The following is a 45,337-nucleotide window of genomic DNA, read 5'->3' as shown; positions in this document are numbered from 1 at the left end:
TTATAGCCGATGAAATGATCTATATATTAAGGATTTGGCACAACAAAGAGAATGAAAGGAATTTATAACAAGGCGCTTCACACGGACAAATTATTCGCTGCGCTCGTTATTGGCTGGTGAGTGCAGCGATCGCCTGTGCCCCAGCATGGCCGATCCACACATACGCCAGTGCCCCGGGGATCATGCAGACCAGCGTGGCCGCTACGTAGCGCAGCAAGGGGATTCGGGTCAGGTCGAGCGCGTAGTTGAACAGATTGAAAGGGAGCAGCGGGACCAAGCGGGTGAAGGCCACGAAGCGCCACGGCGGCCAGGAGCTGCGCGACCAGACAAAGCAGTTTGCACAGCATCCAGAGCTGGGCCGCAAAGGGCGGCCGGGCTTTGCTACACTTGGCCACCGATTGCCACTGACCCGATATGCGTCGACGCCCGTGAATACCGAGACCGCATCATCCAATGGGGGCCTGCGAGGCCGGCTGATCCACTATGCCCTACTCATGCGGCTTCATCGCCCTGTGGGCACGTTGCTGCTGCTGTGGCCCACGCTCTGGGCCCTGTGGATTGCCGCCGAGGGGACTCCCGATCTACTGGTGCTGTTCGTCTTCGTGGCGGGCGTGGCCCTGATGCGGGCCGCCGGCTGCGCCATGAATGACTTCGCCGATCGACATATCGATGGGCGTGTCACCCGCACCCGGGATCGCCCCCTGGCTACGGGGCAGATCAGCCCCACTGAGGCCGTGGGGGTGGCGGTGGTGCTCTCCATCATCGCCTTTGGCCTGGTGTTGTTGATGAACCCACTGACCATTGCCCTGTCCGTGGTGGCAGTGCTGCTGGCGGGCACCTATCCCTTCATGAAGCGATTCCATCACCTGCCTCAGGTACACCTGGGCGCGGCCTTCGGCTGGGCCGTGCCCATGGCCTTCGCTGCCCAGACCGACGCCTTCCCTCCCCCCCTGGCCTGGCTGCTTTTTCTGGCCACCATCCTGTGGGCCACCGCCTACGACACCATGTACGCCATGGTGGATCGGCCCGATGATCTCAAGATCGGCGTGAAATCCAGCGCCATCCTGTTCGGGGAGTCGGATCGGAGCATCATCGGCCTGCTCCAGTTGCTGGTACTGGTAGCCCTGGTGCTGGTGGGCAGGCAGGCGGAACTGGGCATGATCTTCACCCTGAGCCTGGTGGCGGCGGCTGGCCTGGCCATCTACCAGCAGTATCTGATCCATGACCGCGACCCCAAGGGGTGTTTCAAGGCCTTTTTGAACAACAACTGGTTCGGGGCAGTGGTGTTTGCCGGGATTGCCCTGGATTACCTGGTTCGATCTACCCTTTAGCGGGCTCTGGCACTCGCGCCAGCACCCAGACATCCACCCGACGCACGCCGCGGGCCTTCAGCAGCCCAGCCAGTTCATTCAGGGTGGAGCCGGTGGTCATGACGTCATCCACCAGGGCCACATGAGCCGGCGCAAACCCCTCAGCCACCTGGAAGGCGCCACGCAGATTGCGTTGGCGATGGTTGGCGGTGAGCTTCTGCTGGGGCGGCGTGGCCCGGGCCCGACGCACCGCAAGGATCTCCAGCGGGCAGTTCAGGACGCGGCTGAGCGGGCGCGCCAGTTCCAGCGCCTGGTTGAAGCCCCGCTCCCGTAGCCGATGAGCATGCAGCGGCACGGGGATCACACAATCAGGGCGTGTCACCCGGGGCCCCAGTTCCCGGGCCATGAGTTCGCCCAGCAGCCGTCCCTGGTTAAGACGGCCTTGGAACTTGAAGCGCCCCACCAGATCATCCACCGGCCAGACGTAGGTGAGGGCCGCCCAGGTGCGATCAAAGGCGGGGGGATGGCTCAGACAATGGCCGCACAGGTGGCTTGCATCACCCATCAGGGGCAGCCCGCAACGGGGGCATGGGCCGCTCGGGCGCGGCAATTCCGCGGCACACGGCCCGCAAAGATCCATCCCCTCGTGCCCAGGGGCCCCGCACAACAGGCACACGGGCGGGTAGATTCGCTCGATCCAGGCAGCGCCCAGGCGCCGCGCACCGGCCATCAGTCGATTCACTTCCCTGTCACCTCGCTATGGGTTGAGGTATATTCTCGGTTTGCCCGTTACCGACGTACCCCTTGGGGTGCCAGCGACTGAACGGGCTGGCCGTCGTCCTTAGGTGTTCAAGTATGTCCCAGCCCGCCGCCACCCGTCATGTATCAGCGCGTGCCTGTGCCGGATCGGCCAAGCTGTTCAACTATGGCACCATCATTGCCGTCACCGTGGCCGGTGTGCCCCTGTTCCTGGTGACCGGTGAGGTGGGCGTGGCCACCATCATCGCGGCCATCATGGGGATTGTGCCCCTGGTGCTGTGGTTCGGTGGCTCCATGCTGGTATATGCCCTGAATCGGCACCACCCGGATGAGCGGGTGGGGTATTACACCCAGCAGGCGGCTTATCGCTACTACGCCTTCATGGGAGCGCTGATTGTCATCGGCACCTTCTTCCCGCCCGAGATCTTCTATTTCCGGATCTACTGGCTGGTGGCCGCACTCATCATCATTCCCTGGTCGATCCGCGACATCATCCGGATCAACCGGGAGCATTGGCAAGACGTCGAGATTCCCAAGGAGCCTGACCATGGCTGAAACCCGTCACGACTGGACGGTGGACGAGATCCTCACCCTGCTGGATCGTCCCTTCAATGACCTGCTGTTCGAGGCCCATACTCTTCACCGGGCCCATTTCGATCCCAACCAGGTGCAGGTGAGCCGCCTGCTCTCCATCAAGACCGGCGCCTGTTCCGAGGACTGTGGCTATTGCTCCCAGAGCGCCCACAACGACGCCGATGTGGAGCGTGAGCGACTGCTGCCGGTGGAAGAGGTGCTGGCCGAGGCTCGCAAGGCCAAGGACGAGGGGGCCACACGCTTCTGCATGGGGGCCGCCTGGCGCAACCCCACGGACAAGAACCTGGAGCGGGTGATCGAGATGGTGCGGGGCGTGCGGGAGATGGGCCTGGAGACCTGCATGACCCTGGGCATGCTCACCGAGATGCAGGCCAAACGCCTCAAGGACTCCGGCCTGGACTACTACAATCACAATCTGGATACCTCTCCGGAGTATTACGGCGAGGTGATCACCACCCGCACCTATCAGGATCGCCTGGATACCCTGACCCATGTGCGTGAGGCCGGGATCAACGTCTGTTCCGGCGGCATCCTGGGTATGGGCGAGTCCCGTCGCGATCGGGCCAGCCTGCTGCAGCAACTGGCCAACCTGCCGCGCCATCCGGAATCCGTGCCCATCAATAATCTGGTGCCGGTGGAGGGCACCCCCATGGCCAACGCCGAGCCGGTGGATCCGCTGGAGTTCGTGCGGGTGGTGGCCGTGGCCCGGATCGTCATGCCCACCTCCCATGTGCGCCTGTCCGCCGGCCGCAGCGAGATGAGTGACGAGATGCAGGCCCTGTGCTTCTTTGCCGGCGCCAACTCCATCTTTTACGGCGAGAAACTGCTCACCACCGCCAATGCCACGGAAAACCACGACCAGCAGCTCTTCCGTCGTCTGGGTGTGAACACCCTGGAGATGGAGCACAAGGCGGGCGACGAAACCCAGGTCGCGTGACCCGGGATCTCAAGGTACCTCTGCAGGCCCTGCGCAGCGAGCACCGGTACCGGTCGCGGCGCATCCTGGAGGGGCCCCAGCAGCCGGAGCAGAGGATCGACGGCCGGTCGGTGCTGGCCTTTTGCAGTAACGATTACCTGGGCCTGGCCAACCATCCACAGGTGATTCAGGCCCTCCGGCGGGGGGCCGATACCTATGGCGTGGGCGCCGGCGCGGCTCACCTGGTGAATGGCCATACCCGGGCTCATCATGCCCTGGAAGATGAGCTGGCCGCCTTTACCGGCCGGGATCGGGCGTTGCTCTTTTCCACCGGCTACATGGCCAATCTGGGCGTGGCCCAGGCCCTGCTGCGCCGGAGTGATCGATTGTTCGAGGACCGCCTGAACCACGCCTCGCTGATTGACGCCGCCATGGTCAGTGGTGCCCGGCTCAGCCGCTATCATCATGCCGATGCCGGGGATCTGGCCCGCCGTCTGGGCAAGGCTGCCAGGGAGGGGGATCGCGAGACCCTCATCAGTACCGATGCGGTATTCTCCATGGATGGCAACCTGGCGCCGCTGGAGACCCTGGCCTCGCTGGCCGATACCCATGGCTGCTGGCTGATGGCCGACGATGCCCATGGTATCGGTGTACTGGGCCAGCAGGGGTCAGGCACCCTGGAATATCTGGGGCTCACCCAGGCCCAGGTGCCCATCCTCATGGGCACCCTGGGCAAGGCGCTGGGTACATCGGGTGCCTTCGTGGCCGGCCCTGATGATCTGATCGAAACCCTGATCCAGTCAGCACGCACCTATATCTATACCACCGCCATGCCCGCCGCCGTGGCCGAGGCTACCCGAGCCTCGCTGCGCATCGTGCAGCAAGAACCCGAACGCCGGCGTCATTTGCGGGCCCTGGTGGAGCATTTTCGTGATGGGGTAGGGCAGTTGGGCCTTGAACTCATGGAGAGCACCACGCCCATTCAACCCATCGTGGTCGGGGCCTCGGAGAAGGCCCTGCAGTGGAGCGATGCCCTGCTTCAACAGGGGTTGCTGGTGCCGGCCATTCGTCCCCCCACCGTTCCTCAGGGCCGCGCACGGCTGCGTGTCACCCTCAGCGCGACGCATTCCAGAACCCAGGTGGACCGCCTGTTGCAGGCCCTGGCAGGGCTGGTTGGCACCGCCTGAAACATCGTGGGTCGGGGCATTGCAAGGGCCCAAGACCCGATATCCCTCAAAAAACCCTATTAATTGGCTTGTAATACCTCCTCCACGGCCTACAAAATCGGGCGACTGTGCTTTCTTTTTTCTGGCCGGTCAGATTTTGTTACCGGGAAGCGGCCCGTAGCCCGAATACAACCGGACCCTTGCCCGGATTTCAATTCAATCCGACGGAGGGATGTTGCTATGGCGGAAGTATTGATCATGCTGGTGTTCGCCGGAGCGGCGATCGTGTTCTACACGCAGTATCGTGCCCGGGTGGATCTACCACCGCCCAATTCCGGTGCCTATGAGCGGGAAGATAAGCTGTTTTCCCCCAAGGAAGTTGAAGTTCTCAAGGCCCTTGAGGAGAGCTTTGCCAACGATCACCGTATCTATCCCAGTCTCCTGGCCAGCGAAGTCATCGCGGTCAAGCCCACACCCGATCAGCCCCTGAAACAAACGGCCCAGAAGCGCATCGATGATGAAACCTTCGACTTTGTGCTTTGCAAGAAGGACAGCTTTGATGTGGTGTGCGCGATTCGTTGTCGCAGTGCTCAGCGTAAGGGTTTGGTGCACGACCCGGACGACTTCCTGGAAGAGGTTTGTGCCCACATCGAACTGCCCCTGGGGGTGATCCGCATCGATCAGCCGATTACGGCCGCCAAGGCAAAAACAGCGGTGGAAGAGGCCATCAAGGCCGTGGCCGACCGGGCCGAGGAAGCCAAGGCGCGCAAGGCCCGGGCTGAGGAGCAGAGAAAGAAGGCCGCCGAGGAGAAAAAGGCTGCCCAGGCTAAAAAGGCTGCCGCGAAGTCCGGCCCCGCTGGTCGCCCGGTACCCTCCAAAGCAGCTGCGCCTTCAACTGCCAAGCCCGAAAGCAAACCCGAGCCCAAGTCAGAGCCCAAGCCTGAAACCAAACCAGAGGTAAAGGCTGAAGCCAAGCCGCCAGAGACTCCGGCAGGGCAGGGTGCTGCCGCGGCCCCGGCCGGTGAACCGGCCAAAACGGCCGGCAAGACCGATGAGCCTGCCAAGCCCCGGAGTGGCCCGGTGAGCTCGCCCAGCAGCAGTTCCTGAGGGCCAACCTTCATGACCCGCGGACGCCCCCGGCGTCCCGGGTTCTTCCCGGGGGCCGTCATCGATCCATAGCAAGCCCCTGAAACACCTTGACGATTCGTGTATACTGTGCGCGACTTCAAGAAATTATCGGCCACTCAGGGCGTGGACTAGCCGAACGTATCCGATCCCATCAAGGGACCACGCCCGGCAGCCCGCGTACCATCCTGCACTGACGATCCGGGGTTGCGGCCTCACCGGTGATCACCGGCTGGGTTCCCGCCAATCTGCATCAACGGAAGCAGCCCGAATAACGTCTCGGCCCTGGCTGTCTGGTCGACACACCGATTCACTTCATCATAAGCCCCGGGAATGGACTGCAATTCCCCATTCCCATGCGTGCGAGGTACAACCATGTCCAATAAAGAAGATCTCATCGAAATGGAAGGCACCGTCACTGACGTGATGCCCGATCAGCGTTTCAAGGTGGAACTGGACAATGGCGTCCATGTTCAGGCCTACGCCTCCGGCAAGATGCGTCGCTACCGCATCCGCGTGGTCAGCGGCGACAAGGTCAAGCTGGAAATGTCCCCCTACGACCTCACCAAGGGTCGCATCAGCTACCGTTACAAGCATTGATTGATCGGCGCTGCGGTCGCGAGCGCTGACGCGCCCCGCCGCTTTGCCCGCGCTGAGTTCCCCCCATCACAGGGGGGACCCAGGACTTCATTCCAGCTCTTCATCCCCCAGCCGCGTCTGGATCCGCACAGTGGACTCCAGGGTGCGGTGTACCGGGCAGCGATCGGCAATCTGGAGCAGCCGCCTGCGCTGGTCGTCCGTGAGATCCCCATCCAGGGTGATTTCCCGCTCGAACTGGTCCCTCTGAGCAGGCCTGCCGCCGTCCTCGTTCTCCTCTTCCACCTTGCGATGCCGCAGGCGCACCGAGACGTGCTCCAAAGCCAGTTCCTTGCGCTGCGCATACATGCGTAGCGTCATGCTCGTGCAGGCACCCAGGCCCGCCATGAGGAACTCATAGGGGGCCGGGCCCTGATCCTTTCCGCCCGTGGACTCGGGTTCGTCTGCTGTGATCCGGTGGGGGCCGATCTCGACGGTCTGTGCGTAGGGACCCACACCGTTTTCCGCCACCAGCACGCCGCGCTCGTGATCCCCTGATTCCTCCCGTTCCGGTGGGTCCAGAAAGCGCTCGGCCCAGGCACTGAGCAGGGCCGCCACGTAGTTGGAATCCGCGGGGCGGGAGAGCATGTGGTCCACGTTATCCAGGGACACGAAGCTCTTGGGGTGCTTCGCAGCCCGGTAGATCTGTGCGGCGTGATCGATGGACACGATCTTGTCCTGAGGGGAATGAAAGATCATCAGGGGCCGACGCAGTTTTGCCACCTGATCCAGCACCTTGTGGTTGTCCAGATCCTCCAGGAACTGCCGCTGAATCCGGAACCGCTGGCCCGCCAGATTGACCTCGGATTCCCCTTGCTCCCGAATGGTCTCCAGGTTGTCATCGCCGAATAGATGGGTCACGTGGACCACGTCGCTGGGGGCGTTGATGGTGGCCACGGCGCGCACCTCGGGCACATCCTCCGCCATGGCCAGCACGGCCGCTCCGCCCAGGCTGTGACCAATGAGCAATTGCGGCGCCTGGTATTCCCGGCGCAGGTAGTCGGCCGCCCGGCGCAGGTCTTCCAGATTGGAACTGAAATTGGTGTTGGCAAAGTCGCCCTGGCTGTTGCCCAGCCCGGTGAAATCGAATCGCAGCAGGGCGATGCCGTGGGCCCGCAGTGCGGAACTCAGGCGCACCGCTGCAAGGATGTCCTTGGTACAACTGAAGCAGTGGGCGAACAGGGCATAGGCCCGGGGAGGGCCCTCGGGCATATCCAGGCGGGCGGAGAGTTCGGTGCCCTGGGAGCCGGGAAAGCGTATGCGGGGGTTGTGTGCTGTCATGGTTGTTATCTCCGGTGAGGTTGGCAGCGGTGCCATTGGGCGGGCAACAGGCCCGGATAGGAAGGCGCAGCAGCGCGCAGGCGTTCCTTTTTGTTGTTGTCCTCACTCATGTATCGAATCGCCCTTGAGTCCCCATAGCAGCCACCCCCCCAGCCCTACGATCACCGCCAGTGATCCCAGGTAGGCATGCCAGCCCAGCCCGTGATAGAGGTACCCTGGCAGAAACGAACCGGTGGCACCTCCCGCGTAGTAAAAGGCAATGTACAACCCATTGACCACCCCCCGCTGCTCATGATTTCCCCGATTGAGTACGCCGGGGGCCAGCGAGTGGATCAGGAACATGCCGGCACAGAGCACGAACATGCCCAAGAACATTACCCAAACCGCGCTGCCGGTGAAGAACAACAGGGCGGCCAGGAATACCACCGTGCCCAGGATCATGGTGTTCACCGTGCCACCAATGTAGTCCGACAGACGCAGCGAGAACAGGGAGGTGACCACACCCATGAGGTAACCGGCGTACATCAGGGCGATACCCGTCTCATTCAGGCCCGTGCCCAGTTCCACCAGACGGAACGGCAGGAAGTTCAGCAGGGAAGCAAAGGCTCCGAAGGCGCAGAAGACCACCAGGTAAAGGCGCAGATAGGTGGGTTCGCGCAGGACCTTCATGATGGCGCCCAGCTCCAGCCGCTGAAAATTGGCTGGCGGGTCGTTGCGCAGTCGCTGCAGCAGCAGCGCACACAGGGTAATGGCGCCGGCCAGGCACAGGAATGACCAGCGCCAGCCCAGGTGGGTGGAGATCAGCCCGGAGGTCATACGGCCTAAAAAACCCCCCATGACGCTGCCGGCGATGTACAGGGCCATGACGCGTGCCACCTGGCCCGGCGGGGCGCTGGCACCCAGGTAAGTCATCAGCGAGGTGAGCATGGCCGGGATGATCAGCCCCTGTGTCAGGCGCAACACCAGCAGCCACTCAAAACTGGTGACGAAGAAGGCCAGGGCCTGGGTGGCGGCCAGCAGCCAGGTGGCCGTGATCAGCAGGCGTCGAGCCGAAAAGCGTTGTAGCAGGAAACCATAGGCAATGGGTGCGATTGCCAGGGGCAGCAGTGCCACGGTGATCAGGAGCGATACTCGGGCCTCGCTCACCACGAAGGCATCGGCAAGCACCGGCAGCAGTGGCTGCGGGGCATACAGGGTGGAAAAGACCAGGATCGCGCAATACAGCACGATGGCAAGATGACGGGCAGGCAATGCGAATTCCCCGAAGCGATGCCCGGTTGCCGGGCGGGAGACAGGAAGGGTTGAAGGGCCAGCAAGCGGTCATTCGAGCGACCATGATACCCGAACTGACTCGGCTTGATCTGACGCTCGCGTCGATGTCCCCGGGTCTCCTCACGCAAGTGGCTTGCATGTCTTCGTGGCTATGCGACACTCATAGCAAGTCAATCCATCCATTCGCGGTGCGGCGCCCCTTCCTGCGTGCGCCGTGCGGGAGATCATGAATGAAACTCGAAAAGATCCTTTACGCCACCGATTTGTCTCCGGGTGCCGATGACGCCGGGCGCCGTGCCCTGCAACTGGCTCGGGACCACGGTGCCAACCTGCGGGTCATCAACGTGGTGAATGCGCCGGTGGTCAATGATGAAATCATGCGGCGCCTGCGCGGCAGCCCCGGTGACATGATGGCTGACCTGGCCGAAGCCACCGAAATGGCCATGCGCGACCGGATGCAAGCATTGGGGGCCTCGGATGAGGACGATATTGATTACCACTGCATTCAGGGGCAGGGTCACAAGCAGATCCTGGCGGAGGCCCGCACCTACGGAGCTGACCTCATGGTCGTGGGTTCTCATGGGGAGCGCACTCTGCAGGATGTCCTGCTGGGTACCACCACACAGAACCTGGTACACCACACGGATCGCCCCATTCTGGTGGTAAAGCGCCCGGTTGATGGCCCATACGAACGGGTGGTGGTGCCTGTGGATTTCTCCAAGCGCACCCGTTCTGCCCTGGAGCTGGGTGCATCACTTGCGCCTGGTCAGAAGATCCATGCCGTGCACGCCCACAACCTGGATGCCCTGGATAATGTTCTGCGTAACCGGGTGGATCGTGGTGAGGTGGACCGGATCAAATCCGAGGTGAGCGCAGAGCGCCAACAGGAACTGGACGCCTTTCTGGTCAGTTGTGATGTGAGTCCAGAGCAGGTGGAAAGTCACCTGCGCATGGGGTATGCCCCGGATGTGCTGGATCGTGCGGTGCTGGAATGGCAGGCGCAACTGGTGGTTATGGGCACCCACGGCCGCAATCGACTGCAGGATGCCTTGCTAGGGGGCGTGGCCCGGCGGGTGGTGCATCAGGTGAAGGATGCCGATGTGCTGCTGGTCAGGGCCTGACGTCCACCCTCACCCCAACCCCTCTCCCGCCAGCGGGAGAGGGGCTCAAGGTTCGAATCCTCAATCCGTCCCTGTCCTCAATATCTCCCCCGCTGCATCCGCCCCATCCCGGAACTGCAGCGCCGCCAGCCGGGCATACAGCCCCCCGGCTGCCACCAATTCGTCGTGGGTTCCCACCGCCACGATCTCCCCCTGATCCATGACCACGATTCGATCCGCCTTGCGCACGGTGGCCAGGCGATGGGCGATGATCAGGGTGGTGCGACCCTCCATCAACCGCTCCAGGGCCTCCTGCACCAGGCGTTCGCTTTCCGCATCCAGGGCGCTGGTGGCCTCGTCCAGTAGCAAAAGGGCCGGGTCGCGCAGAATGGCCCGGGCAATGGCGATGCGCTGACGCTGACCACCGGAGAGGCGTACCCCACGCTCGCCCAGATGGCTGTCAAACCCCTCCGGCAATTGATCCAGAAATTCACTGGCATGGGCGGCGTCAGCGGCGGCGCGGATCTGTTCCTGGGTAACTTCCTCCATGCCAAAGGCAATGTTTTCCCAGGCGTTGGCGCCGAAGATCACTGCATCCTGTGGCACCAGGGCCATGCGCTGACGCAGGGCTGGGGGGGCCGCCTCGCGCACATCCACGCCGTCAAAAAGGATTCGGCCCGATTCCGGGTCATAAAACCGTAATAGCAATTGCAGCACCGTGGATTTTCCCGCGCCGGAGGGCCCCACCAGGGCCACCTTCTCGCCCGGCTCCAGGGTGAGGGTGATGCCTGCCAGGGCAGGGGGTTCGGGCCTCGAGGGATAGCGGAACACCACCTGATCCAGAACCACCTGGCCCCGGGGTGGCTGTGGCAGCGCCTTGGGGTTGGGCGGTGGCTTGATGGTGGGTTCGGTGTCCAGCAGTTCCATGAGTCTTTCGGCGGCGCCGGCCGCGCGCAGCAGCTCACCAATGACCTCGCTCAGCGCGCCCACGGCGCCGGCCACCAGCACGGCGTAAAAGACAAAGGCCGCCAGTTGGCCATTGGTCATGCGCCCGGCCAGCACATCGTGCCCCCCCACCCACAGGACCAGGCTGATGGCGGTGAAGACCAGCAGCATGACCACCGCGCTGAGCAGGGCGCTGACCCGGGTGCGGCGGATGGCGGCATCGAAGGCCCGCTCCACCTGTCGACCGTAACGTACGGCATCCACTGCCTCATGACAGAAGGCCTGTACCGTGCGGATGCCGTATAGGGTCTCATCAATATAGGCGCCGATATCGGCCACCCGGTCCTGCGTCTGGCGCGATAGCTGACGTACGTGGCGCCCCAGTATCCAGATGGGGATGAATACCAGCGGCACCCCCATCATCACCCACAGGGTGAGTTTCGGGCTGGTAATGAACAGCATCACCAGGCCGCCGGCAAACAGCAAGGCATTGCGCATGGCAATGGCCAGTGTGGACCCCACCACCACCTGTACCAGGGAGGTGTCGGTGGTCAGGCGGGAGATCACCTCGCCGGTTCGGGTCATTTCGAAAAAGGCCGGGTCCAGGCGCAGCACCTTGGCGAACACGGCCCGCCGCAGGTCCGCCACCACCCGTTCGCCGATCCAGGTGACCAGGTACAGCCTGATGGCCACCGCTACGGCCATGACCAGCACAACCGTCAACAACAGTATCAACGCCAGGTTGAGGGCAGCGGCATTGCCGGCGGTGAGCCCCCGGTCGATCACCAGGCGCAGCACGGCCCCAAAGGCCAGTACCGCACCTGAGCCCATCACCAGGGCCGTGATGGCGGCCAGTACGCGCCATCGATGAGGTCGCACAAAGTCCAGCAGCCGACCCAGAACCCGCACATTCAGGCTGGTGGGGCGGTCGGAAAGTTCGTTAGAGGCATGTTCAGACACGGGATGATGATTCCTGCAGTGGCGTGAAACGGGTTCATGTTAACGCAGCCGCGCCTTTCATGGGCCACCGTGGGAGCGGCCCTCGGCTGCGAAAGTTCCACCTGCGCCTTCCACCTGCAGCCCCACACATTGGTCACGTCCCCGCGACTTGGTATGGTTTCATAGTCATCCTTCCTCCAAGGAGCCATCATTGTTCGATTGGCAGGCCCTCGCGGCCAGCGCCACCGCCTTGGGTGTATTCGGTTTTGCCGTGTACAGCGCCGGTCATGCGGTGATCTACAAACGCGACACCCGAGCGGTCATCGCCTGGGTGGGGCTGATCATGCTGCTGCCACTGCTGGGCTCCATCTTCTATTGGTTACTGGGCGTGAACCGTATCGCGCGCCAGGCACGCGCCCTTCGGCCTGACGCGCTGCACCGTGAGTCGGCTCCCATGAACGGCGCCATGCTGGTGCCCGAACGCTGGCAACGCCTGGCCAGGGCCGGTGATGCCCTCAGCCCCTTCAACCTGATGGCCGGCAACCACCTGCAGGCCCTGGTCAACGGTGAACAGGCCTACCCCGCCATGCTCAGTGCCATCCATGAGGCCGGTGCCAGCGTTTGCCTTTCCACCTATATCTTCGATCATGATCGGGTAGGCCTCGAATTTATCGAGGCCCTGGCGGCGGCGGCCTCCCGGGGGGTGGCTGTGCGTGTGCTCATTGATGGCGTGGGTGCTCGCTACAGCCGTCGCAGCGTGGTGCGGGAACTGCGTTCACGCGGGGTGCCGGCGCAGTTGTTCCTGCCCATGCATCTGCCGCGCAGCCTGGCGGCGTTCAATCTGCGCAACCATCGCAAACTCTTGATCGTGGACGGCACCGTCGGGTTCACCGGCGGCATGAATATCCGTGAGGGACATCGACGTCGTGCCCCTTACCCCTATGCCATCCAGGACATCCAGTTCCAGTTGCATGGCCCTGCAGTGGTGCAGATGCAGACCATCTTCAACGAAGACTGGCATTTTGCCTGTGGTGAGCACCTGGCCGGCGAGGCCTTCTTTCCTGCCCTGGAGCCTGCGGGCGAGGCCCTGGTCCGAGGCGTGGTGGATGGTCCCGATGAACACCGGGATCCGCTGCGCCAGTTGATGCATACGGCCCTGGCCGAAGCCCAGGAGCGCGTGGCGGTGATCACGCCGTATTTTCTGCCCGATGATGTGCTCATCTCGGCGCTCAATGCCGCCGCATTGCGCGGGGTGCGTGTGGATATCCTGCTCCCCTCCCGCAACAACCAGATGCTGGTGCACTGGGCTTCCCAGGCCCTGCATTGGCAGTTGCTGGAGCGGGGATGCCATATTTGGTTCACGCCGCCCCCCTTTGACCACACCAAGCTCCTGCTGGTGGACAGCCACTGGCTGCTGGTGGGCTCGGCTAACTGGGATCCGCGCAGTCTGCGATTGAACTTCGAGTTCGACGTGGAGTGTTACGACGTCGGGTTGGGCAGGCGACTGGCCGCCTGGGTGGACCAGCGCCTGGCCGATGCACGGCCTTTGACCCTGCGTGAGGCGGATCAACGCTCCTTGCCCATTCGACTGCGGGATGGCACGGCACGCCTGCTGACGCCTTATCTTTGATCAGGCAGGAACTCTCCGTGAAAGCCAAACGGCAGATGGAAGGGGAGGGTGGCTCGGGCCTGCTCCTCAAGGGTATGAGCATCCAGTACCAGCAGGCTGCTGGTGCTGGTGGCTGCCTCCAGGATCACGCTCAGCAGCACGCCATCGTCCTCATCGCTGGCCCCCGGCCGAGGCACGAACACCGGCTCACCGGGGTAGCAATCGGCCTCGTTCCAGATCAGATGGGTACCCTGGCGCACATCCACCTTGACCAGTTCGTCGGTGAGCGCACCGGGTACATGGTTGCCCGTGCCGTAGACATGGCGATAGTCTCGCCCGCTGCAGCGCTTCGCGTGAATACGCGGCAGCTCCAGGCCGCGCGCTGCGAGCCGGTTGCGAGTGGCCTTGCCCCGCTGTCTGTCCAGCGTGAAGCGCCACGCCTCTCCGCAGGCCGGCTCCTGCCAGCCTCGGCGCAGCGGCTCCAGATAGAGTCGGCGGATCACATCGTGGTCGGGATAGGCAGCCAGGTCCACCTGGAGTTGACCGGCCTCATCCTCGAAGGCATTGATATGGTGAAAGGCAAAGCAGGGCTCGCCCACGCAGGTGCCCAGGTGCGTGCCGCGGCGCTTGTCAAAGACCTGGAACCGGGTGCCCCGGTCCGGTTCCCAGCGGAAATTCTCGATGAAGGGCCGCCCCGTGAGTTGCATGTCCAGGGGGCGGATCACCAGAGGGAATTCGCTCAGGATCAGATGGTTTTCGGTCACCGCAAAGCTGTGCATGTAGGCCGGCGTCTTCACCGGCAGGCGCGCAATGATGCGGCGCTGGCGACTGCCCGCGGCGATGCGGTACAGCAGGTACTCGCTGGTCAGCGCGAACTGTATCCCGAAGCCATAAAGATCGCCGCTGTGGCCGTCCGTCATCGGATGGGCCGTGCTCATGTGCAGCGTGGTGTTGTCCGTGAAAGGCAGCACGCCCCGGGTCTCCAGGGTGTGCGCATCGAAGGCCACGGGGACGGGCGTTTCGGTGAGGCACACGGCATGGCCCGCCAGGTGGGCGATGTTCACATTGGCGTTGTCGGTGAGGTTGGGGCGGAACATGCCCCGCAGGCGCTTGAGCAGGGGGCGGTTGGTGTCGGTGGCAAACCCGGAGCCTTCGATGCGGCCGCTGCGCCGGGCCTGCTCCAGGGTGCGGGTGACCAGGTGTCGGTTACGAAACCCCACGCGACCCTCCCGCAGGGTGAATGCCTGCAGCATGGCCAGGCCATCGAACCAGTGTCGGCAGCGATAACCGCCCACCTCGAACAGGCCCGGACCATTGCGCAGCAGGACCCCCTCAAGCCAGTGGGGCAGTTGCCCACGCAATGGCAGGGACTCCTGTTCCAGTTCCCGTGCCTGAGAGGTCAGGCCCAGGTGATAGCCAACCGTTGCCGTCATATCAGCCCTCGCTCCGCGAACGATACCAGTTCATCGCCGACGATGATGTGATCCAGCACGCGCACATCCACCAGCCCCAGAGCGTCGCGCAGACGCTCCGTGATGCTCTGGTCGGCGCGGGAGGGCTCGGCAATGCCCGAGGGATGATTGTGGGCCAGAATCAGAGCCGCTGCATTGTGATGCAGGGCCCGGCGCACCACCTCCCGAGGGTGGACGCTGGCCCCGTCAATGGTGCCACGAAACAGCTCCTCAAAGGCCAGCACCCGGTGACGGTTGTCCAGGAACACGCAGGCAAAGACCTCGAAGGGGTAGTCCCTGAGCCTTGCTGCCAGGTAACGACGGGTGTGCTCCGGGCTGGTGATGGCATCGCCCCGCTTGAGGCTCTCGGACAGGTGACGGCGGCCCATCTCCAGCACCGCCTGTAGCTGGGCGTACTTGGCCTCGCCCAGGCCCCGGGCGCTGCAGAAGTCCTTGATGTCCGCCTGCAGCAGCGGTCTGAGTCCGCCAAAGCGACTGAGTAGATCCCGGGCCAGATCCACGGCAGTAAACCCGGTCACGCCGGTGCGCAAAAAGATGGCCAGCAATTCCGCATCGGACAGGGCCTCGGGCCCCTGGGCCAGGAGTTTTTCACGGGGCCGCTCACTGGCGGGCCAGTCGGTGATTCGCATGGTTCAACCTCCTTGTCTGTCGTCTCTTTCGATGATGAAAGACACGCTCCAAGCCCCTCTCCCCAGTGGGGAGAGGGGGTGGGGCGAGGACCGGCACAGTGCCTGTCTCGCCCCCTCATCCCCGGCCCTTCTCCCCCGAGGGGAGAAGGGAGTGTCTGTTGCTGCATCTGGTTCCTTTACGTTAAACCCAGTCCCGTCACTGGACAATGCTCCGATGAAGGGGGCGTTCCCGGGCCGCCTGCAGCAGGGCGGCAGCGCGATAGGCCCCGTGCACGAACTTGCTATAGGGGATCATCATGAAGAACCCCAGCACCGTGCCCAGATGCAGGGCCAGCAGCAGGCCCATGGCCGGGGTCTCCCGCAGGGCCATGAGGACGAGGCCCGTGGCGGCGGTGGCAAACAGCAGCGCCAGCAGGGCGTAGTCGGCAGGCAGGGTCTCGCTGGCGGTGGGTTCGGGGTCGGCCCCCCGTTTCACCCACACCAGGCCCGCCGCACCCACGATCATCCCAAGGCCGCCCACGGTACCCAGCAGGTTGGGCAGGCTGAAGAAGGGGTAGGGGGCCTGCCACTCGAGGAAGTGGTGATAGCCCGCGGCCACGGTGGTGGCGGCCAGGCAGAGCATAAAGCCGTAGAACAGGGCGTGATGGAAGCGTCGCCGGGCCTGACTGGAACGCTGATCGTGATCGTTGCAGCCCCCACCACCGCCTCCCAGATTGCGCAGGGTGAACAGGTCCCGGGCGGCCGCGGGCAGGGCGCGCCATACCGGAATGGTTGGTGGCCCCTGGGTGCTGATGTCCCGCCAGTAGCGCATCACGCTCACCATCACCGCCAGCATGGAGAAGCCTAAGGTAAGGGTTGCCACCGCACTCATCACCCCCCAGGGGATGACCCGATAGAACGCCCCCTCGGCCTGGTGGGTGGCGAACAGGGTGTCGAAGGGGACCAGCATCAGGGTGAGCAGGGGGATGAGCAGCGTGGCCCCCAGACTGACCAGCGTGGTGGCCAATCCACTGCGGGCCAGCAGTGCGGCCAGAGGGCGGGGCCAGGCGTAACGCTGGTAGCTCTGTGTGCGGCGACGGGCCAGGGTGGCGGGCACGTTGATGGCGAACGCATGGGGCGGCGCATACTGGCAGGCATACCAGCAGGCGCGGCAGTTGTGGCAGAGGTTGGCCAGGTAATCCAGATCGGCGCGAGTGAGATCAGGCCGGCGTTCCGAGGCGGGGAAGACGTCGCACAGACCGGTGCAGAAACCGCACACGTTGCACAGCTGCATCACCCGGCGGGGTTCGGCGTCTGTCTCTGGTTCGGGGTGTTTGTCGGAGTGGGTCAGCGACTCCATCTCTGCTGCTATCCCAAATTGGCCGCGGCAAACTCCCAGTTCACCAGCTTGTCCAGAACCGCCTTTACGTAGTCTCCGCGGCGGTTCCGACTGTCCAGGTAGTAGGCATGTTCCCATACATCGATGGTCAAGAGCGGTTTCATCCCCTCTGTCAGCGGGGTATCCGCATTGGCCGTGTTCGTGACAGCGAGGCGACCGTTGTCTTCAACCAGCCATGCCCAGCCGCTACCGAACTGCGTGGTCGCCGCGGTTGCCAGCGCATCCTTGCAGGCCTCAACGGAACCGAACGATTGCTCCATCCTCTCTTTAAGTTCGGTTGGCGGCTCTCCTCCACCCGCTGGGGATAAGCTGTTCCAGTAGAACGTGTGATTCCAGGCCTGGGCGGCATTGTTGAAAATGGCCGTCTTGTCGGGCTGACCTGCAGTCGTCAGGATGATCTCTTCAAGTGATTGATCGGCCATGCTTGTTCCGGCCACAAGCTTGCCGAGGTTGGCCACGTAGCCTGCATGATGCTTGCCGTAGTGATAGCTCATTGTCCGTGCGGAAATAACCGGGGCCAACGCCCCTTCATCGTAAGGCAAGGGTGGCAGACCCAGTGGTGAGCGAGTGGTCGGTGATTTTGTAGCCATTGACGGGGAGGCGTTTGCCACAGTCGGCAAGAAACCTGCGATACCCAGGGCAACCGAGTGTGCGAGAAAACTGCGTCGATTGATATTGATCATCGTTATCCACCCTTTCATCAGCACGCGGCTAGCGTGCCTGCTCAGGCTAGCTTGAATGGCCCCTTCTCTCAAGGTCATTCCTGCGACGGGCGGGTTGAAGGCTCAAGGCCAATGTTGCATATCAACAGGATCTATGATCCCGTATCAGATCCGAACCTCTGATGGAGGAGTTGCACAATGGTAGAGGGCTCGCCACCCCCGACGAGGTTAAGTTCACCCTCCAGAACCGCGGGCCTGAGTACGGCGTTCGTGGCACTGGCGGCGCTATGCTGGGGCATCTCGGGTGGGATCGGCGGGATTCTCACGGACCAGAACTGGGATCCGATTGTGGTGTCCTTCTACCGGGGTGCTATCGGGCTGTTGTTTGTTCTGGTCTGGCTGGCGGTGCGTCCGCGCGGCAGCGGATTGGCAAATCCCCGATTATGGGTCTGGTCGGCAATTGCTGGTGTGGGTGTGGCTGGCAACTTCGCATTCTATTTCATCAGCATTGCCGAGGGCAGTGTCGCGGTTGCGGCGACCCTGATGTACTGTGCACCGGTTTTTGTCTACCTTGTGTCCTTTGCACTGAAGCTTGAAAGGCCCACCCTGATCAAGTGGGCAGCGATCGCGATGGTCATGATGGGCATCGTGTTGCTTACAGGTGTTTATAAAGTAGGCGCGGGTGAAGTGACCCTGATCGCCGCAGGCGCCGGACTGCTCTCCGGGCTGTCCTATGCAATATTCATCTTTGGCTTCAAATACGCGGCACCGCATGGCAGCCCACAGGCGATTCTTGTGATCGCCTTCACGGTGCTTGCCATCTTGCTTTTCTTGCTGGGCGATGCCGAGCAGACCGCGGCAGTGCTGCAAACACCCAGTTGGCCACTGTTTGTGGTATTGGGTGTGCTTGGCGCTGGATTATCTTTCATTTTCTATATTGTGGGTCTTAACCATACTGTGCCAGCTGTGGCGTCCATCGTGGCGATGGTGGAGCCGGTCACCGCCTCGCTATTCGGCGTTGTGCTTTTAAATGAAACCCTGGGCGCTCTACAGGTTTTTGGCATGGTACTGATCCTGTTAACGGTCACCGCCCTGAGCGTGCATTCAAGAGCGGATTAAGAAAAGGAAAAGCGGAAAAGGGGACAGATTTATTTTTCCCTTGTTTTGGGAAAAACAAGGGAAAAATAAATCTGTCCCCTTTTCCGCGAAACCCGTATCGACAAGTGGAGATTCATGATTCGAGGCGTTATCTACGACAGGTTGATCCTTAAACTCACCTCGCGCTGGTATGCCGAGGTGCTGGAGCGGATGCCCGACGGTGCGGTGCTGCTGGATGTGGGCATTGGCACGGCGGGGGCACTGATGGCCAACGCCGGGCGGTTGAGGGACAAGGCGCTGCACGTGGTGGGCATCGACATTGATGCCGACTATGTGGATCGTGCCCGGCAGCGGCTGCGGGGGTCGTCGGTGGAGGATCGGGTCCAGGTGCGACTCGAATCGGTCCATGAACATCGGGGCGGGCCCTACGACGCCGTGTACTTTTCCGCCAGCTTCATGCTTCTGCCCCACCCGGAACAGGTCCTGCGGCGTTGCTGCGACCTGCTGAACCCCGGCGGGCGCATCTTCTTCACCCAGACCATCCAGGAACGCCGCTCACGCTGGATGGAAACCTTCAAGCCGTGGCTCCGGCGGCTGACCAGCATCGATTTCGGACGGGTCACCTACCGGGAAGACCTGGAGGCGCAGATCCGCGGCGCCGGACTGGCGGTTGAAACGTTCACGGTACTGTCCCGGCACGGCCATCGGGCCTCCTGCCTCATCATCGCCCGGCCCACAGCCCGTTCCGAGCCGGCCGCTCGGGAATCTCATGCTTGAAGCGGAAGAAGCCTTGGGTGGCATGCGGCCAGGCTACCTCAACCGTGCCGCCGTGCCCCCCGCGATGCGGCCGAAGACGGCGCCGATGGTCAGCGCGGCCCCAGCCACATAGCCGGTGCCCAGGATCGCCGGCGACATGACCATGCCAGCGGCCAGCAGCGTCTGGCAGGTGGGGCCCTGGCTTCGGCGGATGCGTCCCTGGTTGTCCACGCTCAGGCCATGGCCGGTGAAGGTCACGCCGGGGGCCATGGTGTGGGCGAAGTAGGGCGGCTGGGTCAGGGGCAGGGCGCAGCGGCTCTTGGGGGGCTCCAGTCCCTGGGTGTGGTGTGTCTCGGGATCATCGCCACCGGGAACCAGCGCCTGATGATAGCGTTCGACGGTGTTCACCAGGTTTTGCGGCGGTACGCCCAGCTGCATGGCCAGGGCTTCCAGCGTGTCGGCCACGACCGGCGCATAAATGGATGTGGGGGCCCGGGCATGACCCGGCGCATCCAGGATGAGATGGGCCCGGGCATCGGGGCGCTCGGCCACCCAGCGGCCCCAGGCCGAGTAGCGCCTGGGGGAGATGATCTCGCCCTCGTCCCGAAAGCGATGTCCATCGGTATCCACCACCAGCCCCCAGGGCATGCCGTCCACCCGGGTGACGATGCCGCCGTCCGCATCCGGTGACCGGGCATTCACCGCCACCAGATGGCAGGCCCCGGGCTGACCGCTGGGGGCCGCCCCCTGGCGCAGCAGTGACAGCAGCAGCTCACCCCGTACATGCGGACTGCCACGGATGATGAAGCCCCGGGCCGCATCGCCACGGACGGCGGCCAGGGCCTCCCGGTCGGCCTGGTAGCCGCCGCTGCAGATGATGATGCGGCGGGCGCGTAGCGTCAGTGGTCGACCATGGTGATGGGCCTGGATCTCATGCAGATCCCGGTCTTCCAGGACGAGATCGTCCACCCGCGTATCCTGGAGGATATCCACACCCAGGGTCTGGGCACGGGCGAACAGGGCATTGATCATGTTGCGCCCCCCCCCCAGGAAAAAGGCCGTCTTGCGCGACCAGGGCAGAGTGCCGTGCGCCGGAAGTTCGAAGTGCACCCCCTGGGCCTGCATCCATTCGGGTAATTCCAGCGAGCCCTCGGCCAAGGTGCGCGTGAGGCCTTCATCGCAATGACCCTGGCTCGTCTGGCGCAGGTCCTCGACGAACTTTTCCACGGTATAGCGACCGGGAAAAAGGGGCGAGGGTTCATTGTGGGCAATGCGCAGATTGCGCGAGTGGCGGGAGTTGCCGCCCCGCTGATAGGCTGGCGCACGGTCCACCAGTTGCACCGTGGCCCCGTGCTCACGCGCAGAGATGGCTGCGCACAGGGCCGCCAGGCCACCGCCAATCACGAGGACGTCATGGGTGTGTGAGGGCATTGTGGAGGTCGTTAACTCTCATGCATCAAGGTGGTGAGGCACCCCAGATGATGAAAGATACGTTACGAGCCCCCTCTCCCCTCGGGGGAGAAGGGAGTGTCCATCGCTGAGTCTTTTTTCTTTCACGTTTAAGGGGGGCGTGATCGATATCCGTGGAAGGTTAATGGACGTGTTGTACATCATATGGGGGCTGGGGGCGAGGGCCCGCCGGCGCCGGCCTCGCACTCGGTCATCTCTCGGTCGTTCAGGAACCCCGGACGTTCCTGAACGAGAACGTGTCGGTGCCGGGCATGCTCGGTTGGTCAGCCTGTGTCTTGCACATGTCTGGTTCGGCGACTATATATGGCATATGTTCAGCATATGCTGTGAGGTGCTACAAATGCGTACCGTGTCCATTTTCAAGAACGGCAAGAATCAGGCAGTTCGCCTGCCCGCCGACATGGCCTATGATGGCATTGGCGAGCTGGAAATCACGAAGGAGGGTGATGTGATCACGCTTCGCCCCGCCCGGCCTTCCTGGTCGTCTCTGCCTGATCTGCCAAAGGCTGACGGCGACTTCCTGAAAGATCGGCCCACTGTCGTTGGCGATGAGGGCAGGTTCCATCTGTGACGACCTACATGCTCGATACCTGTATCTGCTCGTTCATCATGCGAGAGCACCCGGCCTCGGTGATCCAGCGGTTGGCCGATGAAGTTGAGGCGGGGAACCGGATCGTTGTATCTGCCGTGACTTACGCAGAGATGCGTTACGGGCAGATCGGCAGGAAGGCATCAGCCAGGCACAGGATGCTGGTGGATGAATTTGTGAAGCGACTCGATGCTGTGCTGGCCTGGGATCAGCGGGCAGTGGACGCCACAGTGGAAGTGATGCGCGAACTGAGCAAGTCAGGTACGCCCATCGGGCCGAACGATACGGCGATAGCAGGGCACGCGATTTCGTCTGCCTGCACGCTGGTCACTAACAACCTGCGCGAATTTGGTCGTGTTCCGGGCCTGGTTCACGAAGACTGGTGCGATTGAGGCAAGGGTGCTGACTGGAATTAACTCGGCCCCAAGCGTCCAGGGCAATCCGAGCGTGAAGATCCAGATGGAGGCAAACCACATGCGCGCATGTCTGCCCCGATACGCCTGGTATGAGTCAGGATCAGGTGCGAGGTGGTGGTGGCCGAGAGACAAGGCGCTGTTATCATGTGAGGCATACCCAAAGCCAGATGCCTTCAGGTCGTTCCTGGGGCCACTTGGCAGCCGTCCCTCCCCAACCCAGCAGACCCATGACCGAAAAGACCATCACCAAGACCGAGATCCTCAATAACGTTTACACCGCACAGGACCACGAGCAATTGATGGAGGCCTACAAGGCCTGGGCGAGCGATTACGACAGCGATCTGGTGGATCGCTTTGGGTACATTGCCCACATCAGCAGTGCCAGGGCGATTGACCAGGCCTTGGGTGGCCGGCATGACGCGTTGATCCTGGATGCTGGCAGTGGCACAGGCCTTGTTGGCCAGGAGTTGGCAAAGCTTGGTTACCGGACCCTGGACGCCCTGGACTATTCCCAGGACATGCTCGATCAGGCACAGAGCAAGGGCATTTATCGTTCCCTGATGCAGGCGGACATGAAACAGCCGCTGCCCATCGCCAACACCACCTACGACGCGGTGGTGTGCACGGGGACCTTCACCTATGGCCACGTGACCGGGGAAGCCTTTGCCGAGTTGATCCGGGTGACCCGGCCGGGTGGCGTGATCGTCTTCACGGTGCGCGAAGGTGCCTACGAGGAATACGGTTACCGGGCTGCCATGCTGGAACTGGAAATGCGGGGTGCATGGGAATTGTTGAGTTTTCACGACACTCCGTACCAGCTGGAGGAAGGCAATACCTGCAAGCTCTGCACTTACCGGGTGCCCGAGTCATGAGTCGCCATGTCGAACACTGAACCGGAACGCGTTCAGGCAACTCACATCCTGCCGCCCTGGCCCCTACACAGATTCGTCTGGATTTGGCTGCCGGGCGCAATCGACCCCTCTTAAGAGTGTTGGGGCAACAGCCGCCAGGCCACCGCCAATCACGAGGACGTCATGGGTGTGTGAGGGCATTGCGGGCCAAGAGATCAGGGATCTCACGCTTAAAGCGGAAGAAACCGTGGGTGGCATGCGGCCAGGCCAGGTGATCCCATTCGCGGCGTAATGGGATGAGCTGGATTCCATCGACCACCAACGCCGCAGCCACACGCTCGAGCGCATCGGCCATCGGCCCCACAGGCGCCTCCGGGGTGGCGATTACCCGAACGTTGGCCCGGTCGCAGGCCTCGCGCAGGTTATGGGCATCCAGGTGGGGCAATACGCTTGCCGGTTGTTGTAGGGCGTTGCTAGCCCGCTGCGCGGCATCCTCTGCCAGCGCCGCGAACCAGTGGGCGGTCGCCACCCCGAAGGGCCACGGGTCATCGGGATGACCCTGCCGGGCGACGGCGATCCCGCCCACATCGATTCCAGCGGGTAATGCCTCATGACCGCCCAGATCGTCGCCATGGAGCAATAGCAGCACCCGCTGCCCAGAGGGCAGTGTTCGCGGTGCTGGCAGAGGCGTGGGCGGTGGGGGGGATTCCTCCCGGATCGGGTGGGTCTCGGTGGCCAGGTTGTCGGGCCGGAAGCGATTGTCGGTATAACGGGCGATGTTGTCGGCACGGGCCAGGTAGGTCTTGCCCGGCGTCTGGATGCCGGCGACCCATCGCCACCCCAGGGTGTTGGACGCCGGATCGGCATCGCGCAGATGGCGCAGAAAGAAATCGGCCCCGAGCGTCCAGGGCAATTTGAGCGTGAAGATCCAGATGGAGGCGAACCACATGCGCGCATGGTTGTGCAGGTATCCGGTCTGGACCAGTTCGCAAGCCCAGTCATCGAAGCCCTTCACACCGCTACGACCTTCCTGGGCCGCGGTGACCGCCGACCGCAGTCCCGTATCCTGTTCCAGGCGCGCCCGATCCGCCGCGAGTTCCCGCAGGAACGCCCGCCAGACCTGCGGACGCATCTGCAGCCAGCCCTTCCAGTAGGTGCGCCAGAACACCTCCTGGATGAACTTCTCGGCCGCCTCCGGCGTATGCTGGTTCAGCACGGCCTGGACCACCTGCCGTTCACTCAGAACCCGATGCCGGATATATGGCGAGAGCATCGAGACATTGTCCCGCCGCCCCGGCCCGGCATCCCGATTGCGCTCCGCTGCATAGCGTCGTCCCGCGCCTGGCACAAACGCCTGAAGGCGTTGGAGAGCGGTGGCATGGTTCGCAGGGAAGAGGTCGCTGTCGCGCAGGGTTTCGTGATGGTCAGCCATGGGTGTGTGCGGGCATTGCGTGGGGCACCGGGGGCGGGGAAGCAATCCATTAGCCTCGCACCAGGGCTGGTTCAGCGCAACAGCGAATCCGGGAGGTGGCGAGCCTCGGCGGCACAAACTCCCCTGGAGGCGGTCTATCGGACGATGCCGTAGTACGCTGCATGATCATCCATGCATGATGTTGCCACACAACTCGTGCACTGCCGCAGGCCCATCACCCGCGATCAGCGGCGATACGTGCAAGGAGATCCACGATGTTCGCCCCGATACACCTGGTCTGGTTCAAACGTGATCTTCGCGTCGACGATCATGCCCCGCTCTGCCAGGCGGCACGGAACGGGCCCGTGTTGCCACTGTATATCGTGGAGCCCGGGTATTGGGATGAGCCGGATACCAGTCGCCGGCACTGGGATTTCATCCATGGCAGCCTGCGGGATCTTGACTGGGCCTTGCGCGAGCTTGGGCAACCGCTGATCGTACGTGAGGGCGAGGCCGAGGTGGTACTTGACCGGTTGTGCGAGGAACTTCCGATTGCCGCGGTCCATAGCCACCAGGAGACCGGTAACGGCTGGACCTTCAATCGGGATCGGGCAGTCGCTCGCCGACTGCGGGATCGAGGCATCCCCTGGCATGAGTATCGTCAGCATGGCGTGGTCCGCCCGCTCCGTAGCCGCGATGGTTGGGCGGCACAATGGGAACAGTTGATGGGCCAGCCAGCCGCCGCGCTCCTCCAATCGCTCACGCCCTGCCATGGGGTGGCGGGTGGCATCGAGACCTTGCCGGATTGCCCGGCGGGTGTGGCGGCGGATCCTCCCATATCGCTTCAGACGCCCGGGCTGGATGCCGGTCATACTGTCCTGCGGGACTTCCTTGAGGCGCGCGGCCAGCGGTATGCCGGCGGCATCAGCAGCCCGGAAAAGGCCTGGACAGCCAGTTCCCGGCTGAGCCCGCACCTGGCCTACGGCACGCTCTCGCTGCGTCGGGTATTGCAGGCCACCCGTGAGCGCAAGGCCCAGGTGGGTGAGATGCCCGCCGGGGATCGCCAACGCACGGCCTGGCAGCGCTCCCTGCGTCAGTTCGAGGAACGGCTGCATTGGCACTGCCACTTCATGCAGAAGCTGGAGGACCAGCCCTCCATCGAGTTCGCCAATCTGCACCGTGTCTGTGACGGTCTGCGCGAGGACGCGTTCGACGTGGAGCGCATGCGGCTCTGGCAGCAGGGCCTGACGGGTTATCCTCTGGTGGACGCCTGCATGCGTGCACTGCGCGACCATGGCTGGGTGAATTTCCGCATGCGCGCGATGGTGGTGGCCTTCGCCTCCTATCATCTCTGGTTGCACTGGCGGGAGCCGTCACTGCACCTGGCACGGGTCTTCACCGACTACGAGCCTGGCATTCACTACAGCCAGATGCAGATGCAATCCGGCACCACGGGCATCAACGCTCTGCGCATCTATAATCCGGTGAAGCAGTCGGTGGACCAGGACCCGGAGGGTCGTTTCATTCGCAAATGGGTGCCGGAACTGGCGCGGGTGTCGGGTGGCTGGATCCACCAGCCATGGCGGATGCCAGCTTTCCAGCAGCGTGAGTCGGGCTGTCGCATCGGCCACGACTATCCGGTGCCCGTCGTGGATTATGAACAGGCGGCGCGAGAGGCCCGCGCACGCTTCAAAGGGGTGCGTGGCAAGGCGGCATCGCGTCAGGAGAGTGCCGGCATCCAGCAGCGCCACGGCAGTCGTCGCCGTCCCTCTCCACGCACCACCACCCGCAGCCCGCCCAGTTCCAGGCAGCTCGATCTCTTCCCCGACACGGACCACTGAAAGAGGTCCGGACACCGCTTTCCGATGCGACCTGGTCTTGCCCCGCCCGGGTTAATATGCCCCTGTCAGCGAGGGCATGACTGTGCGGGGGGGCATGAAGCACCTGACCCGGTGCGCGGCACCCTTTGATCTGGCACCGTGGCAGCACTGAAGAGGCACCACAATGAGGAGGAAATATACGATGAACATCCATTCCACTGGCTTGATTGCTGCCCTGGTGATGGCCTTGACCCTGCCGATGGGTGCTCAGGCCGACTGGGCTGATCGCCTTCGCGGAGCCTTGCCGGGAGGTGACGCCGAAATGCCCGCATCGGGGCAGGTGGAGGGCCTGAGGGAGTTGCTCGGCAGCAGCAGTGATCACGCCGTATCCGCAGCTTCGCAAAGTGGCGGGTTCCTGGACAATCCTGGCATCAAGATCCCCTTGCCCGGGGTGCTGCAGGACGCACAGAGCCTGCTGAGTCGCCTGGGCCTGTCGCAGCAACTCGACGACCTGGAAGCGGCCATCAATGAAGCCGCGGAGCGGGCCGCGCCGGCCGCGCGCCCCATCCTGGCCGAGGCCATCCGGGATGTGCGCTTCGAGGATGTGCAACCCATCCTGGGGTCCTCCGATGGAGCCACTCGCCATCTGCAGGATCGACAGGGAGAGCGGGTCACTCAGGCCCTGCTCCCCGAGACCCGGCGCGCCCTGGAAGAGACTGGCGCCACCGAGGCGCTCTCCCGTCTCATCGACCGCGTCGGCAACCGCCTCCCGGGGATGAGCAGGCTGCGGGATTTCGACCTGGACGCTTACGTGAATGATAAAACCGTGGAGGGCCTGTTTGAACTCATGGCGGAACGCGAGGGCATGATCCGGGAGGACCCGGTGGGGCAGGGCGGTCAGATGCTCAGACAGCTGTTCGGGCGGTAAGCCGCGATGGAGGAATCTATGGTCAGCATCAAGATTCGCAATCTTGACGACGGCTTGAAGCGTCGCCTGCGCATCCGCTCTGCTGAGCACCGCCGGTTCGCAGCACTCGGCGGGGTAGATGCCGGATGATGACCCGCCACCGCAGGGGCCCTGCTATGTAGTCGGCGGGCGACACTGGCCATCGGGCACCTTTCGTCGGATCGTAGGTGCCACGGTCCTGATCGAGCGGCTACTGGAGCTCACAGCCTGAGTGAAACCCGGAAATTCCAGCCGGGGGCTTACAAAGTGTTTTACTTGTGCTAAGACTTGTAGCGAGGGTCCATCGGTACCGATTAAGCCCTAAATGATAGGCCCAAGGTTGAGCATTTCATCAAAACACAAAAGCTATTATAGAAAGAAAATAGATAGAGTAAAACTACTCACCGGAGACGACATTGTGGAAGTGCCTCTTGAAAGAGAAAACAACGAGTTCAGCATAAACTCTATAAAAAAAAGAGCTAGAAAAGCAGCTGAACGAGCCAAGAAAAATCAAAACGCCAAAGTAATAGGGAATTCGACTGTTATTGTTTATTACAACAAAAGCGAAAAAACCGCCATAAGAGAAAAGAAAAGCATACACGCTTTCTTACAGAAAAACTCCAAAGAATAATAATGGGAACTAACTGCAATTGATCGGTCTTCTTTTATTCCCGATTTTAGTATGTGGCTATCTATACATTACAGCTTGGCCTTCAGAAAGAATAAGGATCAGCCTGTACCATGGATGGTCTCTCTATATCCGGGCTGCCGCATATGGCATGATGATTGTGGCAGCAATATTCTTTCTGTTTGGCATTGCCCTTCCTAAGCTGGGCCTGTTAGTAGGAAATATGACTGGTTTTACCCCATTCCCAAATACCAATATTTTTTTATTTATATCTCAACTTATAGAAGAGAGTAATGTTCTTCACTTAGAAAAGTCTGAAAAGACAAAAGTCTCTCTAGATATAGCCTCGATCTCAATTACATCGATATCTATTTCATGGTTATTGGCGACGTTCATAAATAAAATTAGCAGTGGCAATAGCAATATTTCAAAAGCGATATCCAGAGCTATCCGCGTGGACGCGCTAACATTCAGCAGCATAGAAAGGCTATACGCCGCGAAGTCACCAATAGAATACCAGCTCCTTATGATTGCAAAACAGGCGGACAGCGATATAGCATACAACGAAGATATTGGAAAATTAAGGGGGAAAGTTTATCAGGCTATTCTTGACGGAAAGATTGATAGAAAAGACAGAAATAAAATGAAAGAAATCTTTAAAGTTCTTCAGTATAGAGAGCTAAACTACTCACTCATCACCCTTGAAAATGATAAATTCTATATCGGACTTCCAAAAATACTTCCTGAGCCAGATGAAGAGAGCATTACCTCAAGCTCAGTGCAAATTATACCCGTAATGTCCGGATACCGTGACGAGAAAAAGTTGCCGGTGTTCACCACTAAATATGACTTTGATCTTGGATCAACGTCTTCTCAAGACTGCATCTCATTTCCGCGAGACAAAATCGTAACGGTCTCAGGATTTAGCTTTGAAACGCACAACAGAATAAAGCAGATATCTCTTCAGTCTGAGTCCGTGAAAAATTCTCGCTAAATTTAATGATTAGCTATCAAAAATAATAAGGTAAATGATGCAATTGCTACCTCGGAGATGGGCCGGTTGTTGGGCGGGAACAGCTTCTTGAGCACTGCTTCCCGGCGTTCAGACGGCCCCTACGGTTGCTTGATGAAGGTGACCTCAAAGGCTTTACTGGAACGAAACTGCTGCAGTCTGTTGGCAAACGCGAAGGCATCATTCATCTCGTAGTGCTGAAAGATATCCAGACCCCTGTCCAGCGATATCTTCCAGCCATGGTCCGTTACGATATGGCGAGCGTGAATACTGCCGGTTTCGTCGAACTCCCAGGTGAATTCGATGCCCACGGTACGAGCGGATTCCTGGATCTTTTCAAAACTCTCGTCTTGCAGATCACCCTTGAACTCATCCCGGACCGTGACCAGGTGCACCGACACTTCATCCTCCCGAGCCTTGTTTTTCACCACGGCCTCAAGAAACTCCATGAAGTTACGGATCTGGTAGAAAAGTCGAATATATGGGTCTGTTACGGTGATCCTGCGGGCCCTGTCCAGATAGGGGCCAAACAAACCGTCGAATGATATACCCTTCTGATTTTCCTGGAAGGTCAGATGCTTTTCCTCCCGCACGGGCCTAGAGGTGCGTGAGGAAGCTGCCTCGATATCGTTCACATCCATGGATGGATTGGGTGCCATGTCCTCATCTTCACGGTCGGATACCGTCTGGTGGTAGTCACCCGGGTACTCCTGTTCCTCGAGTGTGGTGACCAGCGTTTCCTTGCCTTGCTCATTCTCATAGGCAAATCGTACGTTGACATAGGTGGTATCAATCCGTTGTAACTGATCCTTGACCCGTTTCCGACCCTCAATGGCGAACCGCAGCAGTTCTTCAATTTCTTCCCGGGTCGCTCCACCCTGAGGGAACAGGATCTTCATCAACCCGGAAAAGGTCTTCTGGATACCATCGCGGTCACGGGTCGAGATATCCGAAGAAAGGGTAAAGTGCTCCCGATACTGGTCAGAATAATCGTGGTTCCGCATCGAACGCAGGATTTCCGCGAGGTAGTCCACCACAAAGCCATAGCCATGGGAGAACATCTCGCCCCGGATGATGTCGACCTCCCATCCCGGGATATAATAATGGATGCGGTCCAGAAATGCAGAATCGTAGAACTTGTCCGCCAGCTCTTCGAAGAGGTCCGAGTGCCTCAGCATATAAGGGACGGTATGCCGTGTATTGCCAACAAACACCATGGAAGCCTCGGCACCCAGGGTTTCCACGCCCCGGGAAAAGGACTTGTTGGCCATGTAGTTCTTCATGATGTCGACCAGCGCCTTGTCGACCCGCTTTTGCTTACCGGCGAACTCGTCGAAGGCCACGCAATCCCAGTAGCCCACCAGCCCAATCTTTCCGCTGGAGTTATTCACGAAAAGCTTGGGTACGGTGACCTCACCACCGGATACCAGAATCCCATGGGGCGAGAACTCGGAGTAAACATGGGATTTGCCCGTCCCCTTGGGGCCCAGTTCAATCAGGTTATAGTTCCGTTCGCAGAACGGTATTAAACGGACCAATTGCGTTAGCTTGCTGCGCCGACCGAACATCTCCGGGTTAAAGCCGATGCTTTGTATCAGCAGGTCAATCCATTCGTCGGTACTGAATCGCTGCCGTGCAGCCACGTAGGCATCGAAGTCAAAGTGCGACAGCTGAATCGGCTTGAGGGCGGACAGGATCCATGGGCTCACGTTCTGGTCTTCAGAAAAGACATACTCGATGTCCGCAATGCACCAGACGCCACTGACCAATAGCTTGGGGTGGGCCTTCACGGTTCCTGAATCCACCAATACCTTCTTGATGCCCAGATTGGAAAACCGCGCCTCATAGGCATCCGTTTTCTCATTCAGGGCCACGCTGATCTTGTCGATAACCTTATAGCGCCCCTTCTCCTTGATATTGGACCGGACCAGGCCGGCCTCATTCCGGTGGACATAGTGCTTGGCCAGGATCTCCTTGACCGTTTCGATGCCAGTCTGAATCGTGGCCTCGTCATTGGTGGCGCAATACTGACCCAGCAGATACTCCAGCACATACGAGGGGACGATGGCATTACCCTTGACCGTCTTTACCAGATCCTTGCGCACAACCAGGCCGGGGAAGTGCTCGTTGATCTTTTGGTCAAGCATACTCATCAGCTACAACCCTCAGAAGTCGAAATCGCTGGTAAAGGAGCGCCGCATCAGGTACCTGAGTGACTTGTATTCCTTGTAGTGGGAGGTGCCGGCGTGCTGCTCTTCCAGCTTCAGGAAGACCTCCTGGCCATTGGCCTCATCCGCCTTGCGGCTGAGCACAAAACGCACCTGAAACTCCCGCTCGCGGGGATTCTCCGAGGTCAGATCAAACGACAGCTCGTGGCTATCCGAAATCAACTCCCCTGACTGGGTGTAAATCCCGGCCCGGAGGTGGCGAGGCTGCACCTTCTCCGTCACCGGCGTGGACTGATATACGGTGACGGCCAGTTGGCCAGAGGTGATCACCGAACTGGCCCCACGCAGGATATCCACCTCAACGGCGCTGACATCACTCTGGCGTTTTTTGTTGACCTTCAGCACCGGTATCACCACTTCCTGCAGACAGGCACCTCCATGCACGAAACGGCTACCGGAGCCCTTGAGGCGCAGCCGATTGATGGACCTGGGAATTTGCACCTCCATGTCTCCATCCAGCCCAAGTTGCTCAGACGAGAAGTGATGGAAGGCCGGAGAAGTGGACAGTCCCTTACCCAGCACGAAACGACGATCCCGATAGCGGACATCTTCGCCGGAAACGGCGTCACCCAGGAAATCGCTCTCATCCAGCTCATGGTCCTGGTAAATAAAGCCATGATCAGCGGTGATCAACAGGTTGTTGGCATTGGCCGCCGTGAGCTTCTTGATCAGACGAATGAGGTCGCCCAGGGTTTGTTCCGCGGCTTCAAAGGCCTGCCCCTCCGAGTGCATCTTGTCGCCGGTGTGATCGATGCGATTGTGGTAGATGTACAGCACATCATGACCCTTGAGCAGCTCCCGGCTCTCTTCCCGGTTGAGCTGCATGAAGTCTTCCGCCTTGACGGCCTGGCCCCGCCCATCCAGGGCGGCCTGCAGGATTTTGGTTCGGTTGGTCGTGCCCTGTGAGCTTTGGCCATCCACCAGTACCGTGCCGGTATCGTTGTCGGCGATCGCCAGCGACTTGTTGGGCAGCAGCGCCGCCATGCCGAGTTGGGTGTAGCTGGGCAGGGTTGAGAGTGCCGGTTCAAGCTCGGCGCTGTAGCGATCTTCCTGCCGGATAAGGCCCAGCAGCTCGTCGCCGATCTCGTAGCGCATGGCGTCGGAAATGATCACGCAGATCCGCTTGTCCTTGCGCAGGTACGGGCGCACCCAGTGCTCGAAAAAGGCCTTCTGCTGAACGACCGGATAGGCCTCCCAGCCGGGCGCGGCGTCCACGTGGATCTGAAAGGCATCACCCAGCTTGAGCAGGTAGTTGTTGGAGTACAGGTTCTCCACCCGCTCACTGAGTTCACCCATCAACGAGGCCTGGCCGGACATGCGCACATGGTAGGTGAACTTGCGGTAGAGCTGATCCAGCTGAAACCAGGTACGGCTGTATCGCTGAACGCCTTCGGTCAGGCTGTCCATGGTCAGGCTGGCCTCGCTCAGCATCTGGACAAAGCGGGCCGCAAACTCAATGGCTTCATACAGGTGGCGGAACTCGCCATACCAGTGGCCCTGACGCCGCTGACGCACCCAAAGTGCCACATCGCCGCTGGTGACCGTGCGCCCCACCACCGCCCGCACCAGATCACTGATGATCTTCTGGTCGATCAGCCGGAAGTAATCCAGCTCAACCAGATCCCGAAAGTCCCGCCTGCCCAGATCCTGCTCAATGCCCAGCACCTCGGCACATTCGGCGGATAGGGTTTCAAACCCTTTCTCAAACTGGCGGCTGTCCTTCCAGCGCTTGAGGAACACCAGGGCGTCGCCGGTCAGTTTGACCTCACCATCCGTACCCATGGCGTAGCAGGACTTGAACAGCTCGAGCGCGAAGTCCCGGAGGCTCGGTTCACTGGCCTCGTAGCCGTAGAAACGGGTCAGTTGCTCCCACAAAAAGCCATCCAGACCACAGCGTTCGATCAGCCGAACGCCTTCGTCGCGCCCTTCTGCCAGTTGCTGCAGCAGGGTTTCCACCACCGAGTCCATGCGGGGTTCGCTACCGGCACACACGGCCAGCATCTTCAGGCGCAACTGGCCGGCGGTGTCGTCCGGCTTCAGCAACTTCTTCAACGCCTCCTTGCGCCTGATCGCCTGGAAAAACTCCGTGTGAGCCTGCGCTACCTCGGCAAACTCCAGGCCCAGCTCCAGCTCGGACAGCCAGATAGCCACCTGGTCGGTCCTGAACTCGCCGTGGGCCAGTTGTACGTCCAGCAACCAGTTGTCCAGGTCCTCCGGTTTTGGACCCTCCTTGTACAGCAGGAACTTCTGTTCAGGTGACTCCCGCAGAACACGATATTTCAGACCATACTCATTGTTGGCGATCTCAAGCTTCTCCACGTCCGGGACGGAAACCGCCTCGAAGTCACTGCGCAACTCTTGCTTGGTGTCGTACCAGAACACGATGCGATGCTTATCGAAAAGCCTGCTCAGGGCCCGATTGATTTGCTGGCTCATTCCATACCCCCGAGCTTCTCCAGGCGCGACACCCATTCAGCAAAGTGTTTACAAGAGGCCCGCAGCGTATCGAGGCCGATATGAGCCGCAACCGAAACCCCCGATGTCACCTTGTCGTATTCCGGTATCTCCTTGAGAATCCGCTTCGATGGTGCCGTTTCCTGACCATCGTTGATGAGTTCGGGGTTTTTGGTGCCGACCATATTCACCAGATTGCCAATCGGCTGCTCGTGCTCCAGGTACTCCCAGTCCAGCTTGCTCGGGTCGGCAAGAATCAGGCTTTCAAATTCATGCAACTGGATATAAGGAATGAAGTGTGGCTTACCCAGGTCATTGCCAAAAGAGACTTCCAGCCGCTCTATCCTTTCATAAGGCGCCAGTGGCCTTGCCTCGTTAAATCCAGGAAAATCCGCTGGCAGGGCATATAAATCAAACATGCTGGTAAACCAGCATTCCGGATGGGCGTCTTCCTTCATCCAGGTTTCAATGTCGGCTTTTGCTTTCTGGTAGCTGATCAGGCCGCCACGGTATTCCATGGATGCCCGCTTGTCCTTGCTCGTTAGCACGCACCGCGCGTCGGTATAGACGCCAAAGCGCGCCAGATGGGGTGTCAGAACCTGGTCGATAAAGGCTTTCTCGGTCTGGCCTTCCGCTGTGACATGCAGTCGAATCACGGTTGCCCTCCCAGCACATTTTTCTCCCACAGCTCCGAGAGGCTGTATCGTTGCAGCCATTCGCCCAGAGCTTGCGACTCCAGGCGGTGGAAGGAGCTGGCACCGCTCTTTGAATCCCGTTCCACGATAACGATCTGCTCGGGCAGGAACTCATCCACCAGTCGTGTGGACTGGGTGGCAAGGACAATCTGCGTTTTCTGTGAAGCACGCTTGATCATGCCAGCCAATTCAAGCGTGGCGGCCGGATGAAGACCTAGCTCCGGCTCATCCAGGACGATGACCTTTGGTAGTAACGCGGGCGGCTGCAGGAGCAGCGTGGTCAGCGCCATGAAACGCAAGGATCCGTCTGAAATCTGATCCGGTCCAAAGAGATAATCCTGGCGGCAGGTATCAGTCCAGTTCAGTCTCACGAAACGGTCATTGCCAGGAAGCGTATCCAGTTCAAAGTCGTTGAACTGCGGCATGATCTTACGAATATGCCGGACTATCCTGTCGTAGTACGGACGATAGCTCTCCGACTCCTTCAGCATCTTGAGAAACGCTGCGAGGTTGCCTCCATCGCTGCGCAGGTAAGATACATCATCCACGTACACTCGATCCTTGACCCGAGCAGTATCCGATGTATCGTGGAATTGAAAGGTTTGTATGCCTCTGAGGAGGCCGGTCAGAACCCTGCTGGTGGGTCGTTCATCCTGCCCCAAACCCGCCTCGGGTCCACCACTGGGCAGAAAATATTCCTGTGGCCTGGGGTGATCGGCCTTGTGATAGCTCACCCGCTCACCACTCACGAACAGCCGATCCGGTAAACCGTAGGACAGCTTGACATCGTAGGTGTCAGTGGTGCTGTCATCTTCCAGTGTCACGCTGAAACTCAGCGATTCGGTCACCTTTGGGCCGTAGAAAAGCAACTGGCGGACACCCTGCCTGCCAACATACTGCTGTAGTGCGCCGGTGGTCATGAACCCCAGCAGCCGGAACAGTGAAATCAGGTTGCTTTTCCCGGATCCATTCGCCCCCAAAAGCACCGTGACATCGGTAAAGGCAATACGCGCAGCATCCTCGTTGCTGATGGATTTAAAGCCCTTGACGGCGATTTCCTTTAATTGCATGGGTAGCCCTCCTTCATGAGAGGCCAGGAATCTTTTTCAAGGCTTCGCCAAATTTCGGATAATTGGCCTTCACCCCGTCATCGAGATCGATCTCCACCTGCTCGGTGGCCAGCGGGTAGAGCACATCCCGCTCGTAGTCGTCCAGCTCGGCGAGGATCTTGTTGATCTTCTCGATCTCTTTCAGGGCTCTGGTCTTATCCCCCTGGGAGGTCCCGGCACTGATGCTGACAGCTTCCAGGTGGTCCTTTCGGGCCTTCAGCTTCTCATCCTTGAAATCGCGCAGATACTCCAGCACCGTGCCCACGGTATGGGGTTGGTAGCGGTGCATGTAGATCAGCGCATTGAATGAGCCCTTGGGTGATGAGAACAGCCAGTAGATGGGGCGCTTTTTGTAACGACGCACATGGTCGCTATAGAAGTCCCTCAGGAAGTATTTGCGGATATCCTTGCCCAGTGCCTGTTCCACAAAGGCCAGGTTTTCCTTGAAGTGCGCTTCACCAAAAGTGGTTCGCAGGAACTCACGGAAGCGGATATTGATATTGTCCGTGAACCACTCGCCCTCCATCATCGGGATCACGTTCTGGGCGTCCGGCATGAAGCTGGGTTCGGGGATCTGCTTGAGGTAGTCCTCGATGGTCTCGCCCTGGTTGGCCAGGATCAGTCCCGGCTCGTCCAGGGAGTAGCGGCCAAACATGCAGCCCACGGCGTAGGAGATCAGCTCGCGCATGGTGTCGGCCAGCAGCAGCGCCTCCAGCTCCTCCTCGCTCTTGTCGTTGCCGTAGCGGTAATGCGGGTTGCAGGTCAGGGTGATCTCGTTGAGCGGCACATCGGACGTCAGCTCATCCTGCAGGCCGTAGGCGTCGATGAAGATGCGGTTGTTTTCTTCCTCCAAGCATTGCATTTCCTGTGTTCTTTTGTGCCAGTGAGAACGGAACTTTTGGTACGTTCTGTATAAACTAGGCTGCCAGAAATCAGTATCCAGCAGGGGTAGATTAGAAAAATCCCACGAACTCTCATAGGAGTCCCAATCTCTGGCTGCAATATCGATCAGCGTTATGGAATCGACTTCCGGTAATGCCTCTAGGACAGGTAGTTTCTGGATTGCTCCCACTTCGTAACTCAAACTCTGGCTAGTAAATGAAAGAAGATAACTAGTAACTTTACTATTCAAAAAACCAATAGCATTGCGCAGATCAAGGTTAGATGTAGAAAACAATCCAGGCCCTTTATGGCCAAATATCTGGCCCGAGTTCTGCCAACGAAATGATGGCATACCGCTAGATATGAGTGACCATGCAATCATTTCCTTGAAGTAAAACTGCATGTTTTTTATAGTTCGAGTGACAGAGCCATACAGAGATTCCGCATGCTCTTTAACCTCTGAACCATCGTTTTCCCAATTAATAATAAATTCGTTATTTCCATACCATCGCCTTACGGCACCCCCTTTTACAAAAGGGATCCATTTCTTGAGTGCACGATCTTCTTTGTTATCTTCAGAAGTTGTTAATGCGCAATCGTTAATCGAAACTTCATGCCATAGCCGAAGAAACCGTTGATCATCACTCGTTGCAAGCCCTTGTCTAGGTGAGGAGATGTCACTCAAATACCTACCACTTGCAAAAAGAGTTACAGCACGCTGACTTACCCAGTAAGAGATTGGGTTGCCTGGAATCTTCTTGAAGTCCGCCGCAGAGGCTTGAAAGAGGAGGAGAGAGTTCTCAGTGGGTTGACTAGTATCGTCTGCCTGTCTGTTACTCATCCCCTCCCTCCGGTTTGCGCTCCTCAGTTGATATGTTGACTTGATGCCAATTACCCGCATTCGCCTTCAAATCCACCTCGCGCTCAGCTTTCTCGATGTCGCTATCCTGACTTAACCACACGGCCCAGAAATCAGGATCATACGATTTCGGCCGATGGTGCTCAGGAAGTTGATTCATCTGCACCAGTACCAATAACTCCGGTGCCCAGCCGAAGAGAGTGGCATGACGGGAGGGAAGCGAAGGAAAGCCCCCTAAACGATGTTTAGAAAGCATGACTTTCATCGAGCCGCCTGATACGGAACAACCATATGCATGAGGCTCTTCTCATTTGCAGTGATAGAGGCTGGTAGCTTAATTCTGTGGTGTGGCAAATCTCTCACAAAATCATGATGATCTGTCTGATAAAAATTTCTAAGAATGAACTCAATGAACCACCGAGGTGTTAACGGTGCTGATATTGGGATTCGACAGTTCTTCACATCACCCAATGTAAGGTGGCTTTTAGGATGAGTTCCATCAGCATGCACTCCATTTCGCGCATCAAAATCAAAACGCAGAGGAAATGGAATAATTCTTCGCTGGACAATCTCAAGAAACAGATCGTCTCGCATGTATGAATTCGGATCGTTTTGAAATGGAAGTAAGTTCGGCGATGGGTAAAATGAAAGTCGATGCTGTATTAACGCTTTATTTTTTATTCGATACATTAATTGAACAAGAGCACCATCGATGAGTTTCATGTTGTATGATCGCTTGTCAGCAAGTTCGCTGTAAATCTCAGCATATTCGATATTGTCTAGCGCAATGGAAATATGTTCCGCGCCACTAAAGGTCACGTCTGCTTGGTCTCTATATGATCGGACCGCAGAGAAATTTGCGTCATCGCAAATCCCTTTGCCGATCAACTCAGAAATCAGGCTATCAAGATCCTCTTTTACGCTTTTTGGATTCAGTGCTTTCATTCGCCGCCCCCAAGTAACTTTCGGAGCTTCTCGCGAGTCGCCTCATCGAGATCTTCAGGATGTAGCTCACCACTCTCTAGATCCCCCAAAAGGTCGGCAAGCTGGGTCCTTCTATGCTCAAGGCGTTTTCTTTCTTGCGGTGATAAGTCGCGGTGAACGATGCGCAATTTACTTAATAGACTGTCGTCAGGGTAGGTAAAATTTAGAACGAAGTCGTTTTGCTTAAGAGCCTCAAACTCGTCGATTAAGTTCTGCATCATGGGGCCATATCCTATGACACGAACCCAAGCTTTGCTTCGGGTGATGGCGGTGAAAAGTCGATTGCGAAGGTTGGCTAGACCTGGGCCGGAACCATTACAATCCTGGGCATTAATGACATATACCATGCCGCCCTCATTTCCTTTTGCACGGTATATTCCAGTGAATGTAACGGATGGCGTGTCAGTTCGGAAGAACACATCCGCATCGGTATCCACACCCGCCAAATGACTCTGAACGCCTGCTTCAAAAAGTCGTTGACGGATAGGGCCAATACGAACACGAGCGGTCCGAGGGTCCGGGTGAATCACGATGATGTCGTCGTGGCGGAGCTCATCTCTATGGAGATTGTGCTGAATCTGTTTAGAAAGCCATGCATTCTGCGCCGATTCATCTTCGAATTTAATGAATTGAACAAGATCATCAGTATCAGAATGCGCCTCCAGAAACCGCGGGCTCGTTTCTGTAGTGCGCTCCAATACAATATGCTGCCCTTTCGCCAGTTGGCCATCCTTAACCTTGTAGCCAATCTCTTCCCATAGCGCTGGGTAATCAAACATCTGAACTAGACCCGTCTCAGTGTCGTGCGGCGCATTCCGATATATACCGAATCCAAGGCCGTGAGCGGATACCAGAACCGGGCGCGAGTTTCGATAGCATTTTTGCAGGATTACATCTCGCCTTCGATCATCACCGAAGGTGACCAATGGCTGCCCGCGCTTATTATCTCCAAAAATAATCTCTGGCGGCGGAAGGGAAATTCCAGAAAGGTTCTGAAGCTCGTCATATGCATAGACCAACCGTTTTGGTGATTTTAACATAGCATAACAAAGCTTTAGAAAGCTTGGCGCAAAGTCTTGTGCTTCATCCACGAGAAACGCATCGTAGAGGTCCGCTTCATTCGAAGCATTTTCCAATGCTGCCTGGCAGGCACCATCGAAGGCGTGCTCGTTTCCTCCAAAGCGGCTGGATGCACTTCTAAAATCTAGGAATTCCGTTCCAGTCGCCCGACAATATTCGTAGTAAATTCCGTCTCTGGCATCTCCTCCCGGTGCACCCCATGCGTTGACAACTCGTATCTTCGTCCAATCCGGCTCTTCACCGCCTTGCTCAATACAAAAATTATTGATTAAGCGCCGGAACTGACCTTTGAGGGATCGGGTATGAAAAGTTACTGCAATCCGCCAGTCTGGGTGCTGTGTGTGTAAATAAGCGGCCTTGAGTGCCAAAACTATGGTCTTACCTGAGCCAGCCAGTCCCCGGATACGCTGAACACCATCTACCGTTTCGATGACTGCTTTGTTCTGACGATGATCGAGCGTCGCGATGGAATCCTCCAGCTGCTTCAGTTTCGCTCCACGCGAATCAGCCCGATTAATCTCACGCTTCGAACGGCTCTTCCGAATACTGCTGAGGCTTTCGATAGCCGACAGCGCCATCCGATATAGATCATTGTTGCTTTCAGGCCATTCGAGCGCATCCAATGCGTTAGCAAGGCCATGCTCATTGACAAGAGGGTATTCAGATGATGTAACTGACTCGACGTTGTCGATACCAGGCGCGAAGGAAATAACCGAAAGTGGTACCCGCAATTGGCGCCCTTTGACCAAGTCACGATGCAATTTCAATCGCGCCTCGATCTTGTTTGCCAAGTCATCCTGACGATCAGTGTATTCCCCGACCTCTGTTCCCTCGATCAGATCGAATAGCACTATGCCTTTGGAGGGACTCACCAGCGTGGCATCAATCGAGTACTTGCCATCAGGTGTTGCGATCAGTGGGTATCCAGTGAAGGCTTCTCCATCTAAATTGTGCAAAACCTCAAGGCTTCTTTCCAGCACGTCAGTCGTGACTGGTTTCTTATTTGCACCTCGCGTAATTGTCAATTTACCTGCCATAGTCGTCTCCTGATTCTCTATTGGCACACCACTTGAAGGGGATGAAAAGCTTGAGATATAAGCTGCTGGTCATGCAGGTTGACCCTGCGCAATAGTCTGCGCCATCATGGCCATCTTCTCGGCTTCCGAATTGCCATCGACCAGCCGGAGATAAGCCCCTCGATAGTGCGGTTTGTGCGCGTTTTCGAGTACAAAAGCTGTCGTTGAGACTACTTCCCCGCCGATGCTGTCAAAGGCTCGCGCCCCCAAGTGGGCCATCGACAAAATAGTGTGCTGATCGAGAATGCGGCCGCGCAAGGCCTCGAAGGAAGACAGAAACATCCAGCTCTGCATCGTGATCATGGCGACAGCACCGCCAATCATCGTCATATCCAGATTGCGCTCTATGAACATCGCAAACAGGTCGGACTTGCTCTTTGGGTAGTTCTCCTTGGCCCAGGCGCCAAGCCGTCCATTCATGCCCTTGCCACCCATATAGGGCGGGTTGGCGACGACCACGGCATAGCGCGGGCTCAAGGCTTCGGCCATACGCAGTACTTTCAGTACTTTGCTGTGCGTATCGGCCAGGAACAGATTGCTTCCTAGACCCTTGGTCTCCAGCTCGGCTAGCACGTCAGTCACGTTGGTAAGCTTGGGCGAGATCAGGGAGCCAAAGTTGTCAGCCTCCTCGAACTGTTGCAAGGTTTCACGTAAGCCCTGGGTGAACAAGTCGCGGCCCACGGCGCTCATGTACTCCTCCAGTTCATCCGGAGTGAAGCTAACTTTTTCCAACACACAGATGTTGGGATTGATACCTTTGTTTAAAAAACGCCGTTGACGCGCTCGGGCTTTCATGGTCAGAGCGAAGGCGGCCAGCTCGCCGGCCCGTTCATCCAGCTCAATACCGTAAAGGTTGTGCGTCAGAATCTTTTCGGGGATTTCGGACGGCTCGTAGCCTTCTTCTTCATAAATGGCGTAGAGCAGATCGAAAGCATAGGTCAGCATATGGCCGGAGCCGCAGGCTGGGTCGCAAACCCTGAGCTCTTCCGGGCTGTTGATTTTCAAGAAATCGGTTTCGGCTTCATCCGGAGGGATGTAATACTCAAGCTTACGGATCAGCCCTGAAGTTGGCCTGTTAAGCATCCACAAGCGGCCGAGCGAATTGTCCACCAGGTAGCGCACAATCCAGCGCGGCGTGAAAAGCTGCGTGGCGGCGGGGATATTGGCCGGTGTGATTTTCTGATTCTTCTTCAGTGCCTCGAAGACTTGATCCTTTTTTTCGGATATATAGAACTGGTACAACCAGCCAATTATCTCAACATCCTCACAGGCACCCGGCGTCATAGCCTCGCGGGTGTAGGCTAGAATAGAGTTGCCGGAGAGCAGGTCATCCGGCATGAGAAGCTCCGTGTAATCGTCAATGCGTTCGAAAAGGAACGGCATGGCGCTGTGCCAATGGTTACAGGCGGCTACCACCAACAGGCGATAGGCTTCCCCCTGGGGATCCTGGCTGGGCATTTTGCCATCCAGTAGGGCAAAGACCCGTTGTCGGGTGTTTGCCCGTACCATCTCTTCATCGATATGGCCCATCTTGGCGTCAGCCAGGATCTCGGGCTGAAACTGTCCGTCGGTGGGCGAGACCACACCAAGGCGGTTATATCGGTTCACGTCCATAAAACGCAGGGCGCAGAAGCGATTGAACCAGATATAGGCCACGCGCTCGATGACCTGCTCTTGGCCCAGTTTGGCGATCGCCGCTTCCAGCTTCTTGACGGCCTCTGGGCTTTCTCGCCGGGCAGAGCTTTCTTCAGCCAGAACCAGCTTGAGCTTGGCGCTGACCTGCTCAATCAGGCTGCGGCGGGCGAGCTGGGCGAATTTTTTGAGTTTTGCGGTTTCCATTCAATAACCTGCTGAATTGCTTTTGGACGCAGGACAGGCGCTCTGTGTTGTCGGTACGTTTCCGCGTTGAGCGCATATCATATGCTCGTGGAGCATATATTTGCTCGCGGGGCATATATTGCGAGCAAAGCGCTTAAACACGCTCATAAGTAGCGCCTTTCTGCTCACCCATTTGCTTGATTTGCTTGGTGGCTTTCATTCTAGCTAGCAGCCGGTAAGCCTGGTTTCTATCGAGGTGGCAAAGCTCCATGACATCCGCACGTTTGATGCTGCCGTGGGTATCAATAAAGCTCATCACCATCTGCTCCTGCTGGATAGGATCGAACCCCGCCTGGCGCACATAGGCCGCCTTCTGTCCCGCCCCCTGGTATACCTTGGCGCTCAGGGTGTAGGTACGGCCCTTGCCGGTGCCGTGGGCTTGCACCATGCCGGCCTCCACCAGTTTCTCCAGGGTGCCCCGGACCACGGTTTCGGGCTTTTGCACAGACCCGGCCAGATCCGCCGTTCGTAAGCGCCGCTCATTGCGCAGCCGGGAGAGGATGATCAGGCTGTCGATGGGCATGGCGGCGCCGGTCTGTTCCTCGCGCTCGACGATCATGCGCAGGAACCCGGCGTCGGCCTCCGCTGCGCTCATGCGCACGGAGACGGTGTGCGCTGATGACATGGAGTAGTCGGGTGCGGTACGCCCATAGCGGAGCATGCCCTCGAAGATGCGATCGATACCCCGACCTGTGCGTTCTGCCAGGCCGATGCGCTTGATGATGTCGGCCAGCAGGGGGTTGCGGGAGCGGGGATCGGCCACCAACAGGTTGTCCAGGTTGACGCCCTCCACAAAACCACCCGGATTGCTGATGCTCAGGCCGTCGTCGTCCAGTTTGACGTGCACGGCGCCCAGGGCGCTGTAGTCGCGGTGCACCAGGGCGTTCACGAAGGCTTCCCGGAAGGCCCGGCGGTCGAAGTTGGGGATGGGCACGCGAAACAGCCCGACCTGAATCTCCTCTTCCTCGACCCGGGCGCGGAATAGCACCTCGATCTCTTCAAAGGTCTCCAGCAGCGGTTTGCGGTAGAACTCATTGACCAAAACATCCGTGCCCCGCAGCACCTGGAATGCTGCCTCGTGGGAGGGCAGGTGCTGCCGGAGCTGCGTCTCGTTCCCCAGCAGTAACAAGCCCGCCACGGTGGGGTGGCGCTGGCCACCTATGCTCACCGTCAGCCCCAGGGCGCCATCCAGCTCATCATCCGCCAGAGGGGTCAGGCTCTGGTCGCCACCGTATTTTTTGATGGCGTTGCGGATGCGGATGCGCTGGATCGGATCCAGATCCTCAATCGCAAGGTTTTCCACCGGCAGGGCGGAGGGGTCTGTTACGCCCAGGCTGGATTGCCGTTGAACAAACTCATGGGGGTAGAAGGGCACGGCCTCCGGGGTGCCGTCCATTCTCAGGCGCCGACGTTGCAGAAGACCTTCCGAGGTGGATACCAGTTGCCGGGATTTGGGCACGTGAATTCTGGCAATGGGCTGCCCTTCCAGTTCCAGGGCCTCGGCGCGCACCGCCAGTGATGGAATGGTCTTATTGGCAATCAGTGCGGGCAGGCCCGTGAGGTGACGGTGGTTGGCATGCAGCCCGGTCGGTGTGCCATCGTCTTCAACGCCCAGGAACAGGTCGCCGCCCTCGGTGTTGGCCAGGGCCACCACGGCGGCCACCAGTTCCCGGTCAGGCAGGCTTTTGACGTCGCTCTTGAACTCAACGGCAAGGTTTTCGCCGCCGCGAATGAGCGCCCGGATCTCCTGTTCGGCTTCCTGCATGGCTATCCCCTGGGTCGGCACTCTTAGATTCGAACCTTCAGGCCTTGCTGAATTTGAGTCAGCAGGGCATCGCGTAAAGCGTTCAGGTACTGGTCCAGGTCGTTTTCGTCGGCCAACCAGGCCTTGTCAAACGCAACCTGGAGGTTGCGCATGTGAATGTAGTCGGCGGGCGATTCCTTGGCCTCATGAGTCGGCCTGCCACTCTCGCCACCCTGTGGCTGTTCGGGACTTCCCGCCGGTGCAGACTTCTGCCGGGCCATATCCACCATTTTGCCCAGCAGTTTCTGGTAGCCCTCTTCTTCAAAGTACCGGGCCCGGTCCTTGATCACGGCAATCAGGCGTTCCTGCCCGATGTCATCGGACAGATCCCGGAACGGCTTGTTGAGCTCATCCTGGCGTGGTTCCGGAAGGGATTGATATTCATCCATGGTTTGCATGCGCTCCTGCATGGTCTTCAGGGACGTTTCTGCCTGAGACCGGGTTTGCTGCACCTTTTCATTGATGCGCGCCTGCAGGCTGTCCAGCTGGCCCTTGAGCTGCTGAATGCGATTCCCCTTGTAGCAATTGGGGTCGTTCAGGATGGTGCGAATCTGCTCGATTTCGTCCCCGGACACATAGATGAAGTTGGGCTCCTGGCTCTGCAGGAAGGACCGGGCCTGGTTGTAGATGTCCTTTTGTGAGCCGCCCATGAACTTGCGAATGGGATCGATGACATTCTCTTTCAGGTCCAGCAGCTGATCTTCCTGCCTGCCCAATTCCGTCAGGTGCCAGGTGTAGGGCTTCCCGGCAACGTCTTTGAGCGACTCCAGGGCAGGTTGCAGGGCATTGAGGAACGGGTACTGGTCCACCTGCGCTATGCGCCGATCCAGGTCCTGGACCATTTCCTGGAAAGCCTCGCCGGCCTCCTTACCCAAGGCCTTGGCTTCGCTGCTGCGCGGCGGGCTATCGAAGAAGTCCTCGTAGAACGACTTGAGCGCCCGGACCTGAGAGGCGGTGAACTCAATCTGTGGCTCCAGCACCACGTTGCCGTGGCCGTGGGTGTTGCGCAGGGCGCGCTCCAGTTCGCCGCCTTCCAGGATGTTCCCGTCGAGGCGAACCTCCAACTTGCCACGGGCGCACAGGTTGGCCAGGGTGCACAGAATCGCGGCATAGTACCAGCCATAGGGTTTGCGTTCGAATCTCTCCAGCAGACTCTTCAGGGTGGTACGGACACCGCCCCGGTTGTTGCTTTGAATGAACGCCAGCACCTCCTGCTCGGATTCCGCCAGGGCCGTGGTGTCGTTACCAAAGAGACCCTCATCTGAACGATTGAGGCAATGGCTGATATCTTTTTCCGTGTAGGCAACGCCGCGCAACATGCGAAGGTTGGGGTAAGCCCGAGCGATCAGCTCATGGAAGCCTCGGATGATGCGCGTCTGGGCGTGCTCGTTGGTCACTTCCACATCTGCGCCCCCGATGAGCAGTTTTGATTGGCCCATGAGGGTTTGAACCTGTTGCCGGAGCCTGGCCTCGCGCTCACGATTCTGAAAGCTCTTGT

At 59.4% G+C, this 45,337-nt stretch carries 39 protein-coding genes and 1 pseudogene; 18 read left to right on the top strand and 22 right to left on the bottom strand.

The window, feature by feature from the left end:
- Positions 1-124: 124 nt before the first annotated feature.
- Positions 125-301, bottom strand: a pseudogene (locus LPW29_RS09155) (VTT domain-containing protein); the annotation flags it as partial.
- Positions 302-428: 127 nt separating this feature from the next.
- On the opposite strand from LPW29_RS09155, the gene ubiA reads away from it, so the two are divergent.
- Positions 429-1,331 carry a 4-hydroxybenzoate octaprenyltransferase gene (gene ubiA, locus LPW29_RS09150; RefSeq protein WP_338018687.1) on the top strand — a complete coding sequence of 301 codons (903 nt, stop codon included), beginning with the start codon at positions 429-431 and terminating at the stop codon, positions 1,329-1,331.
- Here the strand turns inward: ubiA and LPW29_RS09145 are convergent.
- Complete coding sequence (locus tag LPW29_RS09145) at positions 1,321-2,040, bottom strand: ComF family protein (RefSeq protein ID WP_255705560.1); 720 nt, start codon at positions 2,038-2,040, stop codon at positions 1,321-1,323. The two genes, ubiA and LPW29_RS09145, sit on opposite strands and share 11 nt — an antisense overlap.
- Positions 2,041-2,165: 125 nt before the next feature.
- Here LPW29_RS09145 and LPW29_RS09135 point away from each other — a divergent pair, with 125 nt between their 5' ends.
- The 5 genes from LPW29_RS09135 (at position 2,166) to infA (ending at position 6,470) form a co-directional block, all read left to right on the top strand.
- A complete protein-coding gene (locus LPW29_RS09135) occupies positions 2,166-2,624 on the top strand; it encodes a hypothetical protein (protein ID WP_090254933.1) in 459 nt (152 codons plus the stop codon).
- The gene (gene bioB, locus LPW29_RS09130; protein WP_238627749.1) at positions 2,617-3,600 is read left to right on the top strand and encodes a biotin synthase BioB; all 984 of its coding nucleotides are present in this window, start codon (positions 2,617-2,619) and stop codon (positions 3,598-3,600) included. The genes LPW29_RS09135 and bioB overlap by 8 nt, the downstream gene beginning before the upstream one ends.
- The gene (gene bioF / locus LPW29_RS09125; RefSeq protein WP_238627748.1) at positions 3,597-4,766 is read left to right on the top strand and encodes an 8-amino-7-oxononanoate synthase; all 1,170 of its coding nucleotides are present in this window, start codon (positions 3,597-3,599) and stop codon (positions 4,764-4,766) included. Before bioB ends, bioF begins: the two co-directional genes overlap by 4 nt.
- Before the next feature lie 219 nt (positions 4,767-4,985).
- Complete coding sequence (locus tag LPW29_RS09120; protein ID WP_238627747.1) at positions 4,986-5,852, top strand: DUF2726 domain-containing protein; 867 nt, start codon at positions 4,986-4,988, stop codon at positions 5,850-5,852.
- Between the two features lie 393 nt (positions 5,853-6,245).
- Entirely contained in the window at positions 6,246-6,470 is a 225-nt protein-coding gene (gene infA / locus LPW29_RS09115; protein WP_025280272.1) for a translation initiation factor IF-1, read from the top strand.
- An 87-nt stretch (positions 6,471-6,557) separates the two neighbouring features.
- Here the strand turns inward: infA and LPW29_RS09110 are convergent, their stop codons facing one another.
- Together LPW29_RS09110 and LPW29_RS09105 are read right to left on the bottom strand one after the other, a co-directional pair.
- Positions 6,558-7,787, bottom strand: a complete 1,230-nt coding sequence (locus LPW29_RS09110) for a bifunctional alpha/beta hydrolase/OsmC family protein (RefSeq protein WP_238627746.1) — start codon at positions 7,785-7,787, stop codon at positions 6,558-6,560.
- 102 nt (positions 7,788-7,889) lie between these two features.
- Complete coding sequence (locus tag LPW29_RS09105; RefSeq protein ID WP_238627745.1) at positions 7,890-9,038, bottom strand: MFS transporter; 1,149 nt, start codon at positions 9,036-9,038, stop codon at positions 7,890-7,892.
- 251 nt (positions 9,039-9,289) lie between these two features.
- Between LPW29_RS09105 and LPW29_RS09100 the strand changes: the two genes are divergently transcribed.
- The gene (locus LPW29_RS09100; protein WP_238627744.1) at positions 9,290-10,180 is read left to right on the top strand and encodes a universal stress protein; all 891 of its coding nucleotides are present in this window, start codon (positions 9,290-9,292) and stop codon (positions 10,178-10,180) included.
- Between the two features lie 60 nt (positions 10,181-10,240).
- Here LPW29_RS09100 and LPW29_RS09095 read toward each other — a convergent pair whose 3' ends face one another.
- Positions 10,241-12,064, bottom strand: a complete 1,824-nt coding sequence (locus LPW29_RS09095; protein WP_238627743.1) for an ABC transporter transmembrane domain-containing protein — start codon at positions 12,062-12,064, stop codon at positions 10,241-10,243.
- 190 nt (positions 12,065-12,254) lie between these two features.
- Between LPW29_RS09095 and LPW29_RS09090 the strand changes: the two genes are divergently transcribed.
- Entirely contained in the window at positions 12,255-13,673 is a 1,419-nt protein-coding gene (locus LPW29_RS09090; protein ID WP_238627742.1) for a phospholipase D-like domain-containing protein, read from the top strand.
- On the opposite strand, the gene LPW29_RS09085 is transcribed toward LPW29_RS09090, so the two are convergent.
- The 4 genes from LPW29_RS09085 to LPW29_RS09070 all read right to left on the bottom strand — a co-directional run bounded on the left by LPW29_RS09085 (position 13,664) and on the right by LPW29_RS09070 (position 17,814).
- Positions 13,664-15,085 carry a carotenoid oxygenase family protein gene (locus LPW29_RS09085; protein ID WP_238627741.1) on the bottom strand — a complete coding sequence of 474 codons (1,422 nt, stop codon included), beginning with the start codon at positions 15,083-15,085 and terminating at the stop codon, positions 13,664-13,666. The genes LPW29_RS09090 and LPW29_RS09085 overlap by 10 nt on opposite strands.
- Entirely contained in the window at positions 15,082-15,753 is a 672-nt protein-coding gene (radC, locus tag LPW29_RS09080; protein ID WP_090254916.1) for a RadC family protein, read from the bottom strand. The genes LPW29_RS09085 and radC overlap by 4 nt, the downstream gene beginning before the upstream one ends.
- Positions 15,754-15,949: 196 nt before the next feature.
- Positions 15,950-17,092 carry a tricarballylate utilization 4Fe-4S protein TcuB gene (gene tcuB / locus LPW29_RS09075; protein ID WP_238627740.1) on the bottom strand — a complete coding sequence of 381 codons (1,143 nt, stop codon included), beginning with the start codon at positions 17,090-17,092 and terminating at the stop codon, positions 15,950-15,952.
- Positions 17,093-17,100: 8 nt separating this feature from the next.
- Positions 17,101-17,814, bottom strand: a complete 714-nt coding sequence (locus tag LPW29_RS09070; RefSeq protein WP_370642781.1) for a superoxide dismutase — start codon at positions 17,812-17,814, stop codon at positions 17,101-17,103.
- Positions 17,815-17,991: 177 nt separating this feature from the next.
- Here LPW29_RS09070 and LPW29_RS09065 point away from each other — a divergent pair, with 177 nt between their 5' ends.
- Both LPW29_RS09065 and LPW29_RS09060 read left to right on the top strand, forming a co-directional pair.
- The gene (locus LPW29_RS09065) at positions 17,992-18,912 is read left to right on the top strand and encodes a DMT family transporter (RefSeq protein ID WP_238627739.1); all 921 of its coding nucleotides are present in this window, start codon (positions 17,992-17,994) and stop codon (positions 18,910-18,912) included.
- Between the two features lie 117 nt (positions 18,913-19,029).
- Positions 19,030-19,668 carry a class I SAM-dependent methyltransferase gene (locus LPW29_RS09060; RefSeq protein ID WP_238627750.1) on the top strand — a complete coding sequence of 213 codons (639 nt, stop codon included), beginning with the start codon at positions 19,030-19,032 and terminating at the stop codon, positions 19,666-19,668.
- 33 nt (positions 19,669-19,701) lie between these two features.
- Here LPW29_RS09060 and tcuA read toward each other — a convergent pair whose 3' ends face one another.
- Entirely contained in the window at positions 19,702-21,078 is a 1,377-nt protein-coding gene (tcuA, locus tag LPW29_RS09055; RefSeq protein ID WP_238627738.1) for an FAD-dependent tricarballylate dehydrogenase TcuA, read from the bottom strand.
- A 379-nt stretch (positions 21,079-21,457) separates the two neighbouring features.
- Here tcuA and vapB point away from each other — a divergent pair, with 379 nt between their 5' ends.
- The 3 genes from vapB to LPW29_RS09040 all read left to right on the top strand — a co-directional run bounded on the left by vapB (position 21,458) and on the right by LPW29_RS09040 (position 22,994).
- On the top strand, positions 21,458-21,688 hold the full coding sequence (gene vapB / locus LPW29_RS09050; protein ID WP_238627737.1) for a type II toxin-antitoxin system VapB family antitoxin: 231 nt from the start codon (positions 21,458-21,460) through the stop codon (positions 21,686-21,688).
- Positions 21,685-22,098 (top strand): type II toxin-antitoxin system VapC family toxin, encoded by a 414-nt coding sequence (locus LPW29_RS09045; RefSeq protein ID WP_238627736.1) that lies wholly within the window; start codon positions 21,685-21,687, stop codon positions 22,096-22,098. Before vapB ends, LPW29_RS09045 begins: the two co-directional genes overlap by 4 nt.
- 251 nt (positions 22,099-22,349) lie before the next feature.
- Positions 22,350-22,994, top strand: coding sequence for a class I SAM-dependent DNA methyltransferase (locus LPW29_RS09040; RefSeq protein ID WP_238627735.1), 645 nt, complete (start codon positions 22,350-22,352; stop codon positions 22,992-22,994).
- A gap of 160 nt (positions 22,995-23,154) precedes the next feature.
- Here LPW29_RS09040 and LPW29_RS09035 read toward each other — a convergent pair whose 3' ends face one another.
- On the bottom strand, positions 23,155-24,405 hold the full coding sequence (locus LPW29_RS09035) for an FAD-binding domain-containing protein (protein WP_238627734.1): 1,251 nt from the start codon (positions 24,403-24,405) through the stop codon (positions 23,155-23,157).
- A gap of 254 nt (positions 24,406-24,659) precedes the next feature.
- On the opposite strand from LPW29_RS09035, the gene LPW29_RS09030 reads away from it, so the two are divergent.
- From LPW29_RS09030 to LPW29_RS09015, 5 genes are all read left to right on the top strand, one after another.
- Complete coding sequence (locus LPW29_RS09030; RefSeq protein ID WP_238627733.1) at positions 24,660-26,225, top strand: FAD-binding domain-containing protein; 1,566 nt, start codon at positions 24,660-24,662, stop codon at positions 26,223-26,225.
- Between the two features lie 181 nt (positions 26,226-26,406).
- Positions 26,407-27,132, top strand: coding sequence for a DUF4197 domain-containing protein (locus tag LPW29_RS09025; protein ID WP_238627732.1), 726 nt, complete (start codon positions 26,407-26,409; stop codon positions 27,130-27,132).
- 6 nt (positions 27,133-27,138) lie between these two features.
- A complete protein-coding gene (locus LPW29_RS15755; RefSeq protein WP_443112352.1) occupies positions 27,139-27,261 on the top strand; it encodes a FitA-like ribbon-helix-helix domain-containing protein in 123 nt (40 codons plus the stop codon).
- A 307-nt stretch (positions 27,262-27,568) separates the two neighbouring features.
- Complete coding sequence (locus LPW29_RS09020; RefSeq protein ID WP_238627731.1) at positions 27,569-27,781, top strand: hypothetical protein; 213 nt, start codon at positions 27,569-27,571, stop codon at positions 27,779-27,781.
- Between the two features lie 19 nt (positions 27,782-27,800).
- Positions 27,801-28,772 carry a hypothetical protein gene (locus LPW29_RS09015; protein WP_238627730.1) on the top strand — a complete coding sequence of 324 codons (972 nt, stop codon included), beginning with the start codon at positions 27,801-27,803 and terminating at the stop codon, positions 28,770-28,772.
- A gap of 119 nt (positions 28,773-28,891) precedes the next feature.
- Here the strand turns inward: LPW29_RS09015 and brxL are convergent, their stop codons facing one another.
- From brxL to LPW29_RS08960, 11 genes are all read right to left on the bottom strand, one after another.
- Complete coding sequence (gene brxL / locus LPW29_RS09010) at positions 28,892-30,943, bottom strand: BREX system Lon protease-like protein BrxL (RefSeq protein ID WP_238627729.1); 2,052 nt, start codon at positions 30,941-30,943, stop codon at positions 28,892-28,894.
- Positions 30,944-30,955: 12 nt separating this feature from the next.
- Positions 30,956-33,454, bottom strand: a complete 2,499-nt coding sequence (gene pglZ, locus LPW29_RS09005; protein WP_238627728.1) for a BREX-1 system phosphatase PglZ type A — start codon at positions 33,452-33,454, stop codon at positions 30,956-30,958.
- Entirely contained in the window at positions 33,451-34,128 is a 678-nt protein-coding gene (locus tag LPW29_RS09000) for a DUF4276 family protein (RefSeq protein ID WP_238627727.1), read from the bottom strand. Before LPW29_RS09000 ends, pglZ begins: the two co-directional genes overlap by 4 nt.
- Positions 34,125-35,237, bottom strand: a complete 1,113-nt coding sequence (locus LPW29_RS08995; protein WP_238627726.1) for an AAA family ATPase — start codon at positions 35,235-35,237, stop codon at positions 34,125-34,127. Before LPW29_RS08995 ends, LPW29_RS09000 begins: the two co-directional genes overlap by 4 nt.
- A gap of 13 nt (positions 35,238-35,250) precedes the next feature.
- Positions 35,251-36,999: a BREX-1 system adenine-specific DNA-methyltransferase PglX gene (pglX, locus tag LPW29_RS08990; RefSeq protein WP_238627725.1), complete on the bottom strand. Its 1,749-nt coding sequence runs from the start codon at positions 36,997-36,999 to the stop codon at positions 35,251-35,253.
- A complete protein-coding gene (locus tag LPW29_RS08985) occupies positions 36,992-37,282 on the bottom strand; it encodes a hypothetical protein (RefSeq protein WP_238627724.1) in 291 nt (96 codons plus the stop codon). Before LPW29_RS08985 ends, pglX (LPW29_RS08990) begins: the two co-directional genes overlap by 8 nt.
- Positions 37,279-37,962, bottom strand: a complete 684-nt coding sequence (locus LPW29_RS08980) for a DUF2290 domain-containing protein (RefSeq protein WP_238627723.1) — start codon at positions 37,960-37,962, stop codon at positions 37,279-37,281. The genes LPW29_RS08985 and LPW29_RS08980 overlap by 4 nt, the downstream gene beginning before the upstream one ends.
- A complete protein-coding gene (locus LPW29_RS08975) occupies positions 37,959-40,118 on the bottom strand; it encodes a DEAD/DEAH box helicase (protein WP_238627722.1) in 2,160 nt (719 codons plus the stop codon). Before LPW29_RS08975 ends, LPW29_RS08980 begins: the two co-directional genes overlap by 4 nt.
- A gap of 69 nt (positions 40,119-40,187) precedes the next feature.
- A complete protein-coding gene (pglX, locus tag LPW29_RS08970) occupies positions 40,188-41,996 on the bottom strand; it encodes a BREX-1 system adenine-specific DNA-methyltransferase PglX (RefSeq protein WP_238627721.1) in 1,809 nt (602 codons plus the stop codon).
- 133 nt (positions 41,997-42,129) lie between these two features.
- Positions 42,130-43,800: an ATP-binding protein gene (locus LPW29_RS08965; RefSeq protein ID WP_238627720.1), complete on the bottom strand. Its 1,671-nt coding sequence runs from the start codon at positions 43,798-43,800 to the stop codon at positions 42,130-42,132.
- 23 nt (positions 43,801-43,823) lie between these two features.
- A partial coding sequence (locus tag LPW29_RS08960; protein WP_238627719.1) for a hypothetical protein occupies positions 43,824-45,337 on the bottom strand: 1,514 nt, incomplete at its 5' end.

This window comes from Ectothiorhodospira sp. 9100 (assembly GCF_022227565.1).
GTDB lineage: Bacteria > Pseudomonadota > Gammaproteobacteria > Ectothiorhodospirales > Ectothiorhodospiraceae > Ectothiorhodospira > Ectothiorhodospira marina.
The sequence above is the reverse complement of the archived record's forward strand: the minus strand, read 5'-3'. Positions and strand labels throughout refer to the sequence as shown.

Excerpts from the sequence above, each read along its gene's own strand:
- LPW29_RS09065 (WP_238627739.1), top strand. The coding sequence starts at position 17,992 with ATGGTAGAGGGCTCGCCACCCCCGACGAGGTTAAGTTCACCCTCCAGA.
- LPW29_RS08975 (WP_238627722.1), bottom strand. The coding sequence starts at position 40,118 with ATGGCAGGTAAATTGACAATTACGCGAGGTGCAAATAAGAAACCAGTC.
- LPW29_RS09110 (WP_238627746.1), bottom strand. The coding sequence starts at position 7,787 with ATGACAGCACACAACCCCCGCATACGCTTTCCCGGCTCCCAGGGCACC.
- infA (WP_025280272.1), top strand. The coding sequence starts at position 6,246 with ATGTCCAATAAAGAAGATCTCATCGAAATGGAAGGCACCGTCACTGAC.
- LPW29_RS08985 (WP_238627724.1), bottom strand. The coding sequence starts at position 37,282 with ATGAAAGTCATGCTTTCTAAACATCGTTTAGGGGGCTTTCCTTCGCTT.
- vapB (WP_238627737.1), top strand. The coding sequence starts at position 21,458 with ATGCGTACCGTGTCCATTTTCAAGAACGGCAAGAATCAGGCAGTTCGC.
- tcuA (WP_238627738.1), bottom strand. The coding sequence starts at position 21,078 with ATGCCCTCACACACCCATGACGTCCTCGTGATTGGCGGTGGCCTGGCG.
- pglZ (WP_238627728.1), bottom strand. The coding sequence starts at position 33,454 with ATGAGCCAGCAAATCAATCGGGCCCTGAGCAGGCTTTTCGATAAGCAT.
- LPW29_RS09145 (WP_255705560.1), bottom strand. The coding sequence starts at position 2,040 with ATGGCCGGTGCGCGGCGCCTGGGCGCTGCCTGGATCGAGCGAATCTAC.
- LPW29_RS09135 (WP_090254933.1), top strand. The coding sequence starts at position 2,166 with ATGTCCCAGCCCGCCGCCACCCGTCATGTATCAGCGCGTGCCTGTGCC.
- LPW29_RS09085 (WP_238627741.1), bottom strand. The coding sequence starts at position 15,085 with ATGACGGCAACGGTTGGCTATCACCTGGGCCTGACCTCTCAGGCACGG.
- LPW29_RS09040 (WP_238627735.1), top strand. The coding sequence starts at position 22,350 with ATGACCGAAAAGACCATCACCAAGACCGAGATCCTCAATAACGTTTAC.
- LPW29_RS09025 (WP_238627732.1), top strand. The coding sequence starts at position 26,407 with ATGAACATCCATTCCACTGGCTTGATTGCTGCCCTGGTGATGGCCTTG.
- LPW29_RS09030 (WP_238627733.1), top strand. The coding sequence starts at position 24,660 with ATGTTCGCCCCGATACACCTGGTCTGGTTCAAACGTGATCTTCGCGTC.
- pglX (WP_238627725.1), bottom strand. The coding sequence starts at position 36,999 with ATGAGTAACAGACAGGCAGACGATACTAGTCAACCCACTGAGAACTCT.
- tcuB (WP_238627740.1), bottom strand. The coding sequence starts at position 17,092 with ATGGAGTCGCTGACCCACTCCGACAAACACCCCGAACCAGAGACAGAC.
- LPW29_RS09035 (WP_238627734.1), bottom strand. The coding sequence starts at position 24,405 with ATGGCTGACCATCACGAAACCCTGCGCGACAGCGACCTCTTCCCTGCG.
- LPW29_RS08980 (WP_238627723.1), bottom strand. The coding sequence starts at position 37,962 with ATGAAAGCACTGAATCCAAAAAGCGTAAAAGAGGATCTTGATAGCCTG.
- pglX (WP_238627721.1), bottom strand. The coding sequence starts at position 41,996 with ATGGAAACCGCAAAACTCAAAAAATTCGCCCAGCTCGCCCGCCGCAGC.
- LPW29_RS09120 (WP_238627747.1), top strand. The coding sequence starts at position 4,986 with ATGGCGGAAGTATTGATCATGCTGGTGTTCGCCGGAGCGGCGATCGTG.
- LPW29_RS09070 (WP_370642781.1), bottom strand. The coding sequence starts at position 17,814 with ATGATCAATATCAATCGACGCAGTTTTCTCGCACACTCGGTTGCCCTG.
- LPW29_RS08995 (WP_238627726.1), bottom strand. The coding sequence starts at position 35,237 with ATGCAATTAAAGGAAATCGCCGTCAAGGGCTTTAAATCCATCAGCAAC.
- radC (WP_090254916.1), bottom strand. The coding sequence starts at position 15,753 with ATGCGAATCACCGACTGGCCCGCCAGTGAGCGGCCCCGTGAAAAACTC.
- bioB (WP_238627749.1), top strand. The coding sequence starts at position 2,617 with ATGGCTGAAACCCGTCACGACTGGACGGTGGACGAGATCCTCACCCTG.
- LPW29_RS09100 (WP_238627744.1), top strand. The coding sequence starts at position 9,290 with ATGAAACTCGAAAAGATCCTTTACGCCACCGATTTGTCTCCGGGTGCC.
- LPW29_RS15755 (WP_443112352.1), top strand. The coding sequence starts at position 27,139 with ATGGAGGAATCTATGGTCAGCATCAAGATTCGCAATCTTGACGACGGC.
- brxL (WP_238627729.1), bottom strand. The coding sequence starts at position 30,943 with ATGAGTATGCTTGACCAAAAGATCAACGAGCACTTCCCCGGCCTGGTT.
- LPW29_RS08965 (WP_238627720.1), bottom strand. The coding sequence starts at position 43,800 with ATGCAGGAAGCCGAACAGGAGATCCGGGCGCTCATTCGCGGCGGCGAA.